This is a genomic window from Vibrio mytili (assembly GCF_000830505.1).
Lineage (GTDB): Bacteria > Pseudomonadota > Gammaproteobacteria > Enterobacterales > Vibrionaceae > Vibrio > Vibrio mytili.
Genome location: NZ_JXOK01000046.1, coordinates 1 through 57,671, shown reverse-complemented (window position 1 = coordinate 57,671; position 57,671 = coordinate 1). Strand labels below are relative to the sequence as shown.

General features: G+C 45.3%; 47 protein-coding genes and 8 pseudogenes (1 of these 55 running past the window's edge). 25 read left to right on the top strand and 30 right to left on the bottom strand.

Going from position 1 to position 57,671, the window contains the following annotated elements; translation table 11 throughout:
* The 5 genes and pseudogenes from SU60_RS12300 to add form a co-directional block, all read left to right on the top strand.
* Nucleotides 1-518: pseudogene (locus SU60_RS12300) on the top strand (DUF4124 domain-containing protein) (it extends 63 nt beyond the left edge of the window).
* A gap of 131 nt (nucleotides 519-649) precedes the next feature.
* Nucleotides 650-1,696 (top strand): nitrogen regulation protein NR(II), encoded by a 1,047-nt coding sequence (gene glnL, locus SU60_RS12295; RefSeq protein ID WP_128814666.1) that lies wholly within the window; start codon nucleotides 650-652, stop codon nucleotides 1,694-1,696.
* A gap of 58 nt (nucleotides 1,697-1,754) precedes the next feature.
* Entirely contained in the window at nucleotides 1,755-3,158 is a 1,404-nt protein-coding gene (gene glnG, locus SU60_RS12290) for a nitrogen regulation protein NR(I) (protein WP_041155753.1), read from the top strand.
* A 171-nt stretch (nucleotides 3,159-3,329) separates the two neighbouring features.
* Nucleotides 3,330-5,875 (top strand): annotated as a pseudogene (gene gepA / locus SU60_RS12285) (phosphodiesterase GepA).
* Between the two features lie 174 nt (nucleotides 5,876-6,049).
* The gene (gene add / locus SU60_RS12280; RefSeq protein WP_041155752.1) at nucleotides 6,050-7,054 is read left to right on the top strand and encodes an adenosine deaminase; all 1,005 of its coding nucleotides are present in this window, start codon (nucleotides 6,050-6,052) and stop codon (nucleotides 7,052-7,054) included.
* Between the two features lie 73 nt (nucleotides 7,055-7,127).
* Here the strand turns inward: add and hemN are convergent, their stop codons facing one another.
* From hemN to SU60_RS12250, 5 genes are all read right to left on the bottom strand, one after another.
* A complete protein-coding gene (gene hemN / locus SU60_RS12275; protein ID WP_041155751.1) occupies nucleotides 7,128-8,519 on the bottom strand; it encodes an oxygen-independent coproporphyrinogen III oxidase in 1,392 nt (463 codons plus the stop codon).
* A 183-nt stretch (nucleotides 8,520-8,702) separates the two neighbouring features.
* Nucleotides 8,703-9,191: a DUF2489 domain-containing protein gene (locus SU60_RS12270; protein WP_041155750.1), complete on the bottom strand. Its 489-nt coding sequence runs from the start codon at nucleotides 9,189-9,191 to the stop codon at nucleotides 8,703-8,705.
* Between the two features lie 7 nt (nucleotides 9,192-9,198).
* Nucleotides 9,199-9,741 carry a Der GTPase-activating protein YihI gene (gene yihI / locus SU60_RS12265; RefSeq protein ID WP_041155749.1) on the bottom strand — a complete coding sequence of 181 codons (543 nt, stop codon included), beginning with the start codon at nucleotides 9,739-9,741 and terminating at the stop codon, nucleotides 9,199-9,201.
* On the bottom strand, nucleotides 9,741-10,379 hold the full coding sequence (locus SU60_RS12260) for a class I SAM-dependent methyltransferase (RefSeq protein WP_041155748.1): 639 nt from the start codon (nucleotides 10,377-10,379) through the stop codon (nucleotides 9,741-9,743). Before SU60_RS12260 ends, yihI begins: the two co-directional genes overlap by 1 nt.
* A gap of 788 nt (nucleotides 10,380-11,167) precedes the next feature.
* Nucleotides 11,168-11,785: a c-type cytochrome gene (locus tag SU60_RS12250; RefSeq protein WP_041155746.1), complete on the bottom strand. Its 618-nt coding sequence runs from the start codon at nucleotides 11,783-11,785 to the stop codon at nucleotides 11,168-11,170.
* A gap of 159 nt (nucleotides 11,786-11,944) precedes the next feature.
* Here SU60_RS12250 and yihA point away from each other — a divergent pair.
* From yihA to SU60_RS12230, 4 genes and pseudogenes are all read left to right on the top strand, one after another.
* Nucleotides 11,945-12,621 (top strand): annotated as a pseudogene (gene yihA / locus SU60_RS12245) (ribosome biogenesis GTP-binding protein YihA/YsxC).
* Between the two features lie 654 nt (nucleotides 12,622-13,275).
* Nucleotides 13,276-14,427, top strand: a complete 1,152-nt coding sequence (locus SU60_RS12240) for a sugar diacid recognition domain-containing protein (RefSeq protein WP_041155745.1) — start codon at nucleotides 13,276-13,278, stop codon at nucleotides 14,425-14,427.
* Nucleotides 14,428-14,555: 128 nt separating this feature from the next.
* Nucleotides 14,556-15,821 (top strand): GntP family permease, encoded by a 1,266-nt coding sequence (locus SU60_RS12235; protein WP_041155744.1) that lies wholly within the window; start codon nucleotides 14,556-14,558, stop codon nucleotides 15,819-15,821.
* A 16-nt stretch (nucleotides 15,822-15,837) separates the two neighbouring features.
* Nucleotides 15,838-16,971 (top strand): glycerate kinase, encoded by a 1,134-nt coding sequence (locus tag SU60_RS12230; protein ID WP_041155743.1) that lies wholly within the window; start codon nucleotides 15,838-15,840, stop codon nucleotides 16,969-16,971.
* Between the two features lie 172 nt (nucleotides 16,972-17,143).
* On the opposite strand, the gene spfP is transcribed toward SU60_RS12230, so the two are convergent.
* From spfP to hemB, 3 genes and pseudogenes are all read right to left on the bottom strand, one after another.
* Entirely contained in the window at nucleotides 17,144-17,191 is a 48-nt protein-coding gene (spfP, locus tag SU60_RS22950; protein ID WP_438356636.1) for a small protein SpfP, read from the bottom strand.
* A 192-nt stretch (nucleotides 17,192-17,383) separates the two neighbouring features.
* A pseudogene (polA, locus tag SU60_RS12225) lies at nucleotides 17,384-20,175 on the bottom strand (DNA polymerase I).
* A 630-nt stretch (nucleotides 20,176-20,805) separates the two neighbouring features.
* Nucleotides 20,806-21,843, bottom strand: coding sequence for a porphobilinogen synthase (gene hemB, locus SU60_RS12220; protein WP_041155765.1), 1,038 nt, complete (start codon nucleotides 21,841-21,843; stop codon nucleotides 20,806-20,808).
* 182 nt (nucleotides 21,844-22,025) lie between these two features.
* Here hemB and SU60_RS12215 point away from each other — a divergent pair, with 182 nt between their 5' ends.
* On the top strand, nucleotides 22,026-22,793 hold the full coding sequence (locus SU60_RS12215; protein WP_041155741.1) for a TatD family hydrolase: 768 nt from the start codon (nucleotides 22,026-22,028) through the stop codon (nucleotides 22,791-22,793).
* A 138-nt stretch (nucleotides 22,794-22,931) separates the two neighbouring features.
* Complete coding sequence (locus SU60_RS12210) at nucleotides 22,932-24,134, top strand: cation:proton antiporter (RefSeq protein WP_041155740.1); 1,203 nt, start codon at nucleotides 22,932-22,934, stop codon at nucleotides 24,132-24,134.
* A gap of 75 nt (nucleotides 24,135-24,209) precedes the next feature.
* On the opposite strand, the pseudogene tatC reads toward SU60_RS12210, so the two are convergent.
* The 7 genes and pseudogenes from tatC to rmuC all read right to left on the bottom strand — a co-directional run bounded on the left by tatC (nucleotide 24,210) and on the right by rmuC (nucleotide 30,418).
* Nucleotides 24,210-24,955 (bottom strand): annotated as a pseudogene (tatC, locus tag SU60_RS12205) (twin-arginine translocase subunit TatC).
* 81 nt (nucleotides 24,956-25,036) lie between these two features.
* Entirely contained in the window at nucleotides 25,037-25,435 is a 399-nt protein-coding gene (gene tatB / locus SU60_RS12200; protein WP_041155739.1) for a Sec-independent protein translocase protein TatB, read from the bottom strand.
* A gap of 3 nt (nucleotides 25,436-25,438) precedes the next feature.
* Nucleotides 25,439-25,687 (bottom strand): Sec-independent protein translocase subunit TatA, encoded by a 249-nt coding sequence (gene tatA, locus SU60_RS12195; RefSeq protein ID WP_041155738.1) that lies wholly within the window; start codon nucleotides 25,685-25,687, stop codon nucleotides 25,439-25,441.
* Nucleotides 25,688-25,737: 50 nt separating this feature from the next.
* Nucleotides 25,738-27,372 (bottom strand): ubiquinone biosynthesis regulatory protein kinase UbiB, encoded by a 1,635-nt coding sequence (gene ubiB / locus SU60_RS12190; RefSeq protein ID WP_041155737.1) that lies wholly within the window; start codon nucleotides 27,370-27,372, stop codon nucleotides 25,738-25,740.
* Nucleotides 27,369-28,004, bottom strand: coding sequence for a ubiquinone biosynthesis accessory factor UbiJ (locus SU60_RS12185; protein WP_041155736.1), 636 nt, complete (start codon nucleotides 28,002-28,004; stop codon nucleotides 27,369-27,371). Before SU60_RS12185 ends, ubiB begins: the two co-directional genes overlap by 4 nt.
* Nucleotides 28,005-28,014: 10 nt before the next feature.
* Nucleotides 28,015-28,794 carry a bifunctional demethylmenaquinone methyltransferase/2-methoxy-6-polyprenyl-1,4-benzoquinol methylase UbiE gene (gene ubiE, locus SU60_RS12180; RefSeq protein WP_041155735.1) on the bottom strand — a complete coding sequence of 260 codons (780 nt, stop codon included), beginning with the start codon at nucleotides 28,792-28,794 and terminating at the stop codon, nucleotides 28,015-28,017.
* Nucleotides 28,795-28,873: 79 nt separating this feature from the next.
* The gene (gene rmuC / locus SU60_RS12175; RefSeq protein WP_041155734.1) at nucleotides 28,874-30,418 is read right to left on the bottom strand and encodes a DNA recombination protein RmuC; all 1,545 of its coding nucleotides are present in this window, start codon (nucleotides 30,416-30,418) and stop codon (nucleotides 28,874-28,876) included.
* A gap of 243 nt (nucleotides 30,419-30,661) precedes the next feature.
* Between rmuC and SU60_RS12170 the strand changes: the two genes are divergently transcribed.
* Entirely contained in the window at nucleotides 30,662-31,567 is a 906-nt protein-coding gene (locus SU60_RS12170) for a DMT family transporter (protein WP_041155733.1), read from the top strand.
* An 81-nt stretch (nucleotides 31,568-31,648) separates the two neighbouring features.
* On the opposite strand, the gene SU60_RS12165 is transcribed toward SU60_RS12170, so the two are convergent.
* The 4 genes from SU60_RS12165 to SU60_RS12150 are packed head-to-tail and all read right to left on the bottom strand — an operon-like array spanning nucleotide 31,649 to nucleotide 33,845.
* Nucleotides 31,649-32,704, bottom strand: coding sequence for an AI-2E family transporter (locus SU60_RS12165; RefSeq protein WP_052481530.1), 1,056 nt, complete (start codon nucleotides 32,702-32,704; stop codon nucleotides 31,649-31,651).
* Between the two features lie 33 nt (nucleotides 32,705-32,737).
* Nucleotides 32,738-33,058, bottom strand: coding sequence for a DUF883 C-terminal domain-containing protein (locus tag SU60_RS12160; protein ID WP_245228399.1), 321 nt, complete (start codon nucleotides 33,056-33,058; stop codon nucleotides 32,738-32,740).
* Nucleotides 33,018-33,542, bottom strand: a complete 525-nt coding sequence (locus tag SU60_RS12155; protein WP_041155731.1) for a hypothetical protein — start codon at nucleotides 33,540-33,542, stop codon at nucleotides 33,018-33,020. The genes SU60_RS12160 and SU60_RS12155 overlap by 41 nt, the downstream gene beginning before the upstream one ends.
* Before the next feature lie 54 nt (nucleotides 33,543-33,596).
* Nucleotides 33,597-33,845, bottom strand: a complete 249-nt coding sequence (locus SU60_RS12150; RefSeq protein ID WP_041155730.1) for a hypothetical protein — start codon at nucleotides 33,843-33,845, stop codon at nucleotides 33,597-33,599.
* A gap of 508 nt (nucleotides 33,846-34,353) precedes the next feature.
* On the opposite strand from SU60_RS12150, the gene SU60_RS12145 reads away from it, so the two are divergent.
* Together SU60_RS12145 and SU60_RS12140 are read left to right on the top strand one after the other, a co-directional pair.
* Nucleotides 34,354-34,788 carry a DUF2383 domain-containing protein gene (locus SU60_RS12145; protein ID WP_041155729.1) on the top strand — a complete coding sequence of 145 codons (435 nt, stop codon included), beginning with the start codon at nucleotides 34,354-34,356 and terminating at the stop codon, nucleotides 34,786-34,788.
* Between the two features lie 119 nt (nucleotides 34,789-34,907).
* The gene (locus SU60_RS12140) at nucleotides 34,908-35,309 is read left to right on the top strand and encodes a hypothetical protein (RefSeq protein ID WP_041155728.1); all 402 of its coding nucleotides are present in this window, start codon (nucleotides 34,908-34,910) and stop codon (nucleotides 35,307-35,309) included.
* 384 nt (nucleotides 35,310-35,693) lie between these two features.
* On the opposite strand, the gene SU60_RS12135 is transcribed toward SU60_RS12140, so the two are convergent.
* The 5 genes from SU60_RS12135 to SU60_RS12115 form a co-directional block, all read right to left on the bottom strand.
* Nucleotides 35,694-37,331 carry a diacylglycerol kinase family protein gene (locus tag SU60_RS12135; RefSeq protein ID WP_041155727.1) on the bottom strand — a complete coding sequence of 546 codons (1,638 nt, stop codon included), beginning with the start codon at nucleotides 37,329-37,331 and terminating at the stop codon, nucleotides 35,694-35,696.
* A 172-nt stretch (nucleotides 37,332-37,503) separates the two neighbouring features.
* Nucleotides 37,504-37,935, bottom strand: a complete 432-nt coding sequence (locus tag SU60_RS12130) for a hemerythrin domain-containing protein (protein WP_041155726.1) — start codon at nucleotides 37,933-37,935, stop codon at nucleotides 37,504-37,506.
* 143 nt (nucleotides 37,936-38,078) lie between these two features.
* Nucleotides 38,079-38,276 carry a hypothetical protein gene (locus SU60_RS12125; RefSeq protein WP_041155725.1) on the bottom strand — a complete coding sequence of 66 codons (198 nt, stop codon included), beginning with the start codon at nucleotides 38,274-38,276 and terminating at the stop codon, nucleotides 38,079-38,081.
* Between the two features lie 14 nt (nucleotides 38,277-38,290).
* Nucleotides 38,291-38,467: a DUF1328 family protein gene (locus SU60_RS21385; protein WP_041155724.1), complete on the bottom strand. Its 177-nt coding sequence runs from the start codon at nucleotides 38,465-38,467 to the stop codon at nucleotides 38,291-38,293.
* Nucleotides 38,468-38,518: 51 nt separating this feature from the next.
* Nucleotides 38,519-39,070 (bottom strand): BON domain-containing protein, encoded by a 552-nt coding sequence (locus SU60_RS12115; RefSeq protein ID WP_041155723.1) that lies wholly within the window; start codon nucleotides 39,068-39,070, stop codon nucleotides 38,519-38,521.
* 431 nt (nucleotides 39,071-39,501) lie between these two features.
* Here SU60_RS12115 and SU60_RS12110 point away from each other — a divergent pair, with 431 nt between their 5' ends.
* Entirely contained in the window at nucleotides 39,502-40,845 is a 1,344-nt protein-coding gene (locus SU60_RS12110) for a sigma-54 interaction domain-containing protein (RefSeq protein ID WP_041155722.1), read from the top strand.
* 72 nt (nucleotides 40,846-40,917) lie between these two features.
* Here the strand turns inward: SU60_RS12110 and SU60_RS12105 are convergent, their stop codons facing one another.
* From SU60_RS12105 to ftnA, 3 genes and pseudogenes are all read right to left on the bottom strand, one after another.
* Nucleotides 40,918-42,111 carry a BaiN/RdsA family NAD(P)/FAD-dependent oxidoreductase gene (locus tag SU60_RS12105; RefSeq protein WP_041155721.1) on the bottom strand — a complete coding sequence of 398 codons (1,194 nt, stop codon included), beginning with the start codon at nucleotides 42,109-42,111 and terminating at the stop codon, nucleotides 40,918-40,920.
* A 156-nt stretch (nucleotides 42,112-42,267) separates the two neighbouring features.
* The gene (uspB, locus tag SU60_RS12100) at nucleotides 42,268-42,591 is read right to left on the bottom strand and encodes a universal stress protein UspB (RefSeq protein WP_041155720.1); all 324 of its coding nucleotides are present in this window, start codon (nucleotides 42,589-42,591) and stop codon (nucleotides 42,268-42,270) included.
* A 92-nt stretch (nucleotides 42,592-42,683) separates the two neighbouring features.
* Nucleotides 42,684-43,210: pseudogene (gene ftnA / locus SU60_RS12095) on the bottom strand (non-heme ferritin).
* A gap of 176 nt (nucleotides 43,211-43,386) precedes the next feature.
* Here ftnA and uspA point away from each other — a divergent pair.
* Both uspA and SU60_RS12085 read left to right on the top strand, forming a co-directional pair.
* Nucleotides 43,387-43,812 carry a universal stress protein UspA gene (gene uspA, locus SU60_RS12090; RefSeq protein WP_041155719.1) on the top strand — a complete coding sequence of 142 codons (426 nt, stop codon included), beginning with the start codon at nucleotides 43,387-43,389 and terminating at the stop codon, nucleotides 43,810-43,812.
* Between the two features lie 64 nt (nucleotides 43,813-43,876).
* Nucleotides 43,877-44,755 (top strand): carboxylate/amino acid/amine transporter, encoded by an 879-nt coding sequence (locus SU60_RS12085; protein WP_041155718.1) that lies wholly within the window; start codon nucleotides 43,877-43,879, stop codon nucleotides 44,753-44,755.
* Between the two features lie 64 nt (nucleotides 44,756-44,819).
* Here the strand turns inward: SU60_RS12085 and SU60_RS12080 are convergent, their stop codons facing one another.
* A complete protein-coding gene (locus tag SU60_RS12080; protein WP_041155717.1) occupies nucleotides 44,820-45,389 on the bottom strand; it encodes a hypothetical protein in 570 nt (189 codons plus the stop codon).
* Nucleotides 45,390-45,572: 183 nt separating this feature from the next.
* A pseudogene (locus tag SU60_RS12075) lies at nucleotides 45,573-46,351 on the bottom strand (class I SAM-dependent methyltransferase).
* A 123-nt stretch (nucleotides 46,352-46,474) separates the two neighbouring features.
* On the opposite strand from SU60_RS12075, the gene asnC reads away from it, so the two are divergent.
* Nucleotides 46,475-46,939 carry a transcriptional regulator AsnC gene (gene asnC, locus SU60_RS12070; protein WP_041155716.1) on the top strand — a complete coding sequence of 155 codons (465 nt, stop codon included), beginning with the start codon at nucleotides 46,475-46,477 and terminating at the stop codon, nucleotides 46,937-46,939.
* A 59-nt stretch (nucleotides 46,940-46,998) separates the two neighbouring features.
* Here the strand turns inward: asnC and prlC are convergent, their stop codons facing one another.
* Nucleotides 46,999-49,041, bottom strand: a complete 2,043-nt coding sequence (gene prlC, locus SU60_RS12065) for an oligopeptidase A (protein WP_041155715.1) — start codon at nucleotides 49,039-49,041, stop codon at nucleotides 46,999-47,001.
* A gap of 434 nt (nucleotides 49,042-49,475) precedes the next feature.
* Here prlC and SU60_RS12060 point away from each other — a divergent pair, with 434 nt between their 5' ends.
* The 7 genes and pseudogenes from SU60_RS12060 (at nucleotide 49,476) to SU60_RS12035 (ending at nucleotide 57,595) form a co-directional block, all read left to right on the top strand.
* Nucleotides 49,476-50,315: a 23S rRNA (adenine(2030)-N(6))-methyltransferase RlmJ gene (locus SU60_RS12060; protein ID WP_041155714.1), complete on the top strand. Its 840-nt coding sequence runs from the start codon at nucleotides 49,476-49,478 to the stop codon at nucleotides 50,313-50,315.
* Between the two features lie 258 nt (nucleotides 50,316-50,573).
* Complete coding sequence (gorA, locus tag SU60_RS12055) at nucleotides 50,574-51,932, top strand: glutathione-disulfide reductase (RefSeq protein WP_041155713.1); 1,359 nt, start codon at nucleotides 50,574-50,576, stop codon at nucleotides 51,930-51,932.
* A gap of 95 nt (nucleotides 51,933-52,027) precedes the next feature.
* Nucleotides 52,028-53,358: pseudogene (locus SU60_RS12050) on the top strand (tyrosine-type recombinase/integrase).
* Complete coding sequence (locus SU60_RS12045) at nucleotides 53,351-55,093, top strand: hypothetical protein (protein ID WP_041155712.1); 1,743 nt, start codon at nucleotides 53,351-53,353, stop codon at nucleotides 55,091-55,093. The pseudogene SU60_RS12050 and the gene SU60_RS12045 overlap by 8 nt, the downstream one beginning before the upstream one ends.
* Complete coding sequence (locus tag SU60_RS22775) at nucleotides 55,093-55,965, top strand: hypothetical protein (RefSeq protein ID WP_342418113.1); 873 nt, start codon at nucleotides 55,093-55,095, stop codon at nucleotides 55,963-55,965. Before SU60_RS12045 ends, SU60_RS22775 begins: the two co-directional genes overlap by 1 nt.
* Nucleotides 55,966-55,988: 23 nt before the next feature.
* A complete protein-coding gene (locus SU60_RS22770; protein ID WP_342418112.1) occupies nucleotides 55,989-57,140 on the top strand; it encodes a hypothetical protein in 1,152 nt (383 codons plus the stop codon).
* A complete protein-coding gene (locus tag SU60_RS12035; protein ID WP_041155711.1) occupies nucleotides 57,137-57,595 on the top strand; it encodes a hypothetical protein in 459 nt (152 codons plus the stop codon). The genes SU60_RS22770 and SU60_RS12035 overlap by 4 nt, the downstream gene beginning before the upstream one ends.
* Nucleotides 57,596-57,671: the final 76 nt, after the last annotated feature.

Genomic DNA, 57,671 nt, shown 5'->3' with positions numbered 1-57,671 from the left:
TCGACACAAATCGCTTATACATGGGAAGATGAAAATGGTGTCATCCATTTCAGCGATACGCCAAATCAAAGGTCTAAAGCCATTGCGCTACCCGACCTCGAAGCGGCCGCCCCCGCTCCTGAAGTAGAAAGCACAGAGTCGCTCTCACTAGACACTAACACATTGAGCGAGCCCAAGCCGGAAGCGCAACAAGAAAGTGAACAACCACCAGCGTTGCAACTTACCATGCTCACCCCTACACACGACGAAACAATACGCAGTAGCCGCGGGTTGATCAACATACAGTTAGAAGCTAATCGAAAACTTGGTATTGGTGAACAACTACAGTTGTTACTTGACGGATCACCCTATGGCGCACCACAAAACCGCTTTACTTGGCAGTTAAAAAATATCGATCGCGGTACCCACACACTTTCTGTCCAAGCCAAGAGAAGCGGCAAGCTTATTGCATCTACTAGCCTATAACGGTGCATTTACATAGAGCGAGCGTTAAGCCGACCGCAAACGGGGCAAACTAGGATAAATGGGTGGAAAATAGCATTATGATGGCGCTTTTCACTTTTTATTCTCAGGGACATTAGCCATACTTAACGTTCAGGCGCACCATTATTGTGCAATGCACAATCTTAACGCAAAACAAGGACGTCATGTGGATACTAATCTCCCCAGTGCCATACTCAACAACATGGTAACAGCGACGCTGATTCTCGATGATGGATTGGCGATACGTTATGCCAATCCCGCTGCTGAGTTGTTGTTCTCACAAAGTGCCAAACGAATTATCGAACAATCGTTATCACAATTGATCCAGCATGCATCGTTAGATTTAGCCTTGCTGACCCAACCGCTACAAAGCGGTCAGAGCATTACGGACAGTGATGTTACGTTTGTGGTTGATGGTCGTCCTTTGATGCTGGAAGTAACCGTGAGCCCAATTACTTGGGAAGGTCAGCTTATGTTGTTGGTCGAAATGAGAAAAATCGATCAACAACGTCGATTAACGCAGGAGCTAAATCAGCACGCCCAACAACAAGCCGCAAAATTACTCGTACGCGGCTTAGCGCATGAGATCAAAAACCCGCTTGGGGGACTTCGGGGGGCAGCCCAACTGTTAGAAAAAATGCTGCCCGAGCCATCATTGACCGAATACACCCACATCATCATTGAGCAAGCTGATCGTTTACGCGCGTTAGTGGACCGTTTACTTGGCCCCCAAAAGCCAGGCAAAAAAACGCAGGAAAACCTGCATCAAGTGTTGGAAAAAGTACGCCAGTTGGTCGAACTGGAATCTCAGCATTCTATCATCATTGAACGTGACTACGATCCAAGCCTGCCCGAGATATTGATGGATGCTGATCAAATAGAACAAGCGATGTTGAATATCGTCAGCAATGCAGCACAGATTCTTTCCCACCAAGAGCATGGCAAAATCACAGTTCGCACCAGAACGGTGCATCAAGCAAATATTCATGGTAAACGCTGTAAATTAGCCGCTCGGGTTGAAATAACCGATAACGGTCCCGGCATTCCACCAGAATTACAAGACACGCTGTTCTACCCCATGGTTAGTGGCCGAGAGGGAGGCACCGGACTAGGGCTGTCTATTTCACAGAATTTGATCGACCAGCATAACGGCAAAATCGACGTTGAAAGCTGGCCTGGCCACACCACATTTACAATTTATTTGCCGATCTGACAGGTTGATAGTCTTCAACGCTACGTCAGGTACACGGCTTTGCTGCAAGGAATAGTACATGAGTAAAGGATACGTTTGGGTCGTTGATGACGACAGTTCAATTCGATGGGTAATGGAAAAGACCCTCTCATCAGCCAACATAAAATGCGAGACATACGCTGACGGGGAAAGCGTATTAATGGCATTAGAACGTGAAGTACCCGATGTTCTGGTTTCGGATATTCGTATGCCAGGAATTGATGGTTTGGAACTGCTCAAACAAGTGCAAAGCAACTACCCGGATCTCCCAGTCATTATTATGACTGCACACTCGGATTTAGATGCTGCCGTCAACGCTTACCAGAAAGGGGCATTTGAGTACTTACCCAAACCCTTTGATATTGATGAAACTCTAACCTTAGTGGAACGTGCCATTGCACATAGCCACGAGAACAAGCGTGAGCAGCTAGCGTCAGACGACATTCCGACCGAAACCCCAGAGATCATTGGTGAAGCACCGGCTATGCAAGAGGTCTTTCGTGCGATTGGACGCCTATCTCGCTCTTCAATCTCGGTATTGATTAACGGCGAATCAGGCACAGGTAAAGAGCTGGTTGCTCATGCCTTACATCGTCATAGCCCGCGAGCGAATAAACCATTTATTGCTTTGAATATGGCCGCTATACCTAAAGATTTGATTGAATCAGAACTGTTTGGGCATGAAAAAGGGGCATTTACGGGAGCGAACAATGTTCGTCAAGGCCGATTCGAACAAGCCAATGGCGGCACACTATTTTTAGATGAAATCGGTGATATGCCCTTGGATATCCAAACTCGTCTGTTACGTGTATTGGCTGATGGCCAATTCTATCGCGTCGGCGGTCACTCACCAATAAATGTCGATGTCCGTATCGTTGCCGCCACCCACCAAAATTTAGAACGGTTGGTGCACGAAGGCGATTTTCGGGAGGATTTATTTCACCGTCTAAACGTGATTCGAGTACAAATACCAGCGCTGCGTGAACGCAAGCAAGACATTGAAAAATTGACACAACACTTTTTGGTCAGAGCAGCCGACGAACTGGGTGTCGAAACCAAAACGCTACACCCATCGACGGTGGAAATTCTCAATCGACTGGACTGGCCAGGTAACGTACGTCAACTAGAAAATATCTGTCGTTGGTTGACCGTCATGGCCAGTGGCAGTGAAGTATTGCCCAATGACTTACCTTCCGAACTGCTGCAAGAAAAGAAAAACGTGTCCGAATCTACTCAAGGCAGCTGGCAAGAACAATTGGCGGATTGGGCACGTCAATCGCTTGCTGCGGGAGATAAAGAACTCCTTTCTTATGCATTACCGGAATTTGAGCGTATTTTATTGGAAGCCGCCCTAGAACACACTAAAGGTCACAAACAAGATGCCGCCAAAGTATTAGGATGGGGAAGAAATACGCTAACAAGAAAACTGAAAGAGTTGTACTAACGCCTCTAAACAGCCTCAATAAGTGAAAATGCACATCTTGAGGCTGTTTGAATAACCCCCACCCCCACAATTAAAAATTCGAAGAAGTTAACAGAAACGCTGTGACTACCAGCTATTATTAACAAAGTTGTCATTATCATGATCAATTTCCACTTTTACTGCGATTAGGACATGTTGAAAAATCTTCCCCGCATGACACTGCGTACCGCTTTACTCGTCCCATTTGTGATGACTTTCCTGCTGACTATCGGTGTGATTATTTATGTCCAAAAACAGAACTATCAAGAGGTAGTAACCGATCTCAGTGACCGGCGACTCTCGGTACTATCCGACAACGTACACAACCGTCTAAATGGATTCTTGCGCAAGCCATTTACCGCCGTCATGGCACTGGCCCACAACGTGAGCTATCACGGGCTTACCGACTCCCAAGATCTCGAAAGTGTCAAAACCTACTTGTTGAGTGCATTCAAAAACCTCTACCACTCAATCCCACAATTGGATGTCCTTGCTTTTGGTGCGGAGAATGGCCAATTTGTCGGTTTTCGTCGCAATAGCTCAAACGAATATAGTTTGATGCAAAAAGACCAATTCACCAATGACAACCTGATCATTTACGAAACAAACTACGTCAGTTCGAATATCAGCCACACATTCAATTCGTATGACCCACGCACTCGTCCTTGGTATTTAGCGGCAGAAAACAAGCAACAAACTGTATGGTCAGATCTGTACATCAGCACCGATAGCCAACGTGAAATCAGTTTATCCGTTGTGTCTCCCGTGTATGCCCACCAACAATTTTCCGGAGTGTTGGTCAGCGATTTAAAAGTCAAAGCCTTAAGCGATTTTCTGCACGATTTGAAACGCTCAACCAAAGCGTCATTTTTCATTATGGATCGAACACATCGACTGGTTGCCCAGTCAAGCGCTGAAAGTATTGTTTCTCCAGGTACCCAATTCACGACTAAAGGCCAACGCTTATTTGTCTCTGAGAGCAACGACCCAATCATCAAGTTAAGTGCACAGCATTCTCGCTCATTCGATCTTTATCATGACAACCACACGCATTCCTTTGAGTTTGAATACAATGGTCAGCGTGTTTTTAACCGACTCACCCCTTACCGAGCGCCAAATGGCATGATGTGGTTTATCGGCACTTCCGTATCAGAAACCGATTTACTCGGAGCTCTCCTAACTAGTCAACAAAACAGTTGGATACTTGGTATCATCATCGCTATGGTTGGCGTTCTTATCTGTTGGTTCGTGATTAATCGCGTGGTTCGCCCCATTAATACCACTGCTGATGCCGCCTTACACCTAGCAAAAGGAGTGTGGACGTCCAATATTCCCCAAACTGGGAATGTGTATGAAACCGCGGTTCTAGTACAAACATTCAATGAAATGGTGAATAACCTTAATGCCTCATTCAAAGCATTACGTGCTCAATTACTTTATGACCCTCTCACTCACCTATACAGTCGACAAGGTCTAATTGAGATCAGTACCCGACAACCAAAGTTCACTCATGGCACGTTATTTTTACTGGGAATCAACAAGTTTAGGGATATTAATGACAGTGTTGGCCACTACAACGGCGATCAACTGCTTCTCAGCATTACTGAAAGATTAAAACAGCAGTTTGATAAAAACACCTTGCTCGCCCGAGTTGGCGGGGATGAGTTCGCTTTGTTTGCTGCAAACATACACAGCGACCATGAAGTTCAACAATTCATACATCAAATACAGCAACTGTTCGAGGTACCATTCATGCTCGAAGGAGAGCAGGTTGTCGCTAATACTTCCATTGGTATCGTAAAGGCGCAGCGAGAGATGGCATGCCCCTCTGGTTGCGCAATGCCAGTGTCGCCCTCAATTACGCCAAAAAGAAAACGCACAATGGCGTCTGCAATTACAGCCCGGATTTAACCTGTGCGTCTAAACATCGAACTAAAATGAAGACCAAAATACAAGCTGGAATTGAACAAAACGAGTTTGTTCCTTATTACCAGCCGATCATCAATTTGAACACTGGAAAAGTATGCGGCACCGAAGCATTAGCGCGGTGGCACAGTAACTCTGACACAATTTCTCCGTTAGACTTTATTCCTATTGCAGAAGAAAACGGCACGATCAAAACCATAGGCCAGCAAATTCTATTTCAAGCTTGCCGCGACATATATCAATCCATCGAGAACGGCGATTGTGCCAACGATTTTCAACTGCATGTAAATGTCTCTGTCCAGCAGCTCTCTTGCCCGGAGTTTATTCCAAGCGTGAAGACGGTACTTCAAGACACGCATCTATCGGCAAGCAACCTTACTTTAGAAATTACTGAGTCACGTATCGTCGATAGTGCCGCCACGACATTGACTAACATAAACACATTACGCGATATGGGCATCAGCATTGCTATTGATGATTTTGGAACAGGCTACTCTTCACTCTGTTACCTACATTCATTGCCATTTACCTGTTTGAAGATCGACCGAACATTCATCAATCAATTGACCACCGAAAACTTAGATAGATCGATCGTTGCAGCAGTACTCAATATCACCAAAGAGCTCAACATCAACGTAGTGGCAGAAGGTGTGGAAACGAAAGCACAAGAGCAACTGTTGATTTCATTGGGTTGTCATCAGGCTCAAGGATTCTATTACAGCCGTCCGATGCCATATAAAGAGTGGTCAACATATATGGTTAACAAGAAGTAAAAAAGACCGTGAAGTGCTGGTTTGCTCACCACTTACTACTGACAACCGACCTCACTGTTATTTATACTTATACCAATTCCTGTCATATACCTATTGGAATTGGTTTTACCCCAACTATTGCCACGGATGATGTTTGGGCCACTTCTCGTTCACAATTAGCCGGATATCAACACAATGATAACTAAGAACCTTCCCCTTACTGATTTGCACCGCCATCTTGACGGTAACATTCGCACTCAAACGATTCTTGATCTAGGCCAAAAGTTTGGCGTTGCTCTACCCGCGTACGATGTCGAGTCTTTAACCCCACACGTTCAAATTGTCGAAGCTGAACCTTCTCTTGTCGCTTTTCTTTCTAAGCTCGACTGGGGCGTGGCGGTATTGGGCGATCTAGATGCGTGTCGCCGCGTTGCGTATGAAAATGTGGAAGATGCGCTCAATGCACAAATCGATTACGCTGAACTGCGATTTTCTCCTTACTATATGGCAATGAAGCACAAATTACCTGTCGCAGGTGTTGTCGAAGCCGTCGTCGATGGTGTTCAAGCGGGTATGCGAGACTTTGGCGTAAAAACGAACCTAATAGGAATTATGAGTCGCACATTTGGTACTGAGGCCTGTCAACAAGAGTTGGATGGCATATTGAGCCAAAAAGAATATATCGTTGCCATTGACTTGGCCGGTGATGAACTAGGACAACCAGGCGAACGCTTCGTATCTCACTTTAAGCAAGTGCGTGATGCAGGGTTAAACGTCACAGTACATGCGGGAGAAGCCGCAGGTGCGGAAAGTATGTGGCAAGCAATTAATGAACTAGGCGCAACGCGTATCGGTCACGGTGTTAAAGCGATTGAAGATCCAAAACTAATGGATTATTTAGCAAAACACCGCATTGGCATTGAGTCCTGTCTTACGTCCAACATTCAAACCAGTACGATTGAATCTCTTGCAAATCACCCACTAAAACAGTTCTTAGATCACGGTGTACTCGCTTGTCTCAATACCGATGACCCTGCGGTTGAAGGTATTGAACTGCCTTACGAATATGAAGTTGCAGCACCAGCTGCTGGGCTGAGTCAAGAACAAATCCGTCAGGCGCAAATCAACGGCCTTGAACTGGCATTTCTATCAGATGACGAAAAAATCGCACTGAAAGAAAAAGTGAAAGATCGCGTATAATCACAGCTAAAATATGAAAAATGCCAGCATTTGCTGGCATTTTTCATTTAGCTTTCAGCCACAACCGTTGTGATTAAATCACTCGAGAAAACTGCTGCTGACGAGCTTTTGCTCGGAGGTACTTATCAAAACACATACAGATGTTACGAATCAATAAACGACCACGCAACGTAACGCGTATTTCTCTGTCATCGACTTGCACCAATTCATCATCAATAAAGGTTTTCAGCAGCGCTAAATCTTCTTTGAAGTATTGATTAAAGGTGACATTAAACGACGATTCGATCGCATGTTTGTCCAGTTTAAAATTACAGATCAACTGCTTAATGACTTCACGGCGCAATAAATCATCGCTGTCTAACGTGACCCCTTTCCAGATCGCGTGGCGGAGTTCATCGACCTGTGCGTAGTACTTTTTCAACTCTTTTTGGTTCTGCGCGTAAGCATCACCAATCATTGAAATCGCCGACACACCAAAACCAACGAGGTCACACTGACCTTGAGTGGTATAACCCTGAAAATTACGATGCAGTACCCCTTCTCGCTGTGCAACCGCCAGTTCATCATCTGGTTTGGCGAAATGATCCATACCAATAAACTGATAACCCGCGTTGGTTAACGTTGCGATGGTGTCTTGCAAAATCGCCATCTTTTCTTCAGCTTTCGGCAAATCATCATCTTTGATCTTACGTTGCGCGGCAAACAATTGTGGCATGTGTGCGTAGTTAAATACCGATAAACGGCCTGGTTGCATTTCCAAGACTTTATTAAGTGTATGAGCAAATGACGCTTGGGTCTGCTTTGGTAAACCATAGATTAAATCAAGGTTCGTCGAACGGAAGCCTAGCGCTTTCGCACGTGCCACCATCGCAACAATAAAATCTTCGTCTTGATCTCGGTTAACCAGTTGCTGCACTTCTTTATTGAAGTCCTGAACGCCGATACTTAATCGGTTAAAGCCTTCACCACGCAAATGATCCAGCATCGTCATCTCGATTTCGCGTGGATCGACTTCAATGCTGATCTCCGCATCTGAGCTAAACGAAAACTCTTGGCGCAGCAGATCCATCACACGTGTAATCTGTTTTTCTGATAAGAAAGTCGGTGTACCACCACCAAAGTGCAATTGAGTCACGGTTCTACCGCTTAGCAAGGACGCTCGCTGACGAATCTCAAGCTCAAGCACATCAAGATATTCATCGGCTTTGTGTGAATGACGCGTAATGACTTTGTTGCAACCGCAGTAGTAACAAAGCTTATGACAGAACGGAATGTGAACGTACAAAGAAAGTGGACGCTCAGGATACTGAGAGCACGCCATGTCATAGTCAGAAATGGTAAATGCTTCATGAAATTCAAGCGCTGTGGGATACGATGTATAGCGAGGACCAGAGTAGTTATACTTATCCAATACCGCTTGATCCCAGACGATTTGCTGTTTCGACTCAGTATGTTGATTAGACATGGTGGTACTTCCGTAAAATGAATGAGGTAACGCGAGTCGTTACCCAATACTCAGAGCCTTATTTTGCCATACGACGGTAAGCGCAGGTGCAATACCTTTTCGCTTTTTAATTATAAAACCTAAGATCTGTTAGCGTGATCACGATCCCCCTACTTAAGTCATGGACATCATAGGGGGGATGAATTAGATCATCTGAATATTGATTTGATTGTTCAATGGCTTGACGTTTTTCTGCAACACTTTCAGCTCTTCAATGATCGCATCAGTTAGGCGGCTTTCCGCTTTATGACGGGTCAAGTTTTGTTGCATACGCTCTTTCTTTGCCAAGTGTTGACGATCATCACCACGGGCCATGTCTTTTACGATATGGTAAAGCTCAGAAATTGCAGGGTATGTTTTATCAAAATCCACACGTTCTTCACCTTGAACATAGTCCATGATGTTGTAAACACGAATGCTGATTTCCGATAAATCACATTGGCCTTGAATGCCAGCCTGACACAAGGTATGCACGTTCTCAAAGATGTTGGCGTTACGTTTTTCGATCGCCAATTTCTTGTGTTTCAACTGCAATTCCTTTTGCTTTTTCAATTGAAGCAGAAGGTAACCTGCATAAGAAGCGAGCGCGATTATGATCACCACACCCACGCAGACTAATAAGGTTACATTCATCGATTGATTATCCTTTGTAGTCGTCGAAGTTGATATCGTCAAAGTCAGCGAGAAGATCATCGTCATTACGAGACGACTTTTCAGAAGGCGCAGTGAAGTCCTCCTCTTCCTCGGGTTCTAATAGACCCAACTGATCCATGAGCTTTTCAATGCGATCGAGTTTCTCATCAACGTACTTCTGCAGACCGGTGCCTAAGTTTTCACCCGCTTCAATACGATCCAGTAACACGTTTAACTGCGCATCATTTTCCAGCATCTCTAGCTCTTGTTCCTTAGAAAGACGGCGCTCTTGCTTGGTCATCTTTTTCACTGGTTCAACAACTAATGGGATTTTTTTCTTGCTCCCCAAGCGTGGATCACGATTCTGTGCTGCTGCGTGTTTCTTCTGCTCATTAGCTTCTGAATTGCGGTTACCCGTCTTCAGGCCTTTACGCTTTTTAGCACGCTTGCGTAAGCGACCTTCCACATCAGACTCTGTGCGGTTACGAGTAACAAAAGGCTCAGGAGCGCCTGCGGCACCCGGTTTTCTAGATTTTTTACTACGGCTCATTACTGGGTCTTCCTCAGTAAAATTACATCATTTCCAATAAATTCAAGTTCGAGCATATCCCGCTCTGCTAGGAACTGAAACGTTTCACGACTAAAGAACACAACATGCGTTGGGTCGTTCTTATAATGCCATGATTTAAAAGCCTCTACATCGATGACCATTTTCGTCATCAGGCCTATCCAGCCCCCCGGCTTAACTAAATTCAACCATTGTTCCCACACCATATCTGGGTGGTAGAGGTGCTCAATCACCTCTGTTGCTGTCATGAAATCATACTGCTTATCTAACACGGACGTATCCGGATGATAATAAAGATCGTATAACGCCATGTTGTGCCCCGCTTCTTCTAAGATTAGAGACAGCGTTGGGCCTGGGCCACAACCAAAGTCGATACCCTTCGATTGAGGTGAAATTCGCTCTGAGATTGGGTCAGCAATACGCGATAAAAAACGCCGGTACCCCACATCCTCCGGATTGTTTTCATGCAGATCATAGTGAGCTTTTTCCGTTTGCGCATCCAAACGTTGATCTGGATGGACAAACACCAAATGGCATTGCTCACATTGAAGATACTCACGTTGCTTATCTTCATGATAGTGATGAATACGCTGATTGTGGCATAAAGGACAGGTATACATGCTGACTTCCTCAAACAGGGATGCGAAACATACCAGAAACTGGACGCAGATTGGAGTGTTGCTGAGTATTTTTTCATCAGTTTTTGTTAAAAAAAACGATTCTGGGTGGTATAAACTCTCTGTCCACGAGTTGCCACCGATGACCGACTCCATTAATCAAAATCAGAGCAATAAAAAAAGCGACAGATAAACTGTCGCTTTCTAAAGCCACCCGAGTGGCGAAATTTTTTCTGCACAATATTGGTGCATCAAGAGTCCTTTTGTTTTTCGAGCTTTCCCTGCCAAATCTATTGTTTTTCATCTCCCTGATGAATTTTGGCTATCCTTTCACTTCCTGTGTTCTAGGCAACTTCCTATGCCGGGTCCCTTTCACTGTCTTAACCGTCAGACGAGATGATCATCCCTATCCAGCAGGCTCCTTGCCCGCCGAAATCCATTTTTACTCAACAAGCTTCCTGCTTGCTTCCATGTAGACCTAAGCCATGGCCTGAAATCCTTACGCTCACTTCTTGCGAACACTTTGTACTTTACGCCAACTATTGGAGCTCACAAGCGACCTGAAACAAAAATCTGGACGCATTTTACGTAAGAAAAAGAAAAGAATTACAAATCATAATGTTAGCTTTTCACTTCAGAAGAATATGACAGCATACATGGTAAATGTCTTACAAACAGCGACGTAATCTGCCTCAGTGAGCCTCCGTATCCAAAGTGATGGACATCACAAAAAAAATGCCTCAGCGAATGTGCTGAGGCATTGTGTATCATTTGCTCGAACAATGGGTCTGTTAGTGCAGACCACCTACGTATTTCGACAGAATTTCGATATCGTCATCTGTCAGTTTCTTCGCGATATCACGCATCATACCGTTCATGTCGTTATTACGACTTCCATCGCGGAATTTTTCCAACTGAGCTTTGACGTAAGCCGCGTGCTGACCAGAAATCTTAGGGAAGCCTGACAGTTCGGTACCATTACCTCGCGCACCATGGCAGGCAATACATGCGGTGATACCTCGCTCTGCATCCCCAGCGGTATACAGTACTTTACCTTTAGCAACTACGTCTTCAGGAGTGGAGTTTTCTGAAATTGGTAGAGAAGAATAGTATGCAGAAAGGTCCGCAATATCCTCATCAGTAAGTGGCATTGCCATGCCACTCATAACGGGATCATAACGACCTTGCTTACCTCCACTGGTCATCCCAAGCTTGAGCTCTTGTAACTGCTTCTCGAGATATTTAGCGTGCTGACCAGCAAGCTTCGGATACATATCCATTAGACTGTTGCCGTCTGCACCGTGGCAGGCAACACAAGTTTGTGATTTTGCTTTACCAGCCTCAATACTACCTTGGGCCCATACTGAGCAGCTGGCTAAAAGACTCAAAATTAGCGCTAATTTCTTCATGACATTCCATTATAATTATCAAGCTTCCAGTACCACGGAATATGAACATACCGTGTACACTCATGGTACAATAGGCGACCTTATGCCGAGCACGGTTATTTTACACAATTTCACAAAAAAGTAATCAATCGACTACACAAAGTCGAGATGGAGTTAACAGTGAGCGTAAAAATTCATTACCAAAACACGCATTTCATCACTAGTGCACCCGATATTCGTCATTTACCTGAGGACGAAGGTGTCGAAATTGCGTTTGCAGGAGCTCAAACGCGGGTAAATCGAGCGCACTTAATCGTCTAACTAACCAAAAAAGTTTAGCCAAGACATCTAAGACGCCTGGTCGTACCCAATTGATCAACTTATTCAAAGTTGAAGACGGTTGCCACATCGTCGACTTGCCAGGGTACGGTTTTGCTCAAGTCCCTATCGAGATGAAAAACAAATGGCAGAAATCTCTCGGTGAATACCTGCAGAAACGCCAATGCCTTAAGGGCTTGGTGGTCTTAATGGACATTCGCCATCCAATGAAAGATCTCGACCAACAAATGATTTTCTGGGCAATCGATAGCCACATTCCTGTACAAGTTCTGCTGACTAAAGCAGACAAACTCAAAAGTGGTGCTCGTAAGCAAACTTTATTAAAAATTCGTAAGCAAGTGGAAACATTCGGTGGCGATGTTGCTGTAGACGTTTTCTCTTCTCTCAAGGGCTTAGGAGTCGATCAGTTGCGCGCCAAACTGGACACTTGGTTTGCGCCAGCATTGACACACCTTATGGAAGAGGACGAATTGGTAACCCCATCAGAGTTAGCACCGCACTCAAATCATGAAGATTAATTAACAAAAAATGTTAAATTTTCTGCGCTAGCCCTGCCATTTGGTGGGGCTTTTGTTTATACGCCCGAGACTTCCCATTTATTCAACAGTCATTATCTTCTATGTTTCACTTCTTAAGCGACTATTCACAACCTAGACGACAGATAATAAAAATCCCCACCTTCCTGGCGGGGATAACGGGAGAGAAATAGTAGTAGTCGTTATTATTATGCTGAATAAGCATTACCTAACTTTTGCATCATTTCAATAGCATAAAAAACGTCCATCGCGTATTCCTACTGTTCCCTTCTTTCATCAATCTGCACTAAAAACATTTATATTCATACGGTTACAAGAGTACCATTTATGTTTTTAGCTAACTTAGTTTCTTTCGAGAATAAACCATAGTGTGATTGTAATAAATTTACAGACGATACTACCTAACGCTCTTGGACAAAAAGTAGATATTTGAGCCTACGTTCGTCATATTGTGCCGAGCAGCCCTCTATCGGTAAACTAGCAATCATATTCTTCTCTAATCCCCCTATCAAACCATATGGCTTTGACCCAGATAATGACTTTCCCTTTGATATCGAATCTACAGTAGCGACAAAGTGCTTTGGGAATGCAATGATTGTTCTACTACTCTAAAGATAAATCTCTATAGGATTTCACATGCAGTTGAATGAGGCCATCGCCAATCAGATAGTCAAACGAACAATGAAAATCATTCCTCACTCTATCAACGTCATGGATGATAAAGGAAGAATCATTGGTTCAGGCGATCGAACTCGACTACATCAAAAACACGAAGGAGCCGTGCTTGCTATTAATGAGTGTCGTGTGGTGGACATTGATGAAGCAACCGCTCTACATCTTAAAGGCGTCAAACCTGGCATCAACTTCCCTATTATCTATCTCGAACGAATCATTGGTGTCATTGGTATTTCTGGGAATCCAGACCAAATACGCCACTATGGCGAGTTAGTGAAAATGACGGCAGAACTGATCGTTGAGCAAGCGGCGTTGATGTCCCAAGTCGAGTGGAATAAACGCCATCGTGAAGAGCTGGTATTACAGTTAATCCGAGGTGCGAGACTTAATGATAACCAGCTAACCACGATCGCAGAAAGGCTCGGACTCGATTTAACTCAGCCCAGAATAGCCGCGGTAGTCAAAGTCATCCCCGATAAAAATCACACGTTCTCTTTAGAGCATCTACAACAACTGGTGCATTTATTGGAATACCCAGAGCGAGATAACTTAGTGGGTATTCTTTCGGTGTCTAAAAACGAAGTTGTGGTTCTTAAACCGATTTCTCTTACAGACGATGGCTGGTCAAAGCAAGTAGAGACCAAGCGAATAAATCAGTTGCTAAGACGGGTGAAAAAACTCAGTAACTTCTCGATAAAAATCGCTCTAGGTGAGTACTTTTCAGGCGTTGATGGTTTAACTAAATCTTATGAAACGGCGCAATTGACTATGCAGTTGATTCGTAATCAACCGGGTGAAGTGTTCTTTTATCAAGATCATAAACTGCCCGTTTTGATGAGTTCTATCCTAGAAGAGCCATGGAAAGCGGAACAATTGCGCCAACCTTATGACTTATTGAAAAAATATGACACTAAGGGAGTATTAATCCGCACCGTTAGTGAGTATTTTGTCCAAAATTGTGACGCATGTCAGACCTGCCAAACTCTGCATATTCATAGAAATACCCTCAGATACCGACTAGAAAAAACCGAACAAATTACATCATTAAAAATCAACAAGTTAAATGACAAATTACAGCTTTACTTGGCTATCACTCTTTTTGATAAAAACTAGTCGATTTGTGCAAACCTACAAAAATACAACTATTTGAACAGGGTTATTTGTCCGAATGGCTAAAGACGCTTTTTACTTCAATCCCTATATTTGGCTAAAAATAATTCTTACAACTATGGAAATAGAACATGATTGAAGTCTCTACTCTCGGCGCGCTCGCAGCACTCGTTGTCGCGATAGCATTAATTCTGAAAAAAGTGCCGCCAGCTTACGGTATGATCATCGGTGCCCTAGTTGGTGGGGTGGTTGGCGGTGTGTCGCTCACTGAAACCGTTGGTTTAATGATTGGTGGCGCTCAAGGCATTGTTACTGCCGTTCTGCGTATACTGGCCGCCGGTGTTCTTGCTGGCGTGTTAATCGAATCTGGTGCTGCCACATCTATCGCAGAAACTATTGTCAAAAAGGTCGGAGAAACTCGAGCGCTGCTGGCTCTGGCGCTAGCAACGATGATCCTGACGGCTGTCGGAGTATTTGTTGATGTTGCCGTTATTACTGTATCGCCTATTGCGCTCGCTATTGCTCGCCGTGCGGACATTTCAAAAACCGCTATCTTGCTCGCTATGGTCGGTGGCGGTAAAGCGGGTAACGTCATGTCGCCAAACCCAAATGCGATTGCCGCCGCCGATGCCTTTGATGTTCCGCTGACTTCGGTCATGGCAGCAGGTGTTGTACCGGGTTTATGTGGTCTAATTCTGGCTTATTTCATCGCTAAAAAATTGGTCAACAAAGGCACTAAAGTCGCGGAAAGTGAAGTGGTCGCGGTCGATCATAGCAAACTGCCGACTTTCACCGCTGCGATTATTGCCCCACTGGTTGCTATCGCCCTACTCGCTCTTCGTCCTATTGCGGGTATTAACGTCGACCCTTTAATCGCCTTACCGTTAGGCGGTCTTATTGGTGCTGTTGTGATGGGTCGTTTCAAAGACACTAACCATTTCGCAGTATCAGGCCTAAGCCGTATGGCGCCTGTTGCAGTCATGCTTCTTGGTACAGGAACACTGGCTGGTATTATCGCCAACTCTGGTCTTAAAGACGGTCTGATCGATATTCTTACCGCATCTGGTTTACCTTCTTACCTACTTGCTCCAATTTCTGGTGCGATGATGTCGCTTGCGACCGCATCAACTACCGCAGGTACAGCGGTAGCGTCAAACGTATTTAGTCACACTATTCTCGAACTTGGCGTTCCTGCACTTGCTGGCGCAGCCATGATTCACTCTGGTGCAACCGTATTAGATCACATGCCACACGGTAGCTTTTTCCATGCAACAGGTGGGGCGGTACATATGGACATCCGTGAGCGTCTTAAACTTATTCCTTATGAGTCTGCGGTTGGATTAATGATCGCATTTGTCTCAGTGATGATGTTTGGTGTATTCGGTCTGTTTGTTTAAGGCATTGAGGTAAAAAATGAAAATTGTAATTGCTCCTGATTCGTATAAAGAAAGCTTGACCGCAATGGAAGTGGCAACCTCTATTGAGAAAGGTTTCAAACACGTATTACCTCACGCGGAATACATAAAATTGCCAATGGCAGATGGTGGCGAAGGTACCGTTCAATCCCTGGTGGATGCGACTGGTGGAAGAATCGTATCACATCACGTCACCGGCCCGCTTGGCCAACAAGTAGAAGGCTTCTACGGCTTGTTAGGCGACGGTAAAACGGCCATTATTGAAATGGCGGCAGCATCCGGTCTACACCTAGTTGAACCTGAGTTCCGCAATCCGTTACTGACAACAACATACGGTACTGGTGAATTGATTCGAGCAGTGCTTGATCGTGGCGTAGAGCATATCATTGTTGGTATTGGCGGCAGCGCAACCAATGATGGCGGCTTAGGTATGGCTCAGGCCTTAGGCATTCGCATGCTAGATGCTGCTGGTCAGTCACTGACTCATGGTGGTGGTGCACTGGCGAACTTAGTAACCATCGACACCTCAAACCTCGACCCTCGTTTAGCAAATATTCGTTTGGAAGTCGCTTGTGATGTAGATAACCCACTATGTGGTCCGAAAGGCGCATCACATGTATTTGGTCCTCAGAAAGGCGCGACACCAGAGATGGTCGAGCAGCTTGATCACAACTTAAACCATTACGCAGAGGTGATGAAAGCACAACTCGGTAAAGACGTAAAAGAGATAGCAGGGGCGGGAGCAGCAGGTGGCTTAGGCGCAGCGCTGCTTGGACTATTAGACGCAGAGCTAAGACCGGGCATCGACATTGTCATGGATGCGGTGAATCTTAGTGACGTTCTTAGAGATGCTGACTTAGTCATTACCGGAGAAGGCCGAATCGACAGTCAAACCATTCACGGTAAAACACCGATTGGCGTCGCCCGTAGCGCGAAACAATATGGCTTACCTGTCATTGGCATCGCTGGTTGCTTGTCGTCCGATTGCAGTGTGGTTCACGCACACGGTATTGATGCCGTCTTTGCGGTCGTAAATAGAGCAACAGATCTCGCCACAGCCTTGAAAGAAGCGGCTGAAAATGTAGAGCAAACATCGCGCAATATTGCCCAAACCTACTCGCTAAGGAAATAGATGCCTCGCAGCGATGTTAATGCTCTTCAGCGATCGACGAATGAATCAATGATGTAGGGAAGCCGCTTGCTTCCCTTTTTTCATGCCCAAGCAACCTCAACATAATTGAGCTAAAAAATTTTCTTTCGCCCAATAAAAAACGCCCCAGTCAAAAACTGACTGGGGCGCTGAATCAGCCTAATCCAATAACGTGAAACAAAAGGTCTGAAAGATAGAACATCTTACCTCTGTACCTACGAGTATTAATGTACAACAATTAGTCATAATTGCAAAGAATTTTTGTAGTTTTTTTTCATTAAACTTTTATTAAGCAACATTAAACATCAGAACTCCCCGTCTTTTTTAACATCAAAAAAAAGCCAGCGTTTGTGCGCTGGCTCATGTTTAATTGAACATTTTGCTTTAAAAGTGACTAATGAGCCTGATCCCAGCTCTCTCCATGCCCCGCTTCCGCAACAAGAGGGACTTTTAATTCGGCAGCTGATTCCATGAGTTTCTGTACTTTACTTTCAATTTCGGACAATGCTGACTCTTCGACTTCGAATACCAGTTCATCGTGTACTTGCATCAACAACTTCACTCGGCCATCACCTTCAGCTTGAATCCATTCCGCCACCAAAAGCATCGCTTTTTTAATGATGTCTGCCGCGGTACCTTGCATCGGCGCGTTGATCGCAGCACGCTCCGCAGCCTTACGACGCATCCCGTTACGTGACTTAATTTCAGGTAAGTACAAGCGGCGACCATAAATGGTTTCAACATACCCCTTTTCTGCTGCAGTGCTGCGCGTATCTTCCATATACTGCATAACGCCTGGATAACGTTCGAAATACTTATCCATATAAGTCTGAGCTTCGCCGCGCGGGATACCCAATTGCTTTGCTAAACCAAACGCACTCATACCATAAATAAGGCCGAAGTTAACCGCTTTTGCTCGGCGGCGTTGCTCGCTAGACACTTGCTCAATATCGATGCCCATGATTTCGGCAGCTGTGGCGGTGTGAATGTCTTTTCCATCACGGAAGGCATCCAACAAAGCTTGGTCACCGGAAAGGTGAGCCATGATACGCAGTTCAATTTGCGAGTAGTCAACCGCAAGAATTTTGCATCCAGCAGGCGCAACAAATGCCTGACGAATACGACGCCCTTCTTCGTTACGAATTGGAATGTTCTGTAAATTTGGTTCGGTCGAAGATAAACGTCCTGTAGCGGTTACCGCTTGATGGTACGACGTATGCACTCGCCCTGTGGTTGGGTTGATCATCTTCGGTAGCTTGTCTGTATATGTTGACTTAAGCTTCGCTAAGCCACGGTATTCCAAAATCAGCTTAGGTAATGGATAATCCAACGCCAACTCTTGTAACACTTCTTCATTGGTCGATGGTGTGCCAGAAGGGGTTTTCTTCACAACTGGCAAACCCATTTTATCAAACAGGATCGCTTGCAGTTGTTTTGGTGAGTTCATATTGAACTCTTGCTCTGCGATCTCGTAAGCTTTTTGTTCGAGCTCTTCAAGGCGTGCGGCAATTTCTACCGACTGCGCACTCAGCTTCATGTCATCAATCAATACACCCGTACGTTCAATGCGAGAGAGAACTGGCACCAACGGCATTTCGATCTCTTCATAAACTGATTTCAGCTTTTCATCTTGCTCAATGTTGGCAAACAAACGGTTATGTAAACGTAACGTGATATCGGCATCTTCCGCCGCATAAGGTGCTGCTTGATCAAGTTCGATTTGGTTAAAGGTTAACTGGTTTTTACCTTTACCAGCGATCTGCTCAAATGAGATGCAGCTGTGTTGCAGGAAGCGCAGCGCCAAGCTGTCCATGTCATGCTTGCCACCCACACTGTTATAGACATAAGAAGCAAGCATGGTGTCGTGTTTAATGCCCTTCATCTCAATGTCATAGCGCGCGAGCACAGAAGCATCATACTTCAAGTTCTGGCCCACTTTGGCTTGAGACTCATCCTCTAAGATTGGTTTTAATTGCGCTAATACCCAATCGCGATCCAGTTGCTGAGGCGCATCTAAGTAATCATGTGCAACTGGTACATACGCAGCAACACCTTCTTCGGTGGCAAATGATAAACCGACGAGGTTAGCTACCATGTAATTGAGGCTGTCGGTTTCCGTGTCAAATGCAAACAGGTCAGAGGCTTTAAGCTTTTCTAACCATACGTTAAACGTCTCTTCATCCAAAATCGTTACATACTGACTGCGGTCAATGGTGACTGCAGATGCTTCCAACTCAGACTGAGCAGAAGATGAATGAGCTTGTGTCGAGCCTGCGAGTTCAACCGCTTCCGTCGAGCCTGAGCCACCTTCTAACAGCTCATTCAGCCACGATTTAAAGGTCAGCTGTCCATACAGTTGAATCAGCTCATCTTTATTCGGTTCACCTTTAACTAACGACTCTGGGGTTTCTTCAAGCTCGACGTCCAGTTTGATGGTCGCCAACTCGTAAGACAACATTGCATTCTCTTTGTTGTCGATAAGTTTCTTTGCCATCGTTTTAGAACCACGGAAACCCAATGGGGCTATATCATCTAAGTTTTCGTACAGCTTTTCCAAACTGCCGATACCTTGCAACAAGGCCGTTGCCGTTTTATCCCCAACACCCGGAACACCCGGAATGTTATCCACTTTATCGCCCATCAGTGCCAGATAGTCGATGATCAGCTCTGGTGGGATACCAAATTTTTCCACTACCCCTTCTCTATCCATGACAACGTTCGTCATGGTGTTGATCAGCGTAATGTTATCATCTACCAACTGCGCCATATCTTTATCACCAGTACTGATTAGTACGGGCATACCCTTTTGCGACGCTTGATGAGCCAGTGTGCCAATCACATCATCGGCTTCCACACCCGGTACACAAATTAAAGGTAACCCCATCGCACGAATTACATTGTGCAACGGTTCGATTTGGCAGCGAAGATCATCCGGCATGGGCGGACGGTTGGCTTTGTATTCTGGATACATATCGTCACGGAAAGTTTTTCCTTTCGCATCGAAAACCACGGCTATACGCTCGGAGGCAAACTGACGCATCATGCTGCGCAACATGTTCACTACGCCATAAACCGCATTGGTCGGGATTTCCCCATTGCTCATTGTGCCAGGTAGGCATGAAATGCGCGATAGAGGTAAGAAGAACCGTCGATAAGAATCAACGGATTTTCAGGAATACTTGCCATATTTGTCTGTATCCAATTTAGTACTTGAGAGATGGGTCTAGGATGCCATGACTGCTGATCTGAATCTATCTTGTTCGCTCGATCCAGATCGCGTAAATTTTGCGAGTATATACACTAAAACACACCTCGCCCTGTGGATAACTCTGTTCATAGAAATTATCCACTGGTTATCCAAAAGCAAAAAAAACGCGAAACAATGAATATAAACAACTGTTTTATATGAAATAGATCGGGATAGGATAAAAAGATCGACGATCCTAAAACGATCCTTACATGTGGAAAAGTTACAGATAGTGACGTCAAATAAAATCGTAGGGAAGAAAAAAGCGACCCAATTGGGTCGCCTAGCAGAAGCGGTAAAGTCGATACCATCGATGTGGTCGCTTAACCAATAAGCTATAAATTACACTGGAAGCAATGTGAGCAATGTCGTGTCAAAAAGAATTAGTACAGATCCTGAAACCGTTTCATTATCTTCTCAACTATCGTCAATCAGCAATCAAACGCTCTTAAGAACTTTCCTCATTCCCTAAGACAGGGTTAATAATAATGATTCTCATTTCACAGTCAATAGTTAAATGAGAAAAAATCTCATTTATTTTTCATCGCTCGCTTAAATCGCTTCCAAAGTTATTTAAGGTGCTGGGCAGCTTGTGCATTTTCTTCAGCCAGCCACTCTGCGACATCTTTGGCAAAATAAGTAAGAATGCCATCAGCGCCAGCACGTTTGAAGCAAAGCAGTGACTCCATTACCGTCTCTCGCTCTTTGAGCCAGCCATTAAGAATGGCCGCTTTATGCATGGAATATTCACCTGATACTTGATAGGCAAACGTTGGGACTTGGAGCTCGGTTTTCACGCGACGAACGACGTCTAGGTAAGGCATACCTGGCTTCACCATCACGGAATCAGCGCCTTCGTTGATATCTAGCGCGACTTCATGAATCGCTTCGTCAATATTGGCAGGATCCATTTGGTAGTTCTTCTTATTCGCCCCTTTTAGGTTAGAAGAAGACCCCACAGCATCACGAAATGGACCATAGTAATTAGAAGCGTATTTTGCGGAGTAAGCCATGATCTGCGTATGAATATGGCCTTCTGCTTCTAGCGCTTCACGGATTTTACCGATACGACCATCCATCATGTCTGATGGTGCAACCACATCAGCACCGGCTTCGGCGTGAGACAAGGCTTGCTTGACTAATACTTCTGTCGTTTCGTCATTCATTACGTAGCCATCTTCATCGATGATGCCGTCTTGACCATGGGTAGTAAATGGGTCGAGAGCCACATCGGTGATAACACCAATTTGCGGAATATGTTCCTTTAATGCGCGCACGGCACGCTGGACCAAACCTTCTGGATTGTAGGCTTCTGTCGCGCAGATGCTTTTTGCATCTTGATTCACGACAGGGAAAAGGGCGATTGCTGGCACACCAAGATTGGCTAAGTATTGTGCTTCTTCTAGCATTAAATCAATCGACAATCGCTCCACACCCGGCATGGATTCAACGCTTTCACGACGATCTTTGCCCATGAGAATGAACATCGGGTAAATCAAATCGTTAACAGTAATTTGGTTTTCAGCCATTAGGCGGCGGCTAAAGTCATGCTTACGTAAACGACGCATGCGACGTGCAGGGAATAGACCTTGAATTGATACAGACACCATGTTCTCCTTGTCTGGACGGTTATGATGATCAAATCATCGGGTGAGCAAAATCATATCACTCCTGATTCATGTTGCGAGTGATGATTAGAAAAAAGGTGAGGAAAAATCGGAAAATGACCCAGCACTCACACTCAAGTATACTGCGATTAGCACCCAAACAAAGAAGCTAGAGACCAACCATGATCGACACCCATGCACATATCTACGCCAGTGAATTTGATGGCGACCGAGATGAAGTCGTCAACCGCGCCTTAGAACAAGGCATCAATAAGATTTTGCTGCCAAATATTGACTTGGATTCGATTGAACCAATGTTGCAAACTGAAGCCGCTTATCCTGAGATTTGTCGCTCTATGATGGGGCTGCATCCTTGTTATGTCGACGAAAACGTCGAGCAAAGTCTAGAAATTATCCGCGGCTGGTTTGAAAAACACTCGTTCATTGCTGTGGGCGAAATTGGTATCGACCTGTATTGGGATAAAACCTATCGCGCCGAACAGGAAAAGGCGTTTGTCACCCAGCTCAACTGGGCCAAAGAGTTGGACTTACCAGTCGTGATCCACACTCGTGATTCCATTGAAGAAACGCTCTCCTTGCTACGTCAAGAACAAGATGGCCAGCTGCGAGGAGTGTTCCACTGCTTTGGTGGCAGCTTGGAAGAAGCACAAGCGATTAACAAGTTAGGCTTTCATCTTGGCTTGGGCGGTGTATCGACATTTAAAAACGGCGGTATGGACAAAGTCATCCCACACCTTGATATGCAGTGGGTTATCCTAGAAACCGACTGCCCTTATTTAGCGCCAGTGCCTCATCGTGGTAAACGTAACGAACCCGCCTATACTTCACTCGTTGCTCAACGAATTGCGGAACTGAGAGGTGTCAGTATCGACGACATCGATCGGCAAACAACAAGCAATGCAGAAACACTGTTTAATCTGAATCAATAAGTCAGCAGCAATAATTCAAGCAAGACGGTAAGCACAGCAAGGCAAATAAATGCATTAGACGTGGAACAGGCTCAATTGAGGTTCTAAAATGAGTCATACTCCCAATTTATCAAGCAAATCACGGACAAGGAAGTACCGATGGATTTAGAACGTGTTTATTTGGTTATCAGTATTCTCGCTGGCATTGTTTTCTTATATACCTTGATTGCCAAACGCATCGAGCATTCGAGTATTTCTGGACCCATTGTGTACGTCTTGCTCGGGTTGCTACTGGGTGAACATGGCTTGAACATCCTTGGCACCTCGGCAGAAGCGAACGATTTGCGGCTGCTTGCCGACCTAACTTTAGCACTGATCTTATTCTCAGATGCTGCCAACTCCAACCTGGGTATTCTAAAACAGAAAGCCATCTATCCTCTTCGCATGCTGTTGCTGGGTCTACCTGGAGCAATCCTTTTAGGTACCTTGTTAGCCGTCGTCTTGTTCGATGTGCTTACCGTAGTAGAAGCCGCCATTCTTGCTACCATGCTGGCTGCAACCGATGCAGCATTAGGCAAAGCCGTCATTGCCAACCATAAAGTCCCCGCGCCAATTCGCGAAGGATTGAATGTAGAAAGCGGCCTCAATGATGGGCTGTGCGTACCGATACTGCTGCTATTAATTACTATCGCCACCAGTAATAACCTTGCTGATGTCAGCACCGTCGATGCCTTAACGGTATTTGCCGAGGAGCTGGGCATTGGTGTTTTAGTCGGTGTATCTTTGGCTTTCATCGGCACCAAGTTGCTGTTCTGGAGTGCGAAAAAAGGTTGGTTGAGTGAAGTCTGGCTACAACTAACCGTTGCCACTATCGCTCTGACAAGCTTTAGCCTCGCACAAACACTTCACGGCAGTGGTTATATCGCCTCTTTTACCGGGGGATTGCTGTTTGGGCACCTCGTTTCTCGTCATAAACATAAGCTGATTCTTACCACAGAAAGTATTGCCGAATTACTGGCAATGTTGACTTGGATTTTGTTTGGAGCCTCGGTGGTTGGACAATTCGTTGGTTTGTTCTCGGCAAATATGATTGTGTATGCCATCATCAGCCTAACCCTCGTGCGCATGCTACCCATTTATCTCTCTTTCCTCGGTAGCTCGGTCCCTGCTCGTCATCGTTGGTTTATGGGGTGGTTTGGTCCACGAGGGCTGGCCAGTATCGTTTTTGCCATCATCGTACTCGATGCAGAATTACCAGGAAGCAAGTTCATCGTCCTCACGGTAACGTGTACCGTGACTATCAGCCTGTTACTACATGGCATTACGGCCCGAGCTCTGTCAGAACGTATTGGCAGAAATTAGTTTTTTATTGAGCTTAGAGACAAAAAGAGCGAGCTTATGCAGCTCGCTCTTTCTCTTGCAAATTAAATCAATGTTCTACTCTTCTATCTCTTCGTCTTCCTCTTTGCGTGTATAGAAACGAGCGCACAACAAGCCCACTTCAAACAACAAACACATCGGGATCGCAAGTAAGGTTTGAGAAATCATGTCCGGTGGCGTGAGTACCATCCCCACCACAAATGCCGCAACGATAATATAAGGCCGCTTTGTTTTCAGGTCTTCAGGCGTTGTGGCTCCTGTCCAACACAGCAAAATAATTGCCACGGGTACTTCAAATGCCACACCGAATGCCATAAACAGCGCCAGAACAAAATCTAGATAGCTCGATATATCTGTCGCAAACTCCACACCACCGAGAGAAATAGCAGTAAAGAAGCCAAACACTAGCGGGAAAACAACAAAATAGGCAAACGCAACACCACAATAAAACAGCAATGAGCTCGAAAAAAGCAGCGGCATGATCAAGCGACGCTCGTGCTTGTACAAGCCTGGCGCGACGAAAGCCATATCTGATACAAAATAAAGGGAACCGAGAGAAACACCGATGCGATCAACGTCAGTTTCAAGGGTGTGAAAAACGGTGACGCAACATCCGTTGCAATCATTGTCGCCCCTTCAGGTAATCGCTCAACTAAAGGTGCAGAAACAAATTCGTAAATGTGATTCGAGAAATAAACTAGTCCAACGAACACCACCAATACTGCCAAGATTGCGCGCAGTAGTCGGTTGCGAAGCTCCAACAAATGACTAATTAAAGGTTGTGTCTGCTCAACGGTAGACATGGCAAACCTCTTTATAAAAAAACAGATCAAAAAGGAGCCACCAACATAAGGTCTGTGACCTAGCAGCTCCTCCTAATGAGACTATTCGGCTTTCTTATCTGCCGCTGTCACCTTAACTTCTTCCGCTTTATTTGCTGAATCCTCCTCCGACTCTGCTTTCACAGTATCAGCGTCTGAATCAGTTTTTTCTGCGTAAGGGCGGTTGACAGATTGCGCCGCTTTCTTCAATTCTTCAACCGAAGATTTCAGTTCTGGGGATAAATCATTCATCCCCATCTTTTCAGCTTTGCGCAAGTTTTCTTGCAACTCTTGGACTTTCAGCTCGTGAGACAATTCGTCTTTGACGTTATTTGCCATACTTTTAGCAGCACCGACGAAGCGAGATACACTACGTATCGCATGCGGCAAACGCTCTGGCCCAAGAACAACAAGACCTACAACAGATATTAATACCAGTTCCCAAAAACCGATATCAAACACGTTTTACGCCTGCTCTTTATCTTTTTTCGTTTCAGAAGCAGCTTCTTTTTGTTGCTGCGTTTCTAAACTCTTTGGCTCGAAGTCCGCGTCTTTGTCTTTTTTCGCTGTATCTTCGTCTTCGCTCATTGCTTTTTTGAAGCCTTTAACGGCACCGCCTAGATCACTACCAATACCACGCAGTTTCTTGGTTCCGAATAGCAATACAACAATTACAGCAATGATAAGAAGTTGCCAAACACTGATACCACCCATGCTTTTTACCTCGGGTCTTTAAACAAAAATGTATTTCAAGAGCTTACCGTTTAACGACGGTAAGCTCGCCAACTAAACAACCAGAATGTGACACCTGCCATGCCGCAGGCTAACGATAGCTGGTCAAAAGCGTTATCCACCAATATTGCCGAGCATACGACTAAAGTAGCGCCAACACCAAATAAAAACTTACCTGTTGCCTGTTGCCGTTTGCTTTGACGATAACCTTGATAAAGCTGATCCATACGTTGGTTCATGGCTTTACCTTGTTTGAGACTATCATAAAGTAGCTCAGGTAACTCCGGTAATTTTTCCGCCCAAAATGGCGCGCGATCTTTAATGGCATTCACTAAAGCTTGCGGCCCCACTTGGTTCATCATCCACTCTTCAAGAAATGGCTTTGCGGTCTCCCACAAATCGAGTTGCGGATACAGTTGTCTGCCAAGGCCTTCCACGTAGAGTAACGTTTTTTGCAACAGGACTAATTGTGGTTGAACCTCCATATTGAATCGGCGCGCAGTATTGAACAAATTCAATAACACATGACCAAAGGAGATCTCACACAGCGGCTTAGCAAAAATAGGCTCACAAACAACGCGGATCGCAAACTCAAATTCATCGACATTGGTGTCTGCCGGAACCCATCCTGAGTCGACATGCAACTCAGCGACTCGGCGATAATCACGATTGAAAAACGCCAAAAAGTTTTCCGCCAAATAACGTTTGTCTTCACTATTGAGTGTACCAACGATTCCGCAATCCAGCCCAATCCACATCGGGTTTTCAGGATGTGCTGGCTTGACAAAAACATTACCTGGATGCATGTCAGCATGAAAGAAGCTGTCCCTGAACACCTGTGTGAAAAACACACTCACACCGCGCTCAGCAAGCAATTTCATATTGGTGCCATTTGCTTTCAAGCCTTCTATATCAGAAACTTGAATGCCATATATTCGCTCAGAAACCATGACAGTTTCATTACTGAAGTCAGGAAAAACTTCAGGAACATACAATTCTTCGCTGCCCTCGAAATTGCGACGTAATTGAATGGCATTCGCCGCCTCTCGACGCAAATCTAATTCATCAAGGAGGGTTTTCTCGTATTCACGAACCACTTCAACCGGTTTTAAACGACGTGCATCAGGCATTGCACCAGCGACTATACGCGCCATTCGGTGCATCAGTTTTAGATCTGAATCAATCACTGGGCGAATATCTGGGCGGATAACCTTTAATACCACTTCTTGGTTAGTCTCTTTTAGACGCGCAGTATGCACCTGAGCGATCGACGCTGACGCCAATGGTTTGATATCAAACTCGGTAAACCAGTTTTCTAACGGAGCACCTAATGCTTTCTCCATCTGCTGTTTTGCCAACTTGCCATCAAATGGGGCCACCTGATCTTGAAGCAACGCTAGAGGATCGGCGATATGCGGAGGAAACAAGTCACGTCGCGTCGACATCATCTGACCGAATTTAATCCAAACCGGACCCAGCTCTTGCAGGGCTAAGCGTAGACGATCACCTAACGGTTTATCTGGGTGTTTGTTTTTGATCCAGAATAAGCTTTTGCGCATCAATAGTGGGGCTTTCGTCAATTGATGCTCTGGTAGTAGCTCATCTAGCCCATATTCCAGTTGAACTTTGACGATGTGATATAAACGTTTTAATTCGGCTGGAGTCATGATTTCTCCAACATTGGCTTATCCAAACCCTGATTATTCAACATCGCATTCAAACGTGCTTCTACACGCGAAGCTTGGCTGCGAACATCGTCGACTTGATCGCAAAAGTAGGCGACTTCCAAGGGGCCAGGGGCTAACTTCCACTCTTCGGTGATCACTTCGGCGATATGGCGCTGGTGTTTTTCGGCTTGCGAGACTAAAAAGCTGCCCACATTTTTTGAGCCTTGAACCACCGTATGAGCCACGACATCGCCTGTCACTCGCGATAACCATTCTTCAATATCCGGTTTGCAATCCACCATCAATTGAGAGAATTTCTGTGCCAACTGGATATCCCCTTCTAACTCAAGCTTATCTTGCTTAATGAGACGAGTAATATTGGCTTGATCGCGCAGCTCAGGCAGCACACTTAAATGAAGAGATAGATAGCAATCTGGCTCACCTTCATAGTGCCCAAGCACATCAATTTGCTGACTAAAGACAAACGTCAATGTCTTGTTGATCTCTTTAAGATGAACTTGAATTACCTGACCTTTAAGGCGGGAAAGACGACGCACCAAAGCAGGATCGTCGTTAACCAGAGTATTCAAAGAAGTCTCAATAACAGCCGTGATAAGAGGTTCAAATGGCATGCCTGCTCCCTTAAAACTTATAACCACGGTGTAACGCCACGATACCACCGGTTAAATTGTAGTATTTGGTGTTCTCGAAACCGGCCTCTTGCATCATGCCTTCCAGAGTCTCCTGATCTGGATGCATACGAATAGATTCAGCCAAATAACGGTAGCTTTCCGCATCATTCGCCACCAATTCACCCATTTTTGGTAATAAGTGGAACGAGTACGCGTCATAAATTTTGGATAATGGGTCGAGAATGGGTTTAGAAAACTCAAGCACCAGCAGACGGCCGCCCGGCTTAAGTACGCGATACATCGAACGTAACGCTTTATCTTTATCGGTGACGTTACGCAAACAGAAGCTGATGGTAATCACGTCAAAATAATCATCTGGGAATGGCAGCTCTTCGGCATTAGCCTGAACATAATGCACGTTGCCGACAATGCCGTTGTCGCGCAGTTTATCGCGTCCAACATTGAGCATGGAGTTGTTAATATCCGCTAAGATGACATGACCTTGGTCACCGACAATACGCGAGAATTTTGCGGTAAGGTCACCAGTACCACCGCCAAGGTCCAAAATGCGTTGACCTGGACGAGCACCACTACAATCGATAGTAAAACGCTTCCATAAACGATGAATACCACCCGACATTAGGTCATTCATAATGTCGTATTTCGCTGCCACTGAATGGAAAACTTCCGCAACTTTGGTTACTTTTTCGTCTTTCGCCACGGTAGAGAAACCAAAGTGGGTGGTTTCGTTGTCTAATACTGTATTGGATTGCACGCTTTTGTCCGTCATTCTAATTCCTCTTCGGCAGCACTCTTTGACTGCGGGGCGTTTGCTGACAAATGATATTCGCCCACTATACTGCGGGCGATTAGTTTACTTTATCCTCAGCCGGATGTCTTTCTACTAACGGTTCATTTGGTGATTCATTTTCCGAAAATGATTCACTCTGTGCGAGCTGTGCGATGTCTGAGGATATTGGCCGCTTAATTTCCACACCTAAGTGTTTGAAACTTTCCGCTTGGCGGATCACATTACCACGTCCTGTAGCCAGTTTATTCATTGCGCCTTGGTAGGTTTGATTGGCTTTGTCCAGTGCCCCACCTAACCCTTCCATATCGTCAACAAATAAGCGCAGTTTGTCGTACAACTTGGTCGCTCGTTCGGCGATCATTTTGGCGTTTTCATTCTGACGTTCATTGCGCCACAAATTATCGATGGTGCGCAGAGCCACCAGCAGAGTCGTAGGGCTAACTAAAATAATGTTCTGCTCCATCGCGTCTTTGATGAGGCTAGGATCGGCTTGAATCGCCACCTGAAACGCTGGCTCTACTGGGATGAACATCAGCACATAGTCTAAGCTCTGAATACCTTTGAGCTTGTGGTAATCCTTCATGCTTAAACCTTTGATGTGCGCGCGCAAAGCAACCAAGTGCGCATTCAGTGCCTGATCACGTTCAGCATCGGTTTCAGCGTTGAAATAACGCTCGTACGCCACTAGCGCCATCTTCGAGTCCACGACCACCTGTTTATTGTGGGGAAGATACACAATCACATCTGGTTGATAACGCTTGCCCGCTTCATTTTGCAGGTTAACCTGGGTTTGATATTCATGCCCTTCGCGTAACCCTGATTCAGCCAGAACTCGTGCCAATACGACTTCACCCCAGTTACCTTGCTGCTTGTTATCCCCCTTTAATGCTTGAGTAAGATTGACCGCCTCACGTGTCATTTGTTCATTTAAACGTTGCAGATTCTTCAACTCATGAACCAGGGTATGACGCTCTTTCGCTTCCTGACTAAAGCTATCATTAACCTGCTTTTTAAACCCATCTAATTGATCTCTGAGTGGAGTGAGCAACGCGTCTAAACTCTGGCGGTTTTGTACATCCACTTTGGCGGTTTTTTCTTCAAAAAGTTGATTGGCAAGATGCTCGAACTGTTGTTTCAGGCGCGCTTCCGCTTGCTCTAAGATTTGTAACTTTTCTGCATTCGCTTGATTGATCTGTTCATGGCGTGCTTGCTGCTCTCTTAGTTGGGTTTCTAAGCGTGATTTGTGTTCACGCATTTGCCCAAGTTCATCAAAATACTGTTGCCGTTCCTGCTTCACGGCGTCGAAGTAGCGCAACTTTTCCATTGCTGCCATCAATTTACCGTGGGTTTGGCGAACTTCAAATGCGGCTTTATCCCTTTCGTCATCCAGTTCATCGAGCTCTTGCTGAGCATCAGCAAGGCTTTGCTTAACTTGCTCAAGTTGCTGTTGATGCAGTTGTTTTTCAGAGATTAACTGCTGCTCCAGAAGCTGAGTTTGGGTGATAAATCGCTGTTTTACCCACCAACCCGCAGCCACTCCACTGACAGCGGCGGCACAAAGAGAAGAAAGAAGGAGAGATTGGTGCTCAAGAATCCATTGCATAATAGCGAGTTAGCCTGTGTTTTATATCTATAACAATGGTATTTAGACACTGGATAAATGTCCAGTTTGTTGGATGAAAAATCCTCGCATACACTATGTATTCCTCGTATACACTATGTATTCCTCGCATATACTGGGTATTCAAAATAGTATGCTTGGCTAGGTTAACTTTTTATTACTTAAACGGTTTATCTCTCGAGCTATCTCGCGCAATACAATTATCTCACATAATACAGAGGCATCATGAATGAGCGTCGCGCCCTAGGATTTGGGCTCTCAGCAGTATTACTTTGGTCAACCGTTGCAACCGCATTTAAACTCACGCTTGCAGAGTTTACGCCGATCCAAATGTTGTGTATCGCCAGCATGGTTTCTGCTATTGCTCTTATCACCGTATGCAGCGTGCAAGGCAAATTAAGTCAACTCAGCGATACATTTCTCTCCAACCCTTGGTATTACCTACTGCTTGGTCTGATTAATCCGCTGGCCTATTACCTCATCTTATTCAAAGCTTATGATCTACTTCCCGCATCGCAGGCACAAGCCATCAACTATAGTTGGGCGATCACGCTAACCTTAATGGCCGCAGTTTTTCTCGGACAAAAAATTCGTAGTAAAGACTGGATAGCCTGCAGCTTCAGTTACTTAGGGGTCATTGTCATCGCAACACAAGGCAATGTACTGAGCATGACGTTTGAGAGTCCATTGGGCGTCGGCTTAGCTTTGCTCTCGACACTTTTGTGGGCTGGCTATTGGATTCTCAACACGAAAAACAAGGCCGACCCGGTGGTTGGCGTTTTACTCGGCTTCTTGGTAGCGATCCCATTTACCATCGCTTTAAGCCTCTACGAGGGAGCGAGTTGGGCAGCCATTTCAGCCAAAGGTTGGGCAGCGGTCACTTATGTTGGTCTATTTGAAATGGGGATCACGTTTGTCCTGTGGTTAAGCGCATTGAAATCAACACAGAACACGGCGCGCATTAGTAACCTGATTTTCGCTTCGCCGTTCATTTCTCTGATGCTGCTCGCCACCATTATTGGCGAAGAAATTCACCCTTCCACTCTCATAGGTCTGCTGCTGATTATAACTGGGTTAGTCATTCAGCAGGTCACCTTCGGCAAGAAAGAAAAAGCATCAAGTGTAACGTAATCATGGATTGGGAACTCAAATGCAAATAAGCACATACCGAGCCTCAACCGAGAGAGGTTAAAAGATCAGCAATCACCGCGGTTATTCGCTGTGTGCAACTTCTGACGAAGCAATGTGGTTGAGTTTAAACAGCTCCAACCGCTCAACTATAATGTTAATGCAGACTAATAACGGCATCCCGATTAACAGTCCCATGCCTCCCCACAGCCATCCCCAAAAGACCAGCCAAACAAAGATGACTAATGGATTTAAGTTAAACCGTTTGCCTAATAACGTCGGAGTGACAAATTGGCTCTCAACCAAATTGAGCAATAAATACAAAGACACCACGGTGAGCATAAAACTGACAGACTCAAATTGTAAATAGGCAGCAAAACCAAAGCAGATCATAGAGATAACTGGTCCTAAATACGGTGCAAAGTTCATGACACTGGCAAAAGCACCCCATAAGAACGGGTCTTCAAGGCCAAGTACATAAAAGACCAAGCCGACAGTGACTCCCAACAATACGTTGACTAGGGTAATTGTAGCGATATAACGGGATAAATCTTTCTGCAATGCTCTGACAAGTTCTACCGCTTTACGCTGCTGCGAAAAGTCATGCAGATTGGATACGGACTTACGGAACAAACTCCGCCCATGACTGAGCATAAAGTAAACCATAAACAGCACGAGCATCGCTTGGGTCAAAATGGTTGGAGCGGTGGTCGCGAGCGTCTTTATCAAAGAAAACACCGTATTGTGTCCCATCTCCCCCATACTCATATCATTGGTTATATTCAGTGAGGAGTCGATGTGTTCTGCCGACGCTCGAGTTACCTCGCTTACCTCTTGCGACACATTTTTAACAATGCTAGGTAGTTCCGACCACCACTGTTTAGCTGGTTCAAACATGGCGACGAGACCCACGACGGACACGCCGACCAAGAGTGTCAATGTAGTAACGACTGTGATGCTACGTGGAAAACCTTTGTCTTCAAAGTAATTGATTAAAGGGCTACACAAAAGAGAAATAAAAGCACTTAGGACAATAGGAAGCACCAAGGGTTTCGCAAAATACAGCCCAGGCACAAGTAAAAGAACCAGCAGAGCGACGCCAATCATCATATTGGTTGACGGATTCAGTTTTGCAGTCATAAAGTATGCCCGGTTGAGGTCAGTTAACAGCCGTTATTGAGGATCGCCACGGTCGACTGAGTTTGGAGAAGCAGCACTCACTGGTTTTGCGAGTGACTCTGTAATATCGGATACGCTGCTTGCGAGAAACCCCATTGAAGAAATGGAAGACGCCAAACGCGACAAGCGACCCGTTTTCGCAGCAGCGATCGCAAGAACGGTACTGATACCTAAGGTTGTCCAAGGATGCTCTCTGACAAACTTCTTGGACGTAAACGTGAACACTTCCATCGTCAGGCAACACTGCTTCAACGATGCCTTACCTTCCATTCGCTTAATCTTCACGGCTCGATTGAGCTTTCTTAGCGAGTGCATCCCAACCCTCCTGCAACTGCTCAGTGGTATTTTTGAATCCAAGAAAACCAACTAAACGCTTTTGCCACCAAGCCAAAGCGAATAGTGCTAAGGCTAGCGAGGTGATGAATACCAACACGGCAATGTACACGTTCAAAGTCAGTTGATAAGCCACCACACCAGATGCAAGACACAAACTGAACACGAACAATACCGAGAGCAACGTGAAGATAACCGCGCTCAACAAGAGTTGTTGAACAGCAGAAGCGTTCACTTTGACCTCCAACAAGAATAGCTCTAACGTCGAGCCTGACCATGCTTTTAGCGACTGAGTCAATGTATCCAATTGAGAAAAAATTGAGTTCAGTCCATTAATGGTTTGTTGAATATCCTGCTCTTCAGCTCCGTTGGGATCTCGACCACAATCCCCCGTGGTCGAGCCTGGCTGCGTATCTTGTCTTGGATCGCTTTGTTGCTGATGCGGTACGGGTCCAGAGTTACTCATTTGAACGATTACCTGTTGTTAAGTGGCTTAATGCGTTAAATGCGATAACTGAAATTACTTAATCAGTTTTGATACCGCCCAACCGGCCAGAAACGCGCAACCGATACTCAATAGTGGACGTTCCTTAATCACGTTTTCTGCTGACTTGGTCGCTTGTTGCACTCGCTCCGCTCCCACATCAAACTTTTCTTTGGCCTGTTCTTTCACTGCACCTACCGCTTCAGTCGTTGCCTGCTCGGCTAAATGATATGCTTCTTCCAACTGCTCTTGAGTTTTCGCTGTGCTTTGTTTTGTATTAGCCATGACTAGCCTCCGTTGATGTATTGAGTAAAGCTAAGGTATTGAGTAGAAAACAAGTGAATCTGCTTTTCCTACTCACCTACTCCTACACAAAGCGATAACCGTGCCAAAAATACAACTTATTGTTTTTAAACATATTAAAAGCAAATCCACACAAAACCGTCCTCTTTCTTTGTAATTATTTCCAGTTTTTCTTCTTCATGCTTGTAAATTTTTCTTAGCGTTGCTCGGTGACACCATCAATCACCACAACAAAAATAAATAACTAATTGATTAAAATAAATAAAACACCATTGGCACACTCCCTGCTTACGTTCAAATAATCGTGTGTAATGATTTGTGCAAAGCTGAGCGCTTAGCGAGCGTAAAACTTTAACCTTTGAATAAGTGGTAAGTGAGGCGAAAAAAGCTAACTCACCACATTATCTGGACGCACTACATTAACTTGACCAATAGATGTGGGCTTTCACTAATAGCTTCATCATTAGCAAATTCATTAAAGGAGTGAGCGATGAAAAATGAAAATATCTCCTCGATCATTGAGCTCATTGAGAGTGGCAATGACATTTATGACAAAGCGATTAACAACATTGACAATACCGCTCTGAACCAGGTGCTGCTGGAACTGCTTCAAACACGCAAACGTGCCGTGCTTGAACTGCAACCTCACGCTGTGGGAAACACAGATGATTCGGCGGATGACACGCCTGTTTCGTACACCATCAAGGCTCGTGAAGTGTACAGCGATGTGATGAAAGAGGTCTCGACAGACAAAGAAACCATGTACCTTGAACAGCTTGAAGGAGTGGAAAGCAAGGTACTCAAAGAAATTGAAAAACTGATTGTAGACCAACCAGAGCAAGCGGATAACGCCGTGCTACTCAAAGTTCGTAGTGATATCAAGAGTGCGAAAGAAAAACTCAGCAGTATCAGCCTAATCAGCTAGTTGGTAACAACCGATAGAGAATTGGTAATAAAACAATCACCAGCGAGTCATCAAGAGCAAAGCAATGGTCACGTCGTTTGACCATTGCTGTTGTACTTCTACAACTTAAAGAGGTTTGTATGACATTTGATAATCATCGAGTAAGGGAGCTACTCGTAAAAATGACACATCACCGCCAAACGTGTCTGCCCCTGGTGAATCCACAATCGCACATGACACTGGCAAGAGCAGCCTATCGATTCGTGAAGATAGAGAAAGTGATGATAAAAAAGATGGCTGAGTTATTCTTCGATCAAGACGGTGAACAATTCATTGCAGAAAATGCCACAGAGCATGGTGTCGCCGAGCTTGGTAATTATAAAGAGATGCATTTCATGAATAAGGTGTTATTGGACGAAGTAAAAGTGCTACTCAAAACCATCGATGACACCAATGTAACGGCCTTAGTTTCTTACTGGTTAGCCGCTTTACAAGTCGAAAATGATGAAATTGAAAAACACTTACCTCAAACCTCAGGGTAGGTAGACCTACCCTGATTTAACTCTCATCACCGTTGATGGCATCTTTGCCCGTTAAAGATGCTCGGCGAGTTAGATGTTTTTGTCGATGTAACCCTGTCAATGTAACAAGCCCCCATCAGACACGATGTAGTATTTCAAACACGAAGTCACATTCGATCGAATACCAAAAAGCCGCAGCGTCAAAACTGCGACCTTATCTTTATCTCATGTTTTTTAACCGACTTGTGTTTTTTAACCGAGTTGAGAGTGGTAAAAAGTGACACGCTTCCTCGGTGAACTATCTTTCTTTCTACCTGTTAGAACACTATCTGTTAGAACACTAGCTGTTAGAACATAGCAAGATGGCCAAACGCTTAGCTCATCTCGACAGGAGATACGCTTTCCTCATGGGACAAACACGCTTAAGGATTTAGGACGAATATTGATAACCAATTTTTTGTCCGAATAAAGCTCTCCATCAATCACATAATCAATAGGTTTATCTGCAGCAATGGTGATCTGCTGAGCGGTAGCGTACTTAAACAGGGTCGATTCATTCTGCGCCCCTAAACTGGTCAATGTCAGATCAGACAATGCAATGAGTCGATCACCCAATGATTCCGTATTGTCTAAGTAGGTAATATGTAATTGGCCATCATCGGGCTGCGGAGCACCACCACCTTGCGCCAGTAAGGTACTAAACGGGGCGGTATTCGCAACAACAAAACTATGTACATCAAGCGTTTGTTGTTGGTTATCGCTGAGTTCTTTATCTGATGAACCTTTTATCGATATGGTCAAGGTTTGCGTTTCTTCCGCCACTACCGCATCAAAAAAACCCGTTAGATATGCCAACTGTCCCAACGCATTCTTTTCTTCTCGCTGTGCATGCTCAATCATTTTTTGCTCTAAACCAATCCCTAGCACTAACAAGATAGATCGCTGATTACACTCCGCGGTATCTATACGCTGACACTGCCCCTTAAGCAGGGCTTCACACGCTTTTTCTACTGGTGATAATTTTGCTCCGACGCCATAAAGCACGTGGCACAACGCGTTGGCAGTGCCAAGAGGGACAATGCCGAGCTTGATATCGCTATCAATCAACTGACTCGCCACTTCCGTGACTGTGCCGTCTCCACCAGCAACAATCACCTGCTTAGCTCCACGTTCTTTTGCCTGCTGCGTGAGTTGGTCTGCTCTGAGATCTTCACTGGTTTGATGAATATCCAGACGGTATTTTTTGGTTAACTCACGAATCAGATGCTGTTCATATTGTTGCCACTTTCCACCACCAGCGACAGGATTGACCACCATCCAAGTCGATGGTTCTATACCGAGGACACCTTTTTCACTGATCGCGCGTAAGGTTCTGAGCTGCAAATTATTTAACCTTGCAGTGCTACGCACATTGTTGATTTTTTTCATGACAGACTCAACCGTCAGTGAAGAATCTTTACTCAGTAAATACGCCGCGACCACAAACACGGACCGACCGCGGCCTAAAGCGCAATGTACAACAACAGAGCGAGAACATGCGATTTGAGTATCAATCCAGTTAATCGCATGGCGCAGCCGTTCAAGCGTTGGAGCTTTATGGTCTAACACCGGAATAGAAAGATAGTGGAATTGCTTATCTGTCATCGCACTTTCTAATCCAGCAAATTCCGCCGTAACATCGACAATACAAGAAATATCCTGCGACTCGAGGAAATCTAAATCACTCTGGAACAAGCGGCGGGATAGGAACAGATTGTCACTGACTTTTTGAATCGGTGGTACCGTATCTCGACGTCTTTCCCACGCGTTATAGGCTTTAGCTCCCAATAAAAACGGGATGAATGCCCAGCGAATCCACCAGATAATTTTACCATCTTGGTTTTTTCTGAAAATCGAAGGTATGTCGAAAACATAGGCGACACAAACTAACGCAAGCGAGAGCGAAACCCACAAGAACAACAGGCTAATAATGATTTGAGGCGTATAAATCGCGACCAATAAACTTACTAGCGCACCAAGAATATAATATTTGATGATAAACATTCGCTCTCCTTGCTTTAAGCGAGTGCACGATTCGGTGAATGAATCTCAGGTTTATATTAAAATTAGGCGAAAATGAGTGAGTTAGTGAAAATGCAAAGAAAAAGAAGAAGAGACTAAGTAAACTTTAACGGCAGCCTTTCGTATCGATCCGACACGAAAGGCTCCAACACCGTTAGCTGGCCATTTCGTCCAAATAACCATTGGCAAGCTGACGCTTCTGCTTGTCAGACATCACTTTACCCGCGAGTTGGAAAAATCGTTGCTCTTCTTCCTCAAGATGATGCAGGACTTTATGGCGTAGCGTTTTCATTTCGTTTAACCACGCCGGTGAGCTCATGTCGGTTTCATCAAGCTTGGCGATAACTTTGTCGATTTGATGGTGCTCAGCAATGCCGTGACGAGTGAGATCGATGGTTTTATCACTTTCTATCAGTGGCGCGTAGAAAAAGCGCTCTTCTGCAGCCGCATGTTGTTCGAGCTCAGACTTTAGATTGTGGTAAAACTCTTCACGAGCAGGGGAATCACCGGACGTTTCCATCAGAGCATCGAGTAAAAGGCGTTGCTTTTCATGACTCTCTTTCAGTACATCAAATATGTTTTTCATCTTTGATTCCTCATTTGATTGTGGGCGGTTGATTGTGAACAGCAGGCCAAAAAGAAGGGCGGCACTTAACCGCCCTACTCTTACCTATCTATTCTTATTGCTTGCTATTCTTATTGTTTGGCTGTGAAATGCGCGATGAGCTTCTAACAATCCTGATCTTCCGCATTTAAGTCTTCTTTCACTTTTTCACAGCTATCTTCAACCGCGTTTTGAGTGTCGGTTACTGCTTCGTCAAGCTTCTCGCCAGCCTTCTCCATTGGGCCTTCATCACTACAGGCAGCCAGAGCGAGTGCTAAACCTAATACAGCAGCGATACGATAAATAAATGATTTAAATTGCATACATACTCTCCTGTCTATTTACTGACGTTTTTTCTGCCTATCAACACCATCACGATTGAAATAATTAATGACAGCAAGAATAGGTAAAATATCACTTGAGCGATCGATGCCGCTGCGCCTGCAATACCGGTAAAGCCCAATACGGCAGAAACGAGTGCCAAGACTAAAAAAATAAAAATCCAACGAACCATAGTGTTTCCCTCCAGATCTCCAGATAAAGTGTCCGTTCACGCGACTCGCGATTATTGAACGACTTTAAGGTTATCAATCACTTTATTGACATCATTGGTATTATTTGCAATTGATAGTGCGAGATCTTGCTCCGCATCTGAACTCACATGGCCCGATAACGTCACTGTTTTGTTATTGGTCGTTACGTCGATATCTGTACCACTCACATTGGTATCCATAAGTAAGCGTGTTTTGACTATTGTCGTAATTTTAGAATCTGTCAAAGTAGCGAGTGCTTCTGAATCAACTTCTTTTTTATCGTCTTTCACCACCGACAATTTATTTTTCACGTCTTTGACGCCATCAAGACCAGAAACAAGTTCTTCTGCTAATGATTTTTCAAGTTCGTTATCTACCGAACCAGACAAAGTAACCACTTGGTTTTCAACATCGGTATTAATATCAAAAGAGTTGAGATTGCTATTTAACAGAAGCGTGGTTTCCGCTTTACCATCTAACCAAGCGTCCATGGATTCTTTTTCCCATTGTTGATTCGCTAGAACTGCTGTTGATGACGTTGCAAGAACAGAAGTCAGGACAATTTTAGATGCGATGTTTTTCATGGTTGCTCTCCTTTATGACGTTGTATTTTAATAAAAGCAAAGCGCATGCCAACTTCATAAAATACTGTTTATAAAGAACTAAAACCAAAAACACACACATCGGAGGGAAGATAACTGGCACAGATATGAATTATTTACACAGACGAAGTGTAAATTTTTATCAGTAATCAACCCAAATAAGCTAGCAACCAAGAAACAGTACATACGTAAAGTTTTTTCGAAGTAAGGCTAATTAAAAAGTTAATTTTGACCGCATGAAAACCGTTAATTAATGATAAAGAACGCATTCAGTCTTTTATTAATAAATAGAGGAAACATCTTCAACATATAAATACCTGATAATGCCCTAAAATAGTCTTAACCGTATTTTTTCTTGTGCAGGTAGAGTAATCGACGTACATTGTTTCTCTCATAGTAAAGAGGACATTTCTATGTCGTTGCCAAGCCTGTTTCTAAAAATACAAGACCCGATACTCAAGGATGACATTACTTCTTGCGAGGAGCTGAACAAATTCCGTCTTTATGATGCAGATGCCGAAGACAATTGGATTGAAAACTATCTTCACCTCAAACCGGAAGTTGCGATTGTTGAAATAGACCGCTTTACTCATGCCGATTACCAGCGCCTTTCCGATATCGAAAATAATTACGATGCTGACTTGATCATTATTAGCTCTGGCGCTCCAAACGAAAACCTCGATAAGCTCATGAACTTAGGAGCGGCGTTCCACTATAGAAAGCCGGTCAACATTTCTATATTGTCCGATACCTTAAGCGAAGTCAGCCAATACTATCAGCACAAGCAGGACCAAGGGCTTAAAGTTTCCACTAGCGACTTGGATCAATTTGGTCTTTTAGTCGGATCTTCATCGCCTATGCACCAACTCTATCGCATGATCCGACGCGTAGCGAAAACAGAAGCTAACGTGCTTGTTGTTGGTGAAAGTGGTGCAGGTAAAGAGTTGGTGGCGCAAACTATTCATTTGGCAAGCGATCGCAAGCAACAACCATTTATCGCGATTAACTGTGGAGCCATCAGCCCAGAGTTGGTCGACAGTGAATTGTTTGGGCATGAAAAGGGCGCATTTACCGGAGCGAACAAAACGCACCAAGGCGTATTTAAACAGGCAGAAGGTGGCACGTTATTTTTAGATGAAATCACCGAAATGCCGATAGAGCACCAAGTGAAGTTATTACGTGTATTGGAAACCGGTGAGTACCGTCCAGTCGGCAGCAATACGGTTCATATTGCTAATACTCGAATCATTGCCGCGACGAACAGAGATCCTAAAATCGCTATCGAAGAACAGTTCTTGCGTGAGGATCTGTTTTTCCGGTTATCGCACTTCCCATTGACCATCCCACCATTGCGAGAACGAGGCAGTGATATTGTTGGACTCGCGAAACATTTTATCGCCCACCGCAATGCGCATGAATCTAAAACCAAAACCATTCTCGATTCTGCGATCCAGAAAATCGCCATGCATGACTGGCCAGGGAATGTGCGTGAATTGAAACACACCATTGAGCGTGCGTTTATTTTAGCCGATGACACCATTTGCGATGAACACTTGATATTTGATACCCCACCCCTCGAAAGTGGCACCAGTATCGAAGATCTAGTGCCAGCAGGCGTATCTCTAGAAGATTTAGAAAAAGCCGCCATTCTCAACACGCTAGAAGAAAATCAAGGTAACAAAACAGAATCCGCTCAGGAGCTAGGTATCAGCGTTAAAACGCTCTATAACAAACTCGAGAAGTATCAAGACGAGTAGCCTGTGCAAAACGAAAAAGGAGCACTAAGTTCGATTACGTGCTCCTTTTTATCAATTTATCAATATCCAGCTCTACACCCACTGGCCCGCAACAAAACCGCTCGACCAGCACCACTGGAAGTTGTAGCCGCCTAACCAACCCGTTACGTCCATGACTTCACCAATGAAGTACAGCCCTTTGATGTTTTTACACTCCATGGTTTTCGATGACAAGTGATCGGTATCCACACCACCAAGAGTCACTTCTGCCGTTCGATAGCCTTCAGTCCCATTCGGCGCGATATCCCAATGCTCTAAACGTTCAGCTATTGCGGAAAGTTCTTTCTGATTGAACTGTTTGAGCGGTTTATCGATCAGCTCTTTACGCTCTATCAAGACTTCAACTAAGCGTTTGGGTAGTACCTTCGCAAGGGTATTCTTAAGCGATTGATTGGGATGTTTTTCACGGCTGCGCTCTAATAGTTCGGCAACATCATCGTTTGGAACTAGGTTAATCGATACCCGCTGACCTGCTCGCCAGAATGAAGAAATCTGTAAAACAGCAGGGCCTGATAAGCCTCGGTGCGTGAACAGCAGGGCCTCTTTGAACATGGTGCCATCTTCCGCGGTGATTTCCGCAGGTACCGCGATGCCAGACAGCTCAGCAAAGTCTTCTTTGTCTTCTTTATGCAGCGTAAATGGCACAAGACCCGCCGTCGTTGGAATAACAGGAAGACCAAACTGCTGTGCAACTTTGTAACCAAATGGCGTCGCCCCAAGCTTTGGCATCGATAAACCACCCGTCGCGATAACCAGAGTCTCGCACTCGACCTGTTCCGTACCCGAAAGCAGGCGAAAGCCTTCTTCAACTTTCTCAATCGAGTGGACATCACATTGGTAGCGCTGCTCAATATTTGGCATGTCGCATTCTGCTAGCAGCATTTTGACGATATCTTTGGCAGTAAAGGCGTCAACACAAAATAACTGGCCATGATCACGCTCTTCAAACTCAATGCCGTGCTTGCTGACCATCGCGATAAAATCCCAGTTAGTGTACTGAGAGAGCGCCGACTTAACGAAGTGTGGATTTTGACACAAATAGTTATTCGCTGAGACGTCGTAATTGGTGAAGTTACAGCGGCCACCGCCTGAGATAAGGATTTTTCGCCCAGGTTTTTTGGCATGATCGAGCACCAATACACGTCGACCTCGCTTGCCTGCTTCTGCCGCACACATCAACCCCGCAGCACCCGCGCCAATCACTACAACATCAAATTTCTTGCTCATCGGTAACGCTCAGATATCCAAAATACAAAATAAAAAAGGATGTGCTGAGTGCACATCCTTGCTTTGTTGGCCAATATTCTACCGAGAAATCTATCTCGGGAAAAGCGCTTAAATTCCAAGCGCCCTCTCAAGGCTTCCCTTATCAAGACATAAAACTTACAGAATAAATGCCGCGAGCAGAGTTACGCCGAGTAAGCTTGTGGAAAGGACAAACAATTCTCGCACTCTTTCACACTTGCCCGTGAACACTTCATCGTGATGGTGGTGGTACTCTTTACTCTTGATATAGTGAAATAAACGCACCTGCTTCGTCACGTTGCCGTGGGTGGTAAAAAAGCCATTACCGTCCACCTGTTGGTACAGCAGCGGATGCGCCTCACGCATGATGTAAATCAGAGAACGAAGAGCGGTAAGATAACGGATCATGTTGACCCCTGTTACTACCATTAGCGCAAATAAGATTGTGTCTACACTGATCATCTTTTCCTCCCTACATCTTCAAAAATGCTCAAGAGAAAAAGACGAACATGTACTGCGTCTTTTAACCGCTGTAGTTCACGCTAGTAAGCGCCTTATACAGCTGGAGCATCCAAAATTGAAGATGAACCTTCTTTCGCCATTTGTGCCAGATCTTTATCGATGAAGAACAGTGCCTTTCCATCTTCACCAACTAATTCGATCTTATCTAAAATCCCTTTAAACAACTTCTCTTCTTCGTGCTGCTCGGCCACGTACCACTGTAGGAAGTTAAACGTTGAGTAGTCTTGGCTGGTAAACGCACCGTGCGCAAGCTTATTGATTTTTTCCGTAATCATCTGCTCATGTTCGTATGTTTCACGGAAGACATCACCAAGCTTGCGAAATCGTGTTTTGGAGCATCAATTGCGCCTAAGATTGGCAATGCACCCGTTTCACTTACGTAGGTAAATAGACGCTGCATGTGCTCCATTTCTTCAGCCGCATGGCCGCGTAGAAACTCAGCCGCACCCTCAAAACCTTTGTCTTCACACCAAGCACTCATCTGTAAGTATAGATTGGATGAGAAAAATTCTAGGTTAATTTGCTCATTCAATTGCTCGACCATAGTTTGAGACAACATGTTAACTCCTAAATATATGCATGCGATTCATATAACTATAACATGATTAGTCACATAAGACCGTGAACTGATAATAAACATATGTACTCACATATAATGATATGAGATCACTTTAGCAAAATTTATTAAGGGTTAGTGCTAATCTGAAACTATGACCTTACCAAGGAGATAGCAATATGAGTTACAAACACATACTTGTGGCCGTCGATCTGTCAGACGACAGTAAAGTATTAATTAAGAAGGCCGTGTCACTGGCAAAACCTCTGGATGCGAAAGTCTCTTTCATTCACATCGATGTGAACTACGCAGAACTCTACACAGGTCTGATTGACATCAATATGGCGGAAGCGCAACACCAAGCAATGGAAGCGTCACGCACACAATTAGCGAATTTTACAGAATACGCTGAATACCCTATCACTCATACGCTGGTTGGTAGCGGTGACTTAAGCAATGAACTGTGCGACACCATTAAAGATTACAAGATTGACTTGGTTGTGTGTGGTCACCACCAAGACTTCTGGAGCAAGATTCTTTCCTCCACTCGACAGCTGATCAACTGCTCTCCAGTCGATATGCTGGTCGTACCGCTAAAAGACTGATTGGCGCAGCGGTAAAACTTGGTTAGACTGCGAGCACATTTGTTGTTGATAAAGATTCTCATCCATGGCTTATCTATCCGCAGTCACCCTACTTTGGGCATTCTCATTTAGCCTGATCGGCGTTTATCTCGCTGGTCAGGTTGATTCTTGGTTTTCGGTTTGGATGCGTGTGGCGCTCGCCAGTCTCGTGTTTATTCCGTTTTTAAAATTCCGTGGCGTAAGTAAATCGTTGATCGCAAAACTGATGATCGTGGGCGGTTTCCAGCTTGGATTAATGTACTGCTTCTACTACCAGTCTTTTTTACTCCTTTCTGTACCAGAAGTGCTGCTCTTCACCGTATTTACCCCAATCTACGTCACACTGATCTATGACTTACTCAAAGGGCGTTTTTCACCGTGGTATTTAGTGACAGCACTCATTGCTGTCGTCGGCGCCGCATGGATTAAATTTTCCGGTGTGAACGAAAACTTTTTAATGGGTTTTCTCGTCGTACAGGGAGCGAACTTGTGCTTTGCTATCGGTCAGGTGGGGTACAAATACATTATGGAAAGTGAACCTATTGATCTCCCTCAGCATACCGTCTTTGGGTACTTTTACCTCGGTGCACTGTGCGTTGCCACCGTGGCATTTGCACTGATGGGTAACCTCGACAAGCTACCAACCACCGCGACACAATGGGGTATTCTCACTTACCTTGGTTTAATCGCGTCAGGCTTTGGTTACTTCGCCTGGAATAAAGGTGCGACCTTAGTCAATGCAGGCGCACTTGCAGTCATGAATAACGCGCTGGTTCCAGCGGGCTTGATTGTCAATATCGTGATTTGGAATCGAGATGTCGACATCACTCGCTTGGCGATTGGTGGTGCCATTATCATCTTTTCTCTTTGGGTCAACGAAACTTGGGTCAAAAAGCGGGCTGAGATGAGTTACGCCAACAAGTAAGACAAACTCAATTCAAAAAAACGCTCTCCCAATGGAGAGCGTTTTTATCTATATCTGACCACACTCAGTGTACCTTGCCGTGAGGGGGCTCGTTTATCACAGGGCTGGGCATTGGGAGCAGCACTTCGAGCTTCGCATTGCGCACTTCTAACTTACGTTGACGCTTGAGCAACTTTTGCTGCTTCTTCGCGAATTTGAGTAGCTTCTTCTGCTGCTTGTACTGTTTTTTCAGTGCCTTTTTAGCTTTTTTCAATGATTTCTTGTCTGTGAAATCAAATCGTTCAGAGACTGAAAGACTGGCTGAAGAGGTTCGTTTTTCCGCCTGTTTTTTCTCTTTTACTTTTTCCACGACGCGCTGAACAATCGCCGCTTTCTCAACTGCAGGCTTGGTTGTAACCAGAGATGGAGGTGTCGGCAACGCTTCAGCCAACAGCCCGCACTCTTGCTGCTCGTTAAGTGACTTGTCTTGGCAAGCTTGCGGTGGAATAGCCGCAGGCTTACACAAAGTATCTTTAGCGGCGGAAGAGCGCGCACACGAGCGACAAACAAACTTTGGCGCCACCACCAAACGATGAATATCACCAAGGTTGGTCGCGATCTGTTTACGATTCATTTTACATAAGCGTTTCGCCATATACAGACTCCAGCAAGCTAATGATTACTTCACTGAGCGTGAAATAATAATAATTCTTACTTAGATATACAGTCAGCCCGCTAATTAGGCAAGAAAAAACTGTTCCGGGAAAGATGAAAAGAAAGGTGTCGTCACAGCGCGATAAACCACGCTGTGAACAAGAAAATGAATCGTGTCAGAAAGTTATGCCATTGAAGCTTTGACGTACACATCAAAGCGATTTTTTTTGGTTTCGATTGCCATACTTGGCTTTTTATCGTGCAGCCAATTGGCATAATCTGGACGCTTAACAACAACACGTTTTGTTGCCAATGTCATGGCAGGTTGTAAGAGTTCATCGGCATCCAAATCCGCGCCAACCAGTGATTGGAATACTCTCATCTCTTTTTTGACTAATGCCGATTTCTTTTTGTTTTCCGGATGTGGGTACATGGGGTCAAGATAGACCACATCGGGCCTGACAAAATCGTTGTCTTGCGCCAGTTTCTCCAACGCATCATGACTGGAAGCATGAAGCAATGACATTCGTTCCGAGACCCAAACTCCAATTTCAGGATCTTGTTTTGCTCGTGCTAAGCCATCATCCAGTAAAGCGGCAACGACGGGATGACGCTCTACCATTTGCACGTTACACCCCAGAGAGGCCAGCACAAACGCATCTCGGCCTAAGCCCGCAGTACCATCAAGTATCGTGGGCGTTGCCCTTTATTCAAGCCTGCGGCTTTTGCGATGGCTTGACCCTTTCCACCACCGAATTTACGACGGTGACCGACCGCACCGCCGATCAAGTCGACGAAAATCGCACCCAGCTTTGGCTCATCAACTTTACGTAGCTCTAAACGTTCAGCAGTCAGTACCAAAGCAAACACACTGTCTTCGCTATGAGTCAGTTGCCAACGAGCAGCAAGCTCATCAAGGTGTGCTTGTTGAGACGGGTCTTCACAAATCAATTGCAGTAGCAAAAGAGGGCTCCAATAAAAATCGTACTTACTGGTGCTGAGTTTACCTTACAACGGGTTTTGTTGCAGTAACTGCGAAGCGGGCTAAAATGAACCCACTGTCCTAAACCCTATGGAACGAATCGTATGAATGCGAGCTTACCGAAACTCGATGATCTCGATCGCGCAATTTTGAAAACCCTAATGGCAGATGCGAGAACACCGTACGCAGAAATGGCCAAGCAGTTCGATGTTAGCCCTGCCACTATTCACGTGCGTATCGAAAAAATGAAGTCAGCCGAGATCATTGAGGGTACCGAGGTGATCGTGAATACCAAAAAGCTGGGCTACGACGTGTGCTGTTTTATTGGTATCAATCTCAATGCCGCTCGTGATTACCACTCTGCACTCGAAAAGCTCAATGCACTCGACGAGGTCGTTGAAGCTTATTACACCACCGGGGCATACAACATTTTCGTCAAACTCATGTGTCGATCAATTGAAGAATTACAGTTTGTTTTGATCGATAAGCTGCAAGCCATTGATGAAGTCCAGTCCACTGAGACCTTGATCTCTCTGCAAAACCCCATCAACCGTAACGTGAATCCATAATTCGGCCAAGGTATGAAAAAGGCCAACCGTATGGTTGGCCTCTGTGTTTATCTTCGCGCTTAAGCGGCGATACCTGAATGGCGCAACAGGGCATCAATTTGTGGTTCACGGCCACGGAAGCGTTTAAACAACTCCATCGGCTCTTCACTGCCACCCATTTCTAGGATGTTGTTAAGGAAGCTCCGTCCCGTCTCTTGGTTAAAGATACCTTCTTCTTCAAAGCGTGAGTACGCATCTGAAGAGAGCAGCTCTGCCCACAAGTAGCTGTAGTAGCCAGCGCTGTAACCGCCAGCAAAAATGTGTGCAAAACTGTGTGAGAAACGCGCCCACTCTACCGCAGGTACAACCGCCACTTTTTGCTTCACTTTCGCTAACGTTTCCAGCACTTGAGCACCTACATCAGGATCGTATTCCGTGTGCAAGGTGAAATCGAACAAACCGAATTCAAGCTGGCGCAGAATACCCATTGCCGATTGGAAGTTCTTCGCGGCTAACATTTTGTCGAGCATCGCTTTTGGTAACGGTTCGCCCGTTTCATAGTGACCCGAGATGAAGGCCAATGCCTCTTCTTCCCAACACCAGTTTTCTAGGAACTGACTTGGCAGCTCAACCGCATCCCACGGTACACCGTTAATGCCAGATACAGCTCCCGTATCGACTTGGGTCAACATATGGTGAATGCCGTGGCCAAACTCGTGGAACAAGGTCACGACTTCATCGTGGGTAAACAGCGCAGGCTTGTCACCCACTGGTCGGTTGAAGTTACAAGTCAGGTAAGCCACTGGGGTTTGCAGTTCGCCAGATAGCGTAATGCGACGGCCACGACAGTCATCCATCCACGCACCACCACGTTTGTGTTCACGTGCGTAAAGATCGAGGTAGAAGCTACCACGCAGCGCGCCTTCAGCATCAAAGATATCGAAGAAGCGAACCGACTCATGCCATGTGTCAATACCAGAACGTTCTTTGACACTCATACCGAACACACGGTTTAATACCTCAAACAACCCACTCACCACTTTGGATTCAGGGAAGTAAGGACGCAGTTCTTCATCGGAGATTTGGAACAGATGTTGTTTCTGCTTTTCGCTGTAGTAAGGAATATCCCAAACATTAAGCTCTTCGACGCCAAACTCGCTTTTGGTAAACTGACGCAGTTCTTCAACTTCGCGTTCTCCTTGAGGTTTAGCGCGTACCGCAAGATCATTGAGGAAGCCCAACACTTGATCTGGCGTTTCTGCCATTTTCGTTGCTAATGATTTCTCGCTGTAAGTATTGAAACCTAACATACGAGAAATTTCGTGGCGCAGTTTTAACTGCTCAGAAATAATATCGGTATTGTCCCACTTACCAGCATTTGGACCTCGGTCTGACGCGCGAGTCACGTAAGCTTCGTACACTTCTTTACGCAGTTCTTGGTTATCACAATAAGTCATGACAGGTAAATATGACGGGATATCCAAAGTGATGAGATAACCATCCAATTCTTTCGCTTCAGCCGCAGCTTTGGCGGCTGCCAATGCCGATTCTGGCATACCCGCCAACTCTTTTTCATCGGTAATGTGCTTGGTCCATCCCATCGTCGCATCGAGTACGTTATTAGAGAACTTAGAACCAAGCTCTGACATACGCTTGCTGATCTCACCGTAGCGGTGTTGCTCGTCTGACGGCAAACCAATGCCAGACAATTCAAAGTCACGCAGTGCATCGGTGATGGTTTTTTGCTGTGCGCGGGTCAGTGTTGCAAACTCATCGCTGGCTTTAATTGCTTTATAGGCTTCATACAACCCTTTATGTTGCCCCACCCACGTGCTGTATTCAGATAGCGCAGGTAAACAACTTTCATAGGCCTCTCGGAGCGCTTCGCTGTTCACCACCGAATTCATATGACTGATTGGTGACCAAATACGACCAAGACGATCATCCGCCTCTTCAATTGGTGCGATGACGTTTTCCCAGCTTGGATTGGCATTGTCTTTTAAAACTTCATCAATTTTTGCGCGACAATCGCTAATCGCTTGCTCTACCGCTGGGTGAATGTGTTCAGGTTGAATTTGAGAAAACGGAGGCAAATCCGTAAACGTCAGAAGTGGATTAGACATGAATAATTCCTTTTGTGTTATGACTCTGTGATGACCTACCAAGGCAGGCTAACTCAATGCACAGGGAAGCCAACAACATGGATGTAGGGGATCTCCGTTCCCTTTTCTACGCTGTGATGACCAGAGGGTTAATCAAAGCAACTCTGTCCTTGAGTCTGTTATTTGTAGATGTTTCGCACTCAGTTTGAACACGATAATTTCATCTAGTTCAATTGTATTACGATTACTTAAGTATGGGTGAACTAACGGTATTTCAATAGTGCCCGCTCCCCAAATGACATCAAGTTGCACGATTCAGAGCATAAACACTGGCATCAGAGCAAAGTCAGATTCTGCATCTGCCACGATGTTGGGTATAATACCGCCAAGCACACCGATTATTGTATCTGAAATCACAGACCACACTCAGACAAAGAGTGTTTCGAGAGTTTAATTTGTTAAGTTATCGCCACAGCTTCCACGCAGGCAACCATGCTGACGTGGTCAAACACATCGTTCAAAGCCTCATCCTTGACGCGCTGAAACAAAAAGACAAGCCGTTCGTTTATCACGATACCCACTCGGGTGTCGGCCGCTACGATCTCACGCACGAGTGGTCTGAAAAAACCGGCGAATACAAACAAGGCATCGCACGAATTTGGGATAACCCAAACCTTCCCGAAGACATTCAAAGCTACATAGAATCGATCAAGGCACTGAATAATGGTGAAAAGCTTCGCTATTACCCAGGGTCACCTCGCGTAGCGCGTGCACAAATTCGCGAGCAAGACCGCATGGTCTTAACCGAACTGCACCCCGCCGATCACCCGCTATTGGAGCAAGAATTCCATCGTGATCGCCAAGTGAATATCTACAAAGAAGACGGTTTCCAACGTCTGAAAGCCAGCTTGCCACCAAAAGAGCGTCGTGGTTTGGTGCTGATTGATCCTCCGTACGAACTCGCGAAAGAGTACCGCGATGTGGTGAGAGCGATTTATCAGAGCCATAAGCGATGGGCAACGGGCATTTACGCGATTTGGTATCCGGTTGTAAACCGCCGCGACATTGAAGATATGATCGAAGGGCTAGAGGCGTTAGGAATTCGCAAAATCCTGCAAATTGAGCTTGGTGTGGCACCTGACAGTGATGAACGCGGTATGACCGCCTCCGGCATGATTGTGATTAACCCACCGTGGAAACTGGAAAGCCAGATGAAAGAGATTCTGCCATTCCTACAAGAAGCCATCGCGCCAGCAACTGGTCACTGGAAAGTGGACTGGATTGTGCCAGAGTAATACTTTGGCACCACAGTCTACCAGCGCAACGACATTCTCGTTGCGCTTTTGTATGCTCTCAACCCCGCCATCTGATCGCGCTGATTGTTCTTTTTGTGCCTCTCATCGCTATTTGTCATAAGCAAGATCACTTTTTCCCATTTAGGAATTCGTTACATTCGATTTATGATAGTGGGATAAGGATGGCATTGAGTTCGGGCAAAGTCATCCCAATCTATCTATTTACCAGATAAAATTTATAAGCTCTTGGAGAAAGTAATGGCGACTCATTTTGACTATATCTGTATCGGTGGCGGCAGTGGCGGCATCGCATCTGCAAACCGTGCAGCCATGTACGGCGCGAAAGTTGCGCTAATCGAAGCTCAAGATCTCGGTGGCACCTGTGTAAACGTGGGTTGTGTACCGAAGAAAGTGATGTGGCATGGCGCGCAAATCGCAGAAGCAATGAACCTGTACGCAGAAGATTACGGTTTTGATGTCGACGTGAAAGGTTTCGACTGGAGCAAACTGGTTGAGAGCCGTCAGGCGTACATTGGTCGTATTCACCAATCTTACGATCGCGTTCTTGGCAACAACAAAGTAAACGTCATTAAAGGTTTTGCTAAGTTTGTTGACGAAAAAACAGTGGAAGTAAATGGCGAACATTATACTGCGGATCACATCCTGATCGCAGTTGGTGGTCGTCCTACTATTCCAAACATTCCAGGCGCTGAATACGGCATCGACTCAAATGGCTTCTTCGACCTAGCAGAGCAACCAAAACGCGTTGCGGTTGTGGGCGCAGGCTACATCGCGGTTGAAATCGCCGGCGTACTGCACGCACTAGGTACAGAAACACACCTGTTCGTACGTAAAGAGTCACCACTACGTAGCTTCGACCCGATGATCATCGATACATTGGTTGAAGTGATGGACGCAGAAGGTCCAAAACTGCACACCCATTCTGTACCAAAAGAAGTGGTAAAAGAAGCCGATGGCAGCCTAACTCTGCACCTAGAAAACGGTGAGAGCCAAAACGTTGACCAACTGATTTGGGCCATCGGTCGTCATCCAGCAACCGACGCAATCAACCTAGCGTCAACAGGTGTGGCAACCAACGTGAAAGGCTACATCAAGGTAGACGAATACCAAGAAACCAACGTGAAAGGCATCTACTGTGTAGGTGACATCATGGAAGGCGGTATCGAGCTAACGCCAGTAGCAGTGAAAGCAGGTCGTCAACTTTCTGAGCGTTTGTTCAACAATAAACCAAACGCGAAGATGGACTACGATTTGGTACCAACCGTGGTATTTAGCCACCCACCAATCGGCACTATCGGTCTTACAACGCAAGAAGCGGAAGAGAAGTACGGCAAAGACAACATCAAAGTCTACACATCTGGCTTCACTGCGATGTACACCGCCGTTACCAAGCACCGTCAACCATGTAAGATGAAGCTAGTCTGTGCGGGCGAAGAAGAAACGGTGGTTGGTCTACACGGCATCGGTTTCACCGTGGATGAAATGATCCAAGGTTTCGGTGTTGCAATGAAGATGGGCGCAACCAAAGCAGACTTCGACTCTGTTGTGGCTATCCACCCAACGGGCTCAGAAGAGTTCGTTACCATGACAGGTTAGTGTAGGAAAAACATCTTACACACATAAATAAATCTGGAAAATAATTACGGACTGACCATACTGTATGTATGGTCAGTGGTTTTCTAGGTAAATTTATGTATCTCATACAATCAAACAATGTCTACAAACAGACAGAGTTATCGGTCAGTGATAACAACTGTCAATGTTCTCCTGTTGAGGGGAATATTGCTCACTGCCTACACTGTTTAATCAAGATGGTTCGTTCAACCACGAAGCAAATAGTTACCTCTTCTACCAAAAAACCATCAAAGCAGCTAAAGACCTATCCCCCTGCGCTCAAGCGTTACATGCTTACTACCAATTCCTTGAAGACAAACAATTAGCATGGGATAAATTCCCTCCCGTCAAAAGACTAAAACCAACTTATCTTTTTCGTTCTCACCTGTTAAAACAAATCAAGAATGGTGAATTAGCTCACAGCACAGCAAGCGTCCGAATGAATCAAATTGTTAACTACTACAAGTGGTTAATGCATGATGGTTGCTTGAAAATCAAGAACGAGAAAGAGGCTCCTTTTAAGATGGAGTTTGTATCCGTTCAAAGCACTGGGATGCTGGCACACATATCGCCAACGTTTACCGTGCAGACCAGTGATCTACGAATTAAAGTGCCGAGGGACAGCAGCAGCAAGAACATCAGGCCGCTTACTCCCCTGAGTAACGATTCGCTGGACATATTGACCTCGTATCTGCCTCAAGCATCCATTGAACTACGCCTTCAGGTGCTGCTTTCTATTGATACCGGAATGCGGATCAATGAAGTAGCCACACTCACGCTGGATGCATTAAAGACTGCGATCCCCCTTGCTGAAAGTGAGCACCGCTATGAACTGACGATTTCACCGCAGTTGTATGGTGTTCAAACCAAATATGCCAAGCAAAGAACCATTGAAATATCAGCTGAGCTACTAGCCCAGTTAAATGAATACCGCACCTCTGAGCGGCGCCTACAGCGTGTGACAAAGCTAAATCATAAACTGGATAACTTATTTGAAGTGGCATTGGGGCTGAAGCAGGAGGCAGTTGATGCACTAGAGCGTTGTGAGAGTCACGAACCCGTTTTTGTCAGTGAGCAAGGTAATCCGGTCAGCGCAAAGTCCATTGAAGCCAGATGGTCAGAGTTGCGCAGCGTAATCAAAAAGTCGCACCCCACTTTTATGCACCGTTTCCACGATTTTCGCTCGACCTATGGCACTTACCGCCTCAGTGACCTGCTTGAAGCTGGACTCCTTGACCTTGAATGCATGGAACTGCTGATGGCTTGGATGGGACATAAAAATGAATCGACCACCTGGAAGTATTTGCGCTTTCTAAGACGGAAAAAGGCTTTCAAGGTCAAGTTTGGCATCCTCGATAGCATCATGCACAGCGTATTGCATAACGAACAGGGAGGTAGCAATGAGTAAGGTGGAATATCTAAGCGGTTGGCAGCCAGAGCTGTGTATCCAATTAGACATAAATAGTATTCAAAAAGCGGACTTTAACCGTTTTCTGGTCAAGCACTTTCCCTCAACGCAGTTATTGCAACAGGGCGGGCAATTTGAAGATGCTGAACGAGAGGGCGTTATTCTTCAGTTAAAACAAAGCTTCGATAAAGAGATTGAAGAAGGTGGCAGTCATTTCACCCTGTACAACGTCTTTTCTACCGCATCCTTGTATCTCAGGTGGTGCGATAAACAGAGCGTCAACGCATTCACCAAATGCTCTATTGAAGGCTATATGTCTCACCAAAATGACCGAGTGATGTTAGGTTTGATGAAAGACTCGACCTACGCGCGGATACGCGGAGAAATGAGTATCCTGTTTATCAAATATCTTGACCTGTCGCATCACTACTTCGATAACGTGGTGGTCAGGGATTCCAGCGATACAGAACCTTACGAAGCCTACACCCGCAGCGATTTAAACCAACTGCTTCCCTTTTTACGACAAGTCTTTAAGCAGACGCAAAAGCAATTTATTGCATTCCCAGAAAAGCATTTTGATGCCTACAAAAACGTGTCCACCATGACCTTTCACTGGCAGGGTAAGCAATACCCCTTGTATGGTGGAATTAGCAAGATGATGTGCGCAGGAGCGTTCCTGCTGGCCTATTACACCCATAGCAATACCGGAAACTTGTTGCAACTGCGCCAACCAGACAATGCTTCAACCACACTGGACGAGGTATGGTACACCATGCCTGCCTTTAAACGCCGTGCGTTTAAAACGATTCAGGTGGAAATGTGTGGCCATGAGTTAGATATTCCAAAATACGCCTTAGACTTTTTCGATAAGTTGCGTGAAGCATCCATGCTAATTGATACTGGTGAACAGCCCCTCTTGCTGCAAACGGTCACTGCCAATAAGGTACAGCCAATAAAGGCTATAACACTCCGTAGCTTTGCAGACTGGATGGAAGCGCACTTTTCATTTACTGACCAAACGGGTCGTCGATTGCGTCCGATGATAAGCCGCTTCCGCGAAACCGGTGCCCAGTTAACCGCATTTCATCAGGGCGACATGGCGAACGACATCATGCTGAACAACACGCCCAACACCCGCAAGAAGCATTACAGTGAAGGCAATAAAACAACCAATAATGGCATGATGCAAGATACCATGGCGATAAGAGAGGAGCAGGCCAAAAGTAAGGTTAACACCTCGCAAGCGAGGCAGAATCTGGCAATTGATGTGCTAGTGATTGAACAAGAAAACAGCATCAAACTGCCTAACCTCAGTCGAACATCAAGCGGGTCAAGCTGTAACAACCCGTTTGGTGAAAAGTCGGAGAAATATACCAGACAAGCCCGACGCCACGGATTAGCCAAAGAGGGGGAGCGATTAGCGTGCGCCGACCTGTTAGCGTGTTTTGGCTGTCCAGAGCAAGTCATTGTTCAGTCGGTGGCAGATATCTGGTGCCTGCTCTCGTTTAAAGCCTGCATCGAAGAGTCGCTATACCTGCATTTAGATGCCAGTCATTATCGCAACAACTTCAAGGCGATTATTTCCTTCATCGACCAGAAAATACTACCCAACCTCCATGCCAAGGTACTTAAGCAAGCCGAAGCGCGTCTGAATGACGATGGCTTGCACCCAGCGTGGGGCGAAGCCGATTCCATTCTCAACCTCATTCCTCGCGTTGCTAAGGGGGCAAAATAATGCAAACCGACCACCTTTATGAAGCCAGCTTTCCAACAGCGCACAAAATTCAAGATACTGATTTGATCAGGCTGTATCATGAACAACGCTTTGATGAACTGGATGCGGTTATCGTCTGCAGGGATAAAGAAGGTGCGGTCACGGCAAGCTTCGGCGATAGCGACTGGAACTGCCTGCCGTTCTCCCGAAAAAAAAGCAAAAATAATTTACCATTTGCAGAGTTCGAACGGTCACCGGCACTGCAACGGGAGCTAAAACTGCTCACTTTTGGTTGGCTGTTTAACAAGAACCCGAAACAACGAAAAGCAACTTCCTTTTCTAGCACTAAAACTCGACAAGCAAGCATAAAACTCGCCTATCGCTTCCTAATACAAAACTGCCTCAGTTCATTACAAGCGCTCTCTAAACCCAGTCACTGGAAATCTTTTGAGGCATATCTTATCAACAACGGGTACGCACAAAGCACTATCGAGCAATGTTTTATTGCTATCAACAAAGCTATCGAGTTCGCACCGTGGCATCAATTAGCGCTAGGCTTTACCGCGCCGATTAAGGCATCTGTTGAGGCAAAAAAACTTTGCGACCTACACAAGCAGCAAACTCTGGTTATCCCTGAGCGCTTATGTGATGAGATTTACGGTAAAGCGATTGAACTTATCGAAGAAGCCCATCCATTTCGGGCGCTAATTGCCCAAACCGAAAATGCCATGCAAGACAACTATCTAGAAGGTAGGCGTGTCCTCGATGAAAAGATTGCGCAAGGAGCCATGTTCACGTTTTTAAAACTGATGGAGGGATTGATAACCACAAATTTGCGTCGGCCCTTCAAGAAAATAAGCCCAACTCCGTTCTCGATATCATTGCACCATTAGCCGAAAAACTGCCGAATGTTAAGTTGAGCAACGGAACTGATTTCAAACGTTACCTTGGGCAACTGATTACCAGTAGCTACATCGTATGTGGCGGGTTCAGCGGAATGCGGGACTCCGAATTAGACAAGCTCACTCCTGACAGCTACTACAAGGACACCTTTGAAGGTCGCGACTACCACATGCTGCAATCTCACACCTTTAAGCTGGGAGAAAAACGCGAAACCTGGGTGACAGCAGCGTCTTCAAAAACAGCTATCGAACTGATGTCAACACTCACAGAGCGCTGGCGCTCAGAGGTCGTTTACCCCAATGACAAATATACTGACTCCATTTGGCTTAATCATACCTATCGCTCTAAAAGTCCAGTATTAATTACTGACTGGTCCTCCCGCTTACAGCGTTTTTGTCGGCAATTCGGCATGGTGGTGAGTGAAGAAGATTATCAGGAATGCCTTGAGTCTAACCCGCGCTCGTTAGAGCGAATTAAAGAATCTGTCACGGTTGGTCAGCCTTGGCCCTTAACTCCACACCAGTTCAGGCGCACACTGGCGTTTTACTGCATTAAGAACCGCTTTAGTACATTAGTCGCACTGAAACAGCAATTTAAGCACCTATATTTAGCCATGACCGAGTGGTACACCAATGGCGGAAAGCTGGCGAGCTATCGGGACTTAATGGTAGACGAAAAGGTAAAAAACCTGCTCACTGAAATCAATGCAGAATCAACGGCGAACAAGATTTTTAAACAGTGGCATTCGGACGAAAAACTCGCGGGAACTCACGGTAAAGCAATCATGAAAATGCGCGGCGAAATACCGAGTATCTATAGCTCTTGGGAGATCATCTATAGGGCGGTTAAGGACGGCAAGTTAACACTGCACGGCTCATTGCACAGCTATTGTAAAAATGGATACAATTGCGATATGGATGGTGTTGTCATGCCTCAATTCTGTGTCGATTGCGGCTCAGGCAGCAGCATCATTGACGAGGAACAAGCGCTGTGGTGGCAGAAAAAGCACAACAGTTTGGTTGCTTACATGGAATCCGACGAAGATATTTCGGTGAGTGAGCGTAGCCACTACATCACCCAAGTAAGAGCCGCAGAGATAGTCATGGCTGATTTTGAACTGCCATTTACCCCTTTCGAACCTGACTTAAAGGTAGCGAACTCATGAGTAAGAGCGAAAACACATTGCTAGCGCTTGAAGCGGCTCTAGAACGCATTAAACAGGGTAAACCTAAGCGTATCCCTGCCCATCGCAAGCTCAGTGTTCGCGCTGTTGAGGAGGAAGCGAACCTTGGCAACGGCAGTGGCTATTACTACCCCGAGTTTGTTGATAAGGTTAGACAGACTAAAGCTGAAATCGCGGCAGGCAATGGTGAAATAATCCGGCCAGAGATCCAGACCGTGCGCACTAAGCTCAAAGAGCAACAGCGTATCAAGGATAACTACAAGGCTAAGTATGAAACGGAGCGAGAGAAGTTAGCCTTATTTGCGGCTGCGCAGCATCACTTGAATGATAAGCTGGTTCAGGCATTAACTCGTGTGGATGAGTTGGAGCATGAAAATGCAGAGCTTCGGGAGGAGCTTTCTAGGCTGAAAAGAAGCCAGATCGTGCCAATCAAGTAATCCACCAGTAGCCCACTGATATATTGATGTGGGCTACCAAACACTCCACACGACTGCCACTTCTTCCCTAGCTCAC

Coding starts and splice junctions, on each gene's coding strand:
- hemN (WP_041155751.1), bottom strand. CDS start 8,519: ATGTCTAATCAACATACTGAGTCGAAACAGCAAATCGTCTGGGATCAA.
- SU60_RS21385 (WP_041155724.1), bottom strand. CDS start 38,467: ATGGTTCGTTGGATTTTTATTTTTTTAGTCTTGGCACTCGTTTCTGCC.
- asnC (WP_041155716.1), top strand. CDS start 46,475: ATGAATGCGAGCTTACCGAAACTCGATGATCTCGATCGCGCAATTTTG.
- SU60_RS12105 (WP_041155721.1), bottom strand. CDS start 42,111: ATGAGCAAGAAATTTGATGTTGTAGTGATTGGCGCGGGTGCTGCGGGG.
- SU60_RS12235 (WP_041155744.1), top strand. CDS start 14,556: ATGATTGAAGTCTCTACTCTCGGCGCGCTCGCAGCACTCGTTGTCGCG.
- SU60_RS12215 (WP_041155741.1), top strand. CDS start 22,026: ATGATCGACACCCATGCACATATCTACGCCAGTGAATTTGATGGCGAC.
- SU60_RS12160 (WP_245228399.1), bottom strand. CDS start 33,058: ATGCACTCGCTAAGAAAGCTCAATCGAGCCGTGAAGATTAAGCGAATG.
- ubiB (WP_041155737.1), bottom strand. CDS start 27,372: ATGACTCCAGCCGAATTAAAACGTTTATATCACATCGTCAAAGTTCAA.
- rmuC (WP_041155734.1), bottom strand. CDS start 30,418: ATGCAATGGATTCTTGAGCACCAATCTCTCCTTCTTTCTTCTCTTTGT.
- SU60_RS12035 (WP_041155711.1), top strand. CDS start 57,137: ATGAGTAAGAGCGAAAACACATTGCTAGCGCTTGAAGCGGCTCTAGAA.
- ubiE (WP_041155735.1), bottom strand. CDS start 28,794: ATGACGGACAAAAGCGTGCAATCCAATACAGTATTAGACAACGAAACC.
- SU60_RS12085 (WP_041155718.1), top strand. CDS start 43,877: ATGGCTTATCTATCCGCAGTCACCCTACTTTGGGCATTCTCATTTAGC.
- SU60_RS12260 (WP_041155748.1), bottom strand. CDS start 10,379: ATGTATACCTGTCCTTTATGCCACAATCAGCGTATTCATCACTATCAT.
- SU60_RS22775 (WP_342418113.1), top strand. CDS start 55,093: ATGCAAACCGACCACCTTTATGAAGCCAGCTTTCCAACAGCGCACAAA.
- SU60_RS12270 (WP_041155750.1), bottom strand. CDS start 9,191: ATGAATGTAACCTTATTAGTCTGCGTGGGTGTGGTGATCATAATCGCG.
- SU60_RS12210 (WP_041155740.1), top strand. CDS start 22,932: ATGGATTTAGAACGTGTTTATTTGGTTATCAGTATTCTCGCTGGCATT.
- glnG (WP_041155753.1), top strand. CDS start 1,755: ATGAGTAAAGGATACGTTTGGGTCGTTGATGACGACAGTTCAATTCGA.
- SU60_RS12150 (WP_041155730.1), bottom strand. CDS start 33,845: ATGGCTAATACAAAACAAAGCACAGCGAAAACTCAAGAGCAGTTGGAA.
- tatA (WP_041155738.1), bottom strand. CDS start 25,687: ATGGGTGGTATCAGTGTTTGGCAACTTCTTATCATTGCTGTAATTGTT.
- SU60_RS12145 (WP_041155729.1), top strand. CDS start 34,354: ATGAAAAATGAAAATATCTCCTCGATCATTGAGCTCATTGAGAGTGGC.
- SU60_RS12045 (WP_041155712.1), top strand. CDS start 53,351: ATGAGTAAGGTGGAATATCTAAGCGGTTGGCAGCCAGAGCTGTGTATC.
- SU60_RS12165 (WP_052481530.1), bottom strand. CDS start 32,704: ATGACTGCAAAACTGAATCCGTCAACCAATATGATGATTGGCGTCGCT.
- SU60_RS12170 (WP_041155733.1), top strand. CDS start 30,662: ATGAATGAGCGTCGCGCCCTAGGATTTGGGCTCTCAGCAGTATTACTT.
- yihI (WP_041155749.1), bottom strand. CDS start 9,741: ATGAGCCGTAGTAAAAAATCTAGAAAACCGGGTGCCGCAGGCGCTCCT.
- SU60_RS12110 (WP_041155722.1), top strand. CDS start 39,502: ATGTCGTTGCCAAGCCTGTTTCTAAAAATACAAGACCCGATACTCAAG.
- SU60_RS12125 (WP_041155725.1), bottom strand. CDS start 38,276: ATGCAATTTAAATCATTTATTTATCGTATCGCTGCTGTATTAGGTTTA.
- prlC (WP_041155715.1), bottom strand. CDS start 49,041: ATGTCTAATCCACTTCTGACGTTTACGGATTTGCCTCCGTTTTCTCAA.
- SU60_RS12230 (WP_041155743.1), top strand. CDS start 15,838: ATGAAAATTGTAATTGCTCCTGATTCGTATAAAGAAAGCTTGACCGCA.
- SU60_RS12250 (WP_041155746.1), bottom strand. CDS start 11,785: ATGAAGAAATTAGCGCTAATTTTGAGTCTTTTAGCCAGCTGCTCAGTA.
- SU60_RS12140 (WP_041155728.1), top strand. CDS start 34,908: ATGACATTTGATAATCATCGAGTAAGGGAGCTACTCGTAAAAATGACA.
- SU60_RS12080 (WP_041155717.1), bottom strand. CDS start 45,389: ATGGCGAAACGCTTATGTAAAATGAATCGTAAACAGATCGCGACCAAC.
- add (WP_041155752.1), top strand. CDS start 6,050: ATGATAACTAAGAACCTTCCCCTTACTGATTTGCACCGCCATCTTGAC.
- SU60_RS12135 (WP_041155727.1), bottom strand. CDS start 37,331: ATGTTTATCATCAAATATTATATTCTTGGTGCGCTAGTAAGTTTATTG.
- uspB (WP_041155720.1), bottom strand. CDS start 42,591: ATGATCAGTGTAGACACAATCTTATTTGCGCTAATGGTAGTAACAGGG.
- gorA (WP_041155713.1), top strand. CDS start 50,574: ATGGCGACTCATTTTGACTATATCTGTATCGGTGGCGGCAGTGGCGGC.
- SU60_RS12115 (WP_041155723.1), bottom strand. CDS start 39,070: ATGAAAAACATCGCATCTAAAATTGTCCTGACTTCTGTTCTTGCAACG.
- uspA (WP_041155719.1), top strand. CDS start 43,387: ATGAGTTACAAACACATACTTGTGGCCGTCGATCTGTCAGACGACAGT.
- SU60_RS12185 (WP_041155736.1), bottom strand. CDS start 28,004: ATGCCATTTGAACCTCTTATCACGGCTGTTATTGAGACTTCTTTGAAT.
- SU60_RS12130 (WP_041155726.1), bottom strand. CDS start 37,935: ATGAAAAACATATTTGATGTACTGAAAGAGAGTCATGAAAAGCAACGC.
- SU60_RS12240 (WP_041155745.1), top strand. CDS start 13,276: ATGCAGTTGAATGAGGCCATCGCCAATCAGATAGTCAAACGAACAATG.
- SU60_RS12155 (WP_041155731.1), bottom strand. CDS start 33,542: ATGAGTAACTCTGGACCCGTACCGCATCAGCAACAAAGCGATCCAAGA.